This window comes from Aquibacillus salsiterrae, assembly GCF_028416595.1.
Lineage (GTDB): Bacteria > Bacillota > Bacilli > Bacillales > Amphibacillaceae > Aquibacillus_A > Aquibacillus_A salsiterrae.
Genome location: NZ_JAMQKC010000024.1, coordinates 1 through 43,671, shown reverse-complemented (window position 1 = coordinate 43,671; position 43,671 = coordinate 1). Strand labels below are relative to the sequence as shown.

Annotated in this window: 37 protein-coding genes and 5 pseudogenes; 26 read left to right on the top strand and 16 right to left on the bottom strand. The window is 37.4% G+C overall.

The genetic code is table 11. From position 1 onward, the window contains the following. A pseudogene (locus NC799_RS15805) lies at positions 1-249 on the top strand (hypothetical protein); the annotation flags it as partial. A gap of 148 nt (positions 250-397) precedes the next feature. On the opposite strand, the gene NC799_RS15800 reads toward NC799_RS15805, so the two are convergent. From NC799_RS15800 to NC799_RS15790, 3 genes are read right to left on the bottom strand one after another with little or no spacing between them, the layout of a single operon-like run. Next, complete coding sequence (locus tag NC799_RS15800) at positions 398-694, bottom strand: hypothetical protein (RefSeq protein WP_272447407.1); 297 nt, start codon at positions 692-694, stop codon at positions 398-400. 54 nt (positions 695-748) lie between these two features. Further along, a complete protein-coding gene (locus NC799_RS15795; protein WP_272447406.1) occupies positions 749-1,126 on the bottom strand; it encodes a retropepsin-like aspartic protease in 378 nt (125 codons plus the stop codon). After that, positions 1,123-1,371, bottom strand: a complete 249-nt coding sequence (locus tag NC799_RS15790; RefSeq protein WP_272447405.1) for a hypothetical protein — start codon at positions 1,369-1,371, stop codon at positions 1,123-1,125. Before NC799_RS15790 ends, NC799_RS15795 begins: the two co-directional genes overlap by 4 nt. Before the next feature lie 280 nt (positions 1,372-1,651). Between NC799_RS15790 and NC799_RS15785 the strand changes: the two are divergent. Then, positions 1,652-1,861 (top strand): annotated as a pseudogene (locus tag NC799_RS15785) (carbohydrate-binding protein); the annotation flags it as partial. A gap of 57 nt (positions 1,862-1,918) precedes the next feature. On the opposite strand, the gene NC799_RS15780 reads toward NC799_RS15785, so the two are convergent. From NC799_RS15780 to NC799_RS15770, 3 genes are all read right to left on the bottom strand, one after another. After that, positions 1,919-2,509, bottom strand: a complete 591-nt coding sequence (locus NC799_RS15780; RefSeq protein WP_272447404.1) for a hypothetical protein — start codon at positions 2,507-2,509, stop codon at positions 1,919-1,921. A gap of 10 nt (positions 2,510-2,519) precedes the next feature. After that, on the bottom strand, positions 2,520-3,065 hold the full coding sequence (locus NC799_RS15775; RefSeq protein ID WP_272447403.1) for a zinc metalloprotease: 546 nt from the start codon (positions 3,063-3,065) through the stop codon (positions 2,520-2,522). Positions 3,066-3,446: 381 nt separating this feature from the next. After that, a complete protein-coding gene (locus NC799_RS15770) occupies positions 3,447-3,803 on the bottom strand; it encodes a hypothetical protein (protein WP_272447402.1) in 357 nt (118 codons plus the stop codon). 437 nt (positions 3,804-4,240) lie between these two features. On the opposite strand from NC799_RS15770, the gene NC799_RS15765 reads away from it, so the two are divergent. The 3 genes from NC799_RS15765 (at position 4,241) to NC799_RS15755 (ending at position 6,218) form a co-directional block, all read left to right on the top strand. Beyond that, positions 4,241-4,801 carry a hypothetical protein gene (locus NC799_RS15765; protein ID WP_272447401.1) on the top strand — a complete coding sequence of 187 codons (561 nt, stop codon included), beginning with the start codon at positions 4,241-4,243 and terminating at the stop codon, positions 4,799-4,801. A 128-nt stretch (positions 4,802-4,929) separates the two neighbouring features. Next, positions 4,930-5,922, top strand: coding sequence for a virulence RhuM family protein (locus NC799_RS15760; protein ID WP_272447408.1), 993 nt, complete (start codon positions 4,930-4,932; stop codon positions 5,920-5,922). Positions 5,923-5,945: 23 nt separating this feature from the next. After that, positions 5,946-6,218 (top strand): DUF6414 family protein, encoded by a 273-nt coding sequence (locus NC799_RS15755; protein ID WP_272447400.1) that lies wholly within the window; start codon positions 5,946-5,948, stop codon positions 6,216-6,218. Between the two features lie 528 nt (positions 6,219-6,746). Here the strand turns inward: NC799_RS15755 and NC799_RS15750 are convergent. Further along, positions 6,747-7,160, bottom strand: a pseudogene (locus NC799_RS15750) (transposase); the annotation flags it as partial. A 352-nt stretch (positions 7,161-7,512) separates the two neighbouring features. On the opposite strand from NC799_RS15750, the gene NC799_RS15745 reads away from it, so the two are divergent. Both NC799_RS15745 and NC799_RS15740 read left to right on the top strand, forming a co-directional pair. Then, the gene (locus tag NC799_RS15745) at positions 7,513-8,700 is read left to right on the top strand and encodes an ATP-binding protein (RefSeq protein ID WP_272447399.1); all 1,188 of its coding nucleotides are present in this window, start codon (positions 7,513-7,515) and stop codon (positions 8,698-8,700) included. Positions 8,701-8,714: 14 nt separating this feature from the next. After that, positions 8,715-9,020, top strand: coding sequence for a hypothetical protein (locus NC799_RS15740; RefSeq protein WP_272447398.1), 306 nt, complete (start codon positions 8,715-8,717; stop codon positions 9,018-9,020). Between the two features lie 49 nt (positions 9,021-9,069). Here NC799_RS15740 and NC799_RS15735 read toward each other — a convergent pair whose 3' ends face one another. Then, positions 9,070-10,479 (bottom strand): ISLre2 family transposase, encoded by a 1,410-nt coding sequence (locus NC799_RS15735; protein ID WP_272447397.1) that lies wholly within the window; start codon positions 10,477-10,479, stop codon positions 9,070-9,072. A 210-nt stretch (positions 10,480-10,689) separates the two neighbouring features. On the opposite strand from NC799_RS15735, the gene NC799_RS15730 reads away from it, so the two are divergent. Further along, the gene (locus tag NC799_RS15730; RefSeq protein ID WP_272447396.1) at positions 10,690-10,968 is read left to right on the top strand and encodes a PD-(D/E)XK nuclease domain-containing protein; all 279 of its coding nucleotides are present in this window, start codon (positions 10,690-10,692) and stop codon (positions 10,966-10,968) included. A 511-nt stretch (positions 10,969-11,479) separates the two neighbouring features. On the opposite strand, the gene NC799_RS15725 is transcribed toward NC799_RS15730, so the two are convergent. From NC799_RS15725 to NC799_RS15715, 3 genes and pseudogenes are all read right to left on the bottom strand, one after another. Then, a complete protein-coding gene (locus NC799_RS15725) occupies positions 11,480-12,925 on the bottom strand; it encodes a DEAD/DEAH box helicase (protein WP_272447395.1) in 1,446 nt (481 codons plus the stop codon). Positions 12,926-13,160: 235 nt separating this feature from the next. After that, a pseudogene (locus tag NC799_RS15720) lies at positions 13,161-13,629 on the bottom strand (IS5/IS1182 family transposase); the annotation flags it as partial. Between the two features lie 781 nt (positions 13,630-14,410). Then, positions 14,411-15,817, bottom strand: coding sequence for an MFS transporter (locus NC799_RS15715; protein ID WP_272447394.1), 1,407 nt, complete (start codon positions 15,815-15,817; stop codon positions 14,411-14,413). Positions 15,818-16,178: 361 nt separating this feature from the next. Here NC799_RS15715 and NC799_RS15710 point away from each other — a divergent pair, with 361 nt between their 5' ends. The 3 genes from NC799_RS15710 to NC799_RS15700 all read left to right on the top strand — a co-directional run bounded on the left by NC799_RS15710 (position 16,179) and on the right by NC799_RS15700 (position 20,235). Further along, the gene (locus tag NC799_RS15710) at positions 16,179-16,781 is read left to right on the top strand and encodes a TetR/AcrR family transcriptional regulator (protein ID WP_272447393.1); all 603 of its coding nucleotides are present in this window, start codon (positions 16,179-16,181) and stop codon (positions 16,779-16,781) included. A gap of 25 nt (positions 16,782-16,806) precedes the next feature. Then, complete coding sequence (locus tag NC799_RS15705; RefSeq protein ID WP_272447392.1) at positions 16,807-19,104, top strand: MMPL family transporter; 2,298 nt, start codon at positions 16,807-16,809, stop codon at positions 19,102-19,104. Positions 19,105-19,635: 531 nt separating this feature from the next. Continuing rightward, complete coding sequence (locus NC799_RS15700; RefSeq protein ID WP_272447391.1) at positions 19,636-20,235, top strand: TetR/AcrR family transcriptional regulator; 600 nt, start codon at positions 19,636-19,638, stop codon at positions 20,233-20,235. Positions 20,236-20,445: 210 nt separating this feature from the next. Here NC799_RS15700 and NC799_RS15695 read toward each other — a convergent pair whose 3' ends face one another. Then, positions 20,446-22,131: an S-layer homology domain-containing protein gene (locus tag NC799_RS15695; RefSeq protein WP_272447390.1), complete on the bottom strand. Its 1,686-nt coding sequence runs from the start codon at positions 22,129-22,131 to the stop codon at positions 20,446-20,448. Between the two features lie 545 nt (positions 22,132-22,676). Here NC799_RS15695 and NC799_RS15690 point away from each other — a divergent pair. Next, on the top strand, positions 22,677-23,444 hold the full coding sequence (locus NC799_RS15690; RefSeq protein WP_272447389.1) for a transposase: 768 nt from the start codon (positions 22,677-22,679) through the stop codon (positions 23,442-23,444). Positions 23,445-23,724: 280 nt separating this feature from the next. Here NC799_RS15690 and NC799_RS15685 read toward each other — a convergent pair whose 3' ends face one another. Further along, complete coding sequence (locus NC799_RS15685; RefSeq protein WP_272447388.1) at positions 23,725-23,913, bottom strand: YjcZ family sporulation protein; 189 nt, start codon at positions 23,911-23,913, stop codon at positions 23,725-23,727. Between the two features lie 355 nt (positions 23,914-24,268). On the opposite strand from NC799_RS15685, the gene NC799_RS15680 reads away from it, so the two are divergent. From NC799_RS15680 to NC799_RS15670, 3 genes are all read left to right on the top strand, one after another. Next, positions 24,269-24,853 (top strand): TetR/AcrR family transcriptional regulator, encoded by a 585-nt coding sequence (locus NC799_RS15680; protein WP_272447387.1) that lies wholly within the window; start codon positions 24,269-24,271, stop codon positions 24,851-24,853. A gap of 155 nt (positions 24,854-25,008) precedes the next feature. Further along, a complete protein-coding gene (locus NC799_RS15675) occupies positions 25,009-26,154 on the top strand; it encodes an NADH:flavin oxidoreductase (RefSeq protein ID WP_272447386.1) in 1,146 nt (381 codons plus the stop codon). A 39-nt stretch (positions 26,155-26,193) separates the two neighbouring features. Continuing rightward, positions 26,194-27,129: an NADP-dependent oxidoreductase gene (locus NC799_RS15670; protein ID WP_272447385.1), complete on the top strand. Its 936-nt coding sequence runs from the start codon at positions 26,194-26,196 to the stop codon at positions 27,127-27,129. Between the two features lie 191 nt (positions 27,130-27,320). On the opposite strand, the gene NC799_RS15665 is transcribed toward NC799_RS15670, so the two are convergent. Beyond that, positions 27,321-28,379 (bottom strand): CdaR family transcriptional regulator, encoded by a 1,059-nt coding sequence (locus NC799_RS15665; RefSeq protein WP_272447384.1) that lies wholly within the window; start codon positions 28,377-28,379, stop codon positions 27,321-27,323. A 157-nt stretch (positions 28,380-28,536) separates the two neighbouring features. Between NC799_RS15665 and NC799_RS15660 the strand changes: the two genes are divergently transcribed. The 5 genes from NC799_RS15660 to NC799_RS15640 all read left to right on the top strand — a co-directional run bounded on the left by NC799_RS15660 (position 28,537) and on the right by NC799_RS15640 (position 32,525). Further along, on the top strand, positions 28,537-29,679 hold the full coding sequence (locus tag NC799_RS15660) for a glycerate kinase family protein (protein ID WP_272447383.1): 1,143 nt from the start codon (positions 28,537-28,539) through the stop codon (positions 29,677-29,679). A gap of 15 nt (positions 29,680-29,694) precedes the next feature. Continuing rightward, complete coding sequence (locus tag NC799_RS15655; protein ID WP_272447382.1) at positions 29,695-30,855, top strand: GntP family permease; 1,161 nt, start codon at positions 29,695-29,697, stop codon at positions 30,853-30,855. 153 nt (positions 30,856-31,008) lie between these two features. Continuing rightward, positions 31,009-31,560 (top strand): NADPH-dependent FMN reductase, encoded by a 552-nt coding sequence (locus NC799_RS15650; RefSeq protein WP_272447381.1) that lies wholly within the window; start codon positions 31,009-31,011, stop codon positions 31,558-31,560. 138 nt (positions 31,561-31,698) lie between these two features. Next, positions 31,699-32,124 (top strand): MaoC family dehydratase, encoded by a 426-nt coding sequence (locus tag NC799_RS15645; RefSeq protein ID WP_272447380.1) that lies wholly within the window; start codon positions 31,699-31,701, stop codon positions 32,122-32,124. Between the two features lie 140 nt (positions 32,125-32,264). Continuing rightward, positions 32,265-32,525 (top strand): hypothetical protein, encoded by a 261-nt coding sequence (locus NC799_RS15640; RefSeq protein WP_272447379.1) that lies wholly within the window; start codon positions 32,265-32,267, stop codon positions 32,523-32,525. A gap of 477 nt (positions 32,526-33,002) precedes the next feature. On the opposite strand, the gene NC799_RS15635 is transcribed toward NC799_RS15640, so the two are convergent. Next, a complete protein-coding gene (locus tag NC799_RS15635; RefSeq protein ID WP_334313870.1) occupies positions 33,003-33,458 on the bottom strand; it encodes an NAD(P)H-dependent flavin oxidoreductase in 456 nt (151 codons plus the stop codon). Between the two features lie 179 nt (positions 33,459-33,637). Here NC799_RS15635 and melA point away from each other — a divergent pair, with 179 nt between their 5' ends. Then, positions 33,638-35,140, top strand: a complete 1,503-nt coding sequence (gene melA, locus NC799_RS15630; protein ID WP_272447378.1) for an alpha-glucosidase/alpha-galactosidase — start codon at positions 33,638-33,640, stop codon at positions 35,138-35,140. A gap of 191 nt (positions 35,141-35,331) precedes the next feature. Here the strand turns inward: melA and NC799_RS15625 are convergent, their stop codons facing one another. Beyond that, positions 35,332-35,868 carry a Chromate resistance protein ChrB gene (locus NC799_RS15625; RefSeq protein ID WP_272447377.1) on the bottom strand — a complete coding sequence of 179 codons (537 nt, stop codon included), beginning with the start codon at positions 35,866-35,868 and terminating at the stop codon, positions 35,332-35,334. A 114-nt stretch (positions 35,869-35,982) separates the two neighbouring features. On the opposite strand from NC799_RS15625, the gene NC799_RS15620 reads away from it, so the two are divergent. The 5 genes and pseudogenes from NC799_RS15620 to NC799_RS15600 all read left to right on the top strand — a co-directional run. Continuing rightward, on the top strand, positions 35,983-36,360 hold the full coding sequence (locus tag NC799_RS15620) for a YkvA family protein (RefSeq protein ID WP_272447376.1): 378 nt from the start codon (positions 35,983-35,985) through the stop codon (positions 36,358-36,360). Between the two features lie 310 nt (positions 36,361-36,670). After that, positions 36,671-38,212, top strand: coding sequence for a multicopper oxidase family protein (locus NC799_RS15615; protein ID WP_272447375.1), 1,542 nt, complete (start codon positions 36,671-36,673; stop codon positions 38,210-38,212). A gap of 512 nt (positions 38,213-38,724) precedes the next feature. Next, a complete protein-coding gene (locus NC799_RS15610) occupies positions 38,725-41,439 on the top strand; it encodes an MBL fold metallo-hydrolase (protein ID WP_272447374.1) in 2,715 nt (904 codons plus the stop codon). A gap of 374 nt (positions 41,440-41,813) precedes the next feature. Then, entirely contained in the window at positions 41,814-43,172 is a 1,359-nt protein-coding gene (locus NC799_RS15605; protein WP_272447373.1) for an alkaline phosphatase, read from the top strand. A gap of 236 nt (positions 43,173-43,408) precedes the next feature. Further along, a pseudogene (locus NC799_RS15600) lies at positions 43,409-43,671 on the top strand (phosphate-binding protein); the annotation flags it as partial.

Sequence of the window (43,671 nt, the reverse complement as noted above, 5' to 3'; positions counted from 1 at the left end):
GCACAGCATTTTGTCCATTGGTACAACCAGATTCATTTGCATAGTGGGCTGAATTTTGTAACGCCTGTACAGTGTCATACGGGAGAACACGTAGCCATATTGGAAAAGCGAAAAGACGTATACGAAGAAGCTAAGGTAAAGCATCCAGAGCGTTGGGCACGAGATACAAGAAATTGGACACCGAATGAACAAGTAGCGCTTAATCCAATGCGAGATGAGGGGCAAACCAAAGCATTGAGGAAACCATAATATCCCCCATTTTCCTGGTGGTTTGAATCGAAAGCACGTTTTTCCTTTCGATTCAAACCACCAGGTCAGCAAGCGCAGCGCGGTAGCTTTGACTGAACTCGGGGATTCATCAAATCTATCAAAATACTAAAGTAATTAAATGCGACAACTATATTGACAAACACCGTTTCAAAATATAGTTAAAAGAAAACCCAGCCTTTCTGTTATGACTGGATTTTTTCTCAAAATTATTAATTTTCGTATCATGTTTACCTGTTTTCTCACTTAAATAATCAACATCATGCAAGATATTGTCAACCTTCTTAGATATTAAATGCAATGTACCTTTAACATCATCCTGCTGACTTTTCTTTATACTATCAAGTCTTTTTAATACTTCTTTGAACTGCAAGTCAACTTTATCAAATCGTTCTAAGATGATTCTAAGCAACTGGTCATTATCCATTAAATCACCTCTTTAAATAATTCTTATATATGTTGTTTCAATAGATCCGCAATACTAATTTTGGAGTAATTCTAATTTCCCTAAATCAATGATAAACTGTCCATTCATTAATATATCAAGTCCTATTAGGCCATGGATTCCCCAGTCATCTAAATTTCCAAAGTCTAACTTCATATCTGGAATTTCGTGATTGCCTAGCTTTATAAAATCAACTGGTTTACGGAAAGAATACTCCTCACCGCCAATTCCATAAGAGCTTACAAGAGGATCTCCATTCTCAAAGTATATGCCTATCTCATCAACAATATCAGATGAAATAAGAGTATGAGCTGCACCTGTATCAATAACAAGCTTATCTATTGTTTTCTTTTTTCCTCTATATGAAATCGTCATTTCAACTTCTAGTAAATGGTTCACAAAATCTAACTTCATAATCTCATACCTCTTAAACCTATTGCTTTTCTAAGCTCAATTACGATTTTTTCATCCCCTGTATGATAAACAATGGTATCACCCTTAGATTTAAGTAACTCTTTAGTAGCTAATTTAGGATCTTCAATAACATTAATTAACGCAACGTCAGTTACAATTTTCTTATCACCTTCTAGGTAAAAGTCAATGATGTTAAGTTTAACATATTGATTTGGGTACATTCTTCTAACCTCTGACCATTTCATAAATATACACCGCCCCTTTTACTCTTCACCATTATTATATCACCGTTTTGTACAACTATCACGTCTTATAGCGAAGATTGTTTTTGTGCTAATGCACCCGTTACTTTAAGTACATTATTTCACAAAGTTAACCCGTTAGATACGGTTTGCTACCAACACACGATGTACACGCGTTGTTGATCAGCACATCAAGCTTCCCATATCGGTCGCTAACTTCCTTTACACCTTTTTGGTTATTTTGTTCACTATATATTATTAGTAACAATTGATAGTTTATAGAGCTGCTAACAATTCCAACATGGCCAGAGTTGACTTGAAGATCGGTGGACAGACAAAATGGACGTTCTACTTCGGGGGAAGTTACCCTGCTATATACACGATTGATAACGTAAGTCGTGGTAAAGGGAAACAAGAGATTGAACTGGTTGTTACATCAGATGATGGAAATTGGGACGCTTCGGTTGATTATTTAGAGATTAATTATTTTTAAGTTAAGAAGAGGACATTACTTTATGTAATGTCCTCCTAACGGGTTTGAAACCTGTAATTAGTTATTCTCGTATTTCTTTAAGTCTTTTAGTTCTAATTTTAAGTTATTATCTTTTAATTTGACAATTTTATTTCCTTCAATTGTATATTGCGCTTGAATTGGATTTAACAAACTAGCAGGACTGTCTTCGTAGGATTCTAAAAATAATACTACCTTTTTGTTTTCTTTTAAATAAGCGCCTTCTTCTGGGATTAAGATAGCGTTTTCAGTTTCTCCGCCGATTTGTTTAACCTCAATGATTTCCTGTTTTTCTACTTCTCCTTTATAAACCTTAGTGACCTCTACTTTTGAAATTGTATAGATACGTTCAATCTGTTGTACTTCACCAGGTGCGTTCTCTTCTGTCGGATTCTCGGGCTCTTTAGTCATATCTAAAACTTCTACACGAGAGCCAAGAACTTTACCTTCAATTACTAAATCGGCTTTCTCCGCCAATTCGTCTACATCTGAATAGCTTTTGTAAAATCCACCAACAGTACCTGTTAATTTTTCATTACTAGTTTCTTCTATTACTTGCTGTTCATTTGAACATCCGACTGTTAACGTAATTAAAAAAATGAGAATGATTAGTGTTTTAAAATGTCTCAATGTAAGCCTCCTAGCTTGGTGGGAATTTGGTATTTACGTTATTGATATCAAATTGAAAGGGTTTATAGTTTACATTAAAATTATTATCATAATGCATTATTGAAGAGGTTGAAGATGGATTATCTGCTAACCATAGGGCATGTCCTAATTCGTGAGTCATAGCAGACTGAATGAAATTTTGAATATTAGTTGCATCATTAGATATTGTTCGAGAGTTAAGTTCTATCTCAAAATCTTTATCAGTGTGTGTCCAATTGTAGTAGTAACCATATGCTGCGTAAGAAAACTGTTGTGCAACCACAGTATTTGGCGAGCTACTACTTGTTCCAATTCTCACAAGAGTTGGAGTGTTATTCCATTCTACAATCCCTCTATCCATCGGTGGTTCCCAAGTGTCATTATAGTTAAAATTCCTTAATGAAAAATTAGGAGTGGGATACCCTCCTGATCCTTTAAAATCACCTGGAACTGCTGCTGATACAGGGGCCGCAATTGTTATTGCTAATCCAATGACCATACATTTAATACCAATTGCTTTTTTAAAAAGTTTTCTCATTGTAACCTCCTAATAGATTTAGCCATTTTATTCAAATAAATACAATATGATTACTTAAATTACAAAAAATATAAAAAGGTTATTATATAATGTGACAATGATAAGAATATTGTATTAATTAGATACATGATTATCTGTTATGTCCTGCAATAATTCCACTTTGCTTTTTATCCGTATCTGCTTACGTCATGGACGCTTGCTCTCATTAAAGACGCATTTCCATACTTTTCTTTAATCCTATCCATGACCATGTCAAGTTGTTGTTTTTGTAGGAATTACTTTGTCTTGAAACAAACTTAATTGCCGTTTAGATGCTGTGGAAGTGTGTTGGACAGTCCCACCATCACTTGTCTGACTAAATTGGAAGGTTCATTAAAACGTTTAAATTCGGTACCAGGTACTACACGTGGACAACTGTCCATCAATAGTACCTGGTACCGTTTCCCGAAAGAAAATCTCTTTAAGAAACGCTATCGCTTTTTCATTAAAGCGATTATCTAGTGCCTGTTTGGAAAGAGATGTGTTAGATTGATGAGAAAGTGTGCCACATAGTTCTTGTAAACTGTCATCACTTACGGAATCTTCTAAAAGTGAACAAAGCACAAGAAAATCTTCAGGCTTTAACTTGCCTTTACGTTGAACAAATTTTGTTTCTCTAGCCAATACACGTAGCGCTGACTTGGATATCGTAGAATAAATAGCTTGTGCAAATGGAAGAATGTCTTCACGCATATTCATGAAAAATCACCCTTTCTTGGTGAATTCACCTGAAGGATAACAAACAATTCCTCGTTTTTTAAATTCTGTGCTTAGCTTGACGGCTATGTTTCCTGTCCCCATGTCCCTGTTCATTGAATCAAGTTTATATGACCTTAACGAATCTGTTCAACTAAGTGTAACCTATCCAAACAATGTAAAAGAAATTATTTTTCAAGTGAGTAACCAATTTCTAAAAGGAAGGAAATCCTATATCAAAATGAATCAAGTCGTTGTGTCAGGAATAAAGAATATTAGTTTCATTTAAAAATGAGTGTATTTGAGAGGACATTGAAAATCCAATGTCCTCTTTGCTGTACAAGGAAATGCCAACAGTCATGGTATAATAAAGTAAATTATTGGAACATAAATGCCTTTTTTTATAGATTTTCAACCTCATAATAATAGGAGGAATGTAAGTGGGTGATAAAACAAAGATTCTCATTTATCAAATTGAAGAAAGTAACACGAAAATAGATGTACGATTTGAAAATGAAACGGTTTGGATGACACAAAAGGCTATTGCAGATCTTTATCAGAAAGGGGTTAATACTGTTAATGAGCATATAAAAAGTGTTCTTAAATTTATGGATCAAAAAGAATGTTCAAAGTATTTTACTGTGAAGAAAGAGGAAGGTTCCAGAAAAATTAAAAGGAACATTATTCACTACAATCTTGATGTTGTATTTAATATTGCATTAAGAGGGCAACATTTTGAGCAGTTTAATAGATTCATTATGTTTGCAAAAGAAAATGGAATTAACAAAGACTTTTTAACGGTTGTACCTATTAAAGAGAGAGAATTCGGTGAATTATTAATGAAATCTTTAGAAGGTATCGTGGAAGTAATACCTCAATATAGAATAGATAAATACATTGTTGATTTTTATTTACCAGATTTAAGTTTAGTAGTTGAATATGATGAAAAACATCTTAAAAAGGCAATTGAAAGAGGATCAAGAGCGACAGATATTTATTAAGAGAGAACTAAAAGTTAATTTTATTAGAGTAAGAGAAGATTTTAAGTTAGAGGGACTAAATCACATTTTTAAACATCTTTTAAAATGCACTAAGGTTTAAAAAAAGTATACGAGGGAGTGAAATGATAGTGAATAATGAAACAAATATTTTGATTTATCAAACAGAAGAAGGCAACACAAAAATAGATGTAAGGTTAGAAAATGAAACTGTATGGATGACACAAAAGGCAATAGCAGAGCTATATCAAACATCACCGCAAAATATCACGTTACACATAAAAAATATTTACGAAGAGGGCGAATTAAAAGAAGAAGCAACTTGTAAGTATTACTTACAAGTTCAAGATGAAGGTAGTAGACAGGTTAAACGTAAAGCAAAGCATTATAATCTTGAAATGATTATCGCCATCGGATACCGAGTTCGATCGCATCGTGGTACACAATTTCGTCAGTGGGCGACAGAACGCTTAAATGAATATCTGGTAAAAGGCTTTACAATGGATGATGACCGTCTAAAAGAAATGCGGAACTTTGGACAAGATTATTTCGATGAATTACTTGAACGTATTCGAGATATTCGTGCTTCGGAAAGAAGATTTTATCTAAAGATTACGGATATATATGCTACCGCAGTTGATTATGACCCGAAAGCAGAACAGTCACAGGAATTCTTTGCAACTGTACAAAATAAATTGCACTTTGCTATACATGGGAACACAGCGTCAGAGTTAATTGCAAGTCGAGCAGACGCTACGAAGGAGAACATGGGCTTAACGTCATGGAAAGGTGATAAAGTACGTAGGCAAGATGTAAGAGTTGCTAAAAACTACTTAACAGAAAAAGAAATGAAACAACTAAATCGTATTGTAACGATGTACCTTGATTATGCAGAAGACCAAGCAGAGCGGAATCAACCAATGTATATGGAAGATTGGGTTGACAAGCTAAATGCATTCCTTCAATTCAATGGTCGTGACATACTTGAAAATGCAGGAAAGGTTTCGAAAGAAGTAGCAGAAAAATTAGCTGTAGAAGAGTATGAAAAGTTTAATCAGAATCGCATAGAAAAACGTGATAGTGGTGATTTTGAAGACTTTATAAAGAAAAATGAGTTGAAATAATACCGAGATAGGGGGTACTACAATTGGAAAATCTATTTAGAGATTTTATCTATATGGATACAGAGCGACTTAAATCAATAGTTGCTCAACTTAATCAAGGTTTAATAGAAGGGACTTCCAAAACGGTTACTGATACCGATGGAGGTAAAATAAACGCAGGAGTAGATTTTTTAAAGATATTGAAAGCGGGTACTGAAAGTTCATTCCTGTTACAAAATCAAGCAACTGAAAGTCATACTATGCATGATTATTTGTACAATTTAGCAGAATCTTCTTTAAAAGAAAAAAACTTTTAACTAATGTTCCAGAAGATTTTAATGCAAAAGATCTTTCTAATCCAACTTTGGAAAGAAGTGCATTAAGTTCTACATCATTTGTATTAGTAAAAGGTGAAACCATAATTAACGATTTTACTTATATGAAGAGGTTTTTAGATAACCTCGATAACATATTAAAATCAATAATTACATGTCCCCCTCTGTCAAGACACAAAAATCAATTTTTTAAGATAAACTCTCCTTCCTGTAAATTAGGCTTCTAATGATGTCTTTTGGGTGTTTTACTTTGGCCATGTCCACCACCCTTGACCAGTTTGTGTCCGTGGTAAGTTTTTATACGGGGGATGGGTGAAAAAATGCCTTTTTGGGCACCATCCGCGTAAACAGCGTACCACGGTCAATCACTTGCTAAGTTCCACTGTCCCCTTCCAGTGATCACTAAGAAGTGGCACATAGTCAAGGGCAAGCAGCACGCTGTGGTTCTGTCTTTTATTTACCAAGGTGTATGTTGGCCGGGGTGCTGTAACCCAATGCTTGATGCGGTCAATCCCAATTATAATTACGGATGTAGTCGTTTGTCATTTGCTTTAATTCTGGCACTGTTTCAGGGTAGAGTAGATAGAGTCTTTCCCACTTGTAAGAGCGGAAAAAACGCTCTGTTCTAGCATTATCCTTCGCTCGCCCCTTTCCATCCATGCTAATGTTGATAGACTCAAACCCTTTAATGCAATCTATATAGTCGTTAGATGTAAATTGGCTACCTTGGTCACTATTTATGATTTCAGGCTTTCCATACTCCTTTACAGCTTGCTTCATTGTCCGAATAATAAAATCTGTTTTCATGACATTGCTTAATGACCATCCCACTATAAAACGAGAGTACCAATCAATGATAGCCACAAGATACATATAACCTGATGGTGTACCACAATACGTAATATCAATTCCCCAAACCTGATTTCGAATTCGGTACTAGGTACTACACGTGGACAACTGTCCATCAATAGTGCCTAGTACCGTTTCCAAAATGTCTTATTACTTTTACGTAATTGGAAAGTTACAGATGCCATTATCAGGGATAAATTTACTGAAGAAACCGAAGAACAAATTGGCCAAATGAGATACAGTCAATCCATCCGGTGTATTTAAAACGAATTATCCGTGCTTTCTTGGAACAAATTAATTAAAAGTATAAAAAAGAAATTTAAAAGGGTTAAAAATCAATAAAAAAGTATAAAATTATTTTAAAATGGTTTAAAATGTATTAAAACAGATATTAGAGGTAATTGGAATAATACAAGGAGTGATAAAAATGAGTAAACTATTGGCTGAACAAGTCTTTAAACCAGCATCATTTCCTCAATATACCTATATTTCAAGGAAGTCAAAAGATTTAAATATTGACTTTGAATTGAGATTACAACAAGCGTTAAAAATATCCGGATGTTTAACATCCATAGTAGGACCGTCTAAAATGGGGAAAACAGTATTGTGTGAAAAGGTAATAGATCTTGAAAATTTAATTGAAGTCTCTGGCGTAGATTTTAATAATAAAAATGAATTCTGGAGTATAGTTGGTGCAAAAGCTGGACTACCAGTGAGTGGATTATTTTCAGAAGTAGATAAATATGAAGGTACTAATTCACAAAAGGAATTAAACAGAACCGAAAAATACCTCCTTAATAAAGATAAAGTTATTAATTATTTTAAGGATAATGGTCTTGTATTAGTTTTAGATGATTTTCATTATGCAGAAGAGGAAATCCAATTACACATTGCACAACAGTTAAAAGATGCAATAAGAAAAGAGTTTAAAGCAATCGTAATATCTTTACCTCATAGAGCGGATGATGCAATAAGAAAAAATGCAGATTTAACTGGAAGATTGAATTTAATTAATATGGAGCCATGGCAAATCGAGGAATTAGAAGAAATCGCAAAAAGAGGTTTTAATCAACTTGGTGTGAAAATAAACGCTGAGTTAGCGAGAAAAATAGCGATTGAAAGCTTAACTTCACCACAACTAATGCAGTATATATGTTTAAGTATAAGTACTTTAATGGATTTAGATAATATACAAATTGAAGAAATATCGGAAGAGGTTTTGGAAAATGCTTATAAATTTACAACTGTAAATTTTGAGTATAAAGATGTCGTAAAGGTATTAAAAGAGGGACCGAATACTAGAGGAAAACAAAGGAAAATATTTATTACAAGTAAAGGTAAATCTCTTGATATTTATGGTCTAATAGTAGAGTCTATTGCAGACAATCCACCATTAATGGGCCTTACTATAGATGAATTAAAATATAGAATTGATAACATTATTACTGATTCTGATAAAAAGCCAGATAAAAAAACAATTAGAGAGTCCTTAAATAAATTACAAGCAATTCTTAATGAAAAAGAAAATATTTATAGAGTTTTTGAATGGAAAGATAATACTGTCCATATCTTAGATCCATTATTCTTATTCTTCCTAAGATGGGGAACACATTAAAAGGGGAAGTCATTATGAGTAAAAAGTTTAGTGAAGAGGAAATCACCGAATTTATTGAGAATTTAACAAGTTCAAATGATACTAATCAAATAAAGATCCATATAAAAGATATACAAAAAAAGTTGGAGTCAATAGATGACCCTTCTCTATTAGCAGAATATAAAAAAGATACAGTATATCAAGAAAATGCTTTTTCGGCTAGTGCTACAGACAAAAGGTATGTGTCAAGTTTTTCTCGATGTAGTTTTAATACCAATACTTCTGGCACTCTATTTTTGTACACTTTTTTGTCCTACCGCGCTGCGCTTGCTAGCCGGTAAGAAGTTGTCACGTTCTAAAAAACAAGAACCTGACAACTTCTTACCGGTATTAACGAAAACTTTTCAACAGCTGTCCTCGAGCACTTGAATGGGCAACATATAAGCTTATTGATCCTTGCCTTGCTCCAATAGTTGGACGAGTAGGCTGACGTAAGATTTGAGCCATACGCACAGTTTGTTTCACTTGACGTTGCTTCCTTTCACTTCTCTTTTGATGCTTCAAATACACGTCGCGTAATGTCCCATTTAAAATCCCCTGGATAATCTTTACCATACCTTCTCCGCCATCTTTACTCCAATGCATTCCTCTTTTTTTCATGCGGAAAGAAACGTGTCGTTGATTCGACTCCATCGCACCTAAACTACGCGCATCTTCCGGAGGATTCTCCACCTTTTCTCTCCAATCAAAAATACGTTCCCAGTTATGCTCGATATACTTGCGAAATACCTCTAGTTTTTCTTTACCTTTTTCTTCTTCAAGAATGCTTTCATAGGTATCCATCCAAAGCTTGAAATCAGCTTTATTATGTTCTTTTAACGCCTTTTTCACACCAGCTTTAAACTCATTACTCCCACCCCCAAATGCACGATTTAAAGCTTGTGAAACGTGGTAGAGATCTAGTTGATTTAAAACTGGGTATTTAGATTGGGAGAACGCTTCTTGAAACTTCTCTGCGGTATATCCAGCACCCCCGTCACTATTACTTACGATTTGGGTATCTTCTAGTGAATATTGATGGGCAGTAAAGGCTTGAACCTCCTTCCAAAATTCAACTGTAGGTTGTGTAGTCATAATGACTTTAGGCTTCCTTAAAGACACACGTTTGCCACTTTTATCCCATCCTTCATGCACAACCGCGTGGCGAACCTCTAAGCTATTTTTCCTCTTTGTTCCCCTAACGAATACACCATCTGCCTCTGCATACAGAAAGTCTACTTTTTTTCCCTCCGGAAGGAAGTCTGCTTCATCTAGCTCAACCACCATTTCCTTATCAGCTTCAGCCTGGGCTTTTCCTACACGTTTCACAATACTCCCAACGGTTGTGTGACTGATGTTTACTGCTGTCCATTCTTTTAAGACCCTTGCAGTTTCACGATAGTCTGTTTCACTGGCCATTTCTGCCACCTTAACCTCAACTAACGCACTATGCCGTTGATGCTTTCGTAGTCCCAACCACTCATCAAATGGATGCCTACAATCGCCACTTTTATCTCTCATTGAAGTATGACGGAACGTCACACCCCCAAAAGTAAACTGAACTGTTTTATCATCATCCCTTATAACTGTCCAACCTTCGGCTTGCTTTTGTTCCTTAATTACTTGATCTAACTGAGTGAATACGTCCCCCAAAAGGGAAGAAAACACATCATGCATATACATTTTTACATTTTCTTCTAGGTCAATTAAGCTATTTGTGCTATTTATTATTTGGTATAGTTTTGATATAATTTTTTCCATGAGAAGGCCTCTTTCTATAAATGTACTAGCCGGTCAAAGCATACATTTATAATAGAGTGCCTTTTCTTTTTTGACTAGAAAATAGCTTTATTTACCCTCGAGAAATATTTTACACATAGAGACAAAAGTATTAGATTTGTAAAAGAAAATGCAATTGATTTTCTAAAGGCTCTAAGAGACAGACCTGAAAATTTTACAGATGATGATTTTATGACTGAGAAAATTGCAGTGAACATTATAAACAGAATATTAATGAATTTTTATTCGCATATCGAAGAAATGTATGAGTCTAAAGTTCATGGTAAGGCAGGAATAACAAAAGAAAAATTAGATGAAATTAGAATTGGAAACGAATATGATGTACAACGAATCCTTTATTCTATTATAAAGCCGATTATTCCGGAAGCGAGATTAGAAGTCGTTGATGATGCAGGGAGTGGTAGTGTAAGGAGGGACATGGGGACAGGAAAGGTGTCCCGCTTTTTTTGAATGAAATATGAAAGTGATTTTTTTTTGAAAATATATGAAGATATCCGCAGTAAAAGATCATTAGTATTGAAATTGTAATCAAACAAACCATCTGACTGCCAACCAATCTTTTTAACTTCACATGAGTCCCCACATTCATCTGCTACAATTCACTACTAGTAATCCCTAATATCATAAGAACACTTCTGACTTAGCTATGGTGACAATAAGGCAGCTATCAAGAATGACGGATATATCAAAAAAGTGTCATTAATCGTGTTCGCTGATTCAGGTTCGATTGTGACAATGATCTGTCCAAGGCCACTGAAAACCACATACTAGAAAAAAGTCTCTTAATTGATGGGGTTTATTTTGATGGCATATTTCCCAAAACAGTACTTGATAAAATAAACAAAATACAGGTTAGGCCTACTTGCAAGCCTTATTAATAGTAGAATAGAACCACATCTACCTATTTCGCTCATAAAAAAGGGACACGTTTCCTGTCCCCATGTCCCTATCCCTGCTGTTTCTATTTAATTGCCTTACTCACTTTTAACTTCTTTCCTTTGATTGTCGCATTTTCCATGGCTTGGATAACTAAAGAACCCTTTCCATTTAGAATATCAACATATGACATTTGATCATGGATGGTTATAATGCCGATATCATCTGCTGTGACTCCAGGTATCTTTGCAATTGTTCCAACAAAGTCAACAGCTCTAATTTTCTTCTTTTTGCCACCGTTGAAATGGAGCTTCATTATATCCTGATTGATTCGCGCTGTTTTATTATTTCTTACAATTCGTCTACTATTAAGTTTTTCTTCAAAAGCAGCTTTTCCATTAGCCACTTCCTGTTGGCTAGGAGCTTCGATGGTAGGTACCTCAAAGCCGATGTATCTTTCAATTGCTTTCATGAACTTCTCTTCATAAGGTGTCGCAAACGTAATAGCCTTTCCTTTATTTCCGGCACGGCCGGTTCTTCCAGTACGGTGCACATAGCTCTCTTTTTCCATTGGAACGTCATAGTTGATGACAAGGGTCACATTATCAATATCAATACCTCGAGCAGCAACATCCGTGGCTACCAGATAGCGGAAGTTCCCCATTTTGAATCCTTCCATAACAGTAAACCGGTCTTCTTGTTCTAGTCCCCCGTGGAGTCTCTCACAAGAATATCCAGCTTTGGTCAGTTCGCTATACACCGTATCCACGTTTTCTTTTGTTCGGCAAAAGATGAGGCAACTGTCTGGATTTTCGACTACTGTGACGTCTTGAAGGAGAGAAATTTTATTATCTTCTTTCACTTCCACTATAAAATGTTCAATAGTGTCGGATGTTACCCCAGTTGATTCAATCTCAATATGCTTAGGATCCTTCATATATTTATGGCAAAGACTTTCCACATCTTTAGGCAAGGTAGCAGAAAAAACCATGGTTACTCGGGTTAAAGGCAGCTCTTTAATGATCGCTTCCACTTCATCGATGAAACCTCTATTAAGCATCTCATCGGCTTCGTCTATGATAAGAAACTTTATTTGATCCAAAACTAGGGTTTCTCGATCAATGTGATCCATCACTCGTCCAGGCGTACCAACGATTACATGCGTTTTTTGTTTTAATTCTTCCTTTTGTTTCGAAAAAGGTTCTTTTCCATAGACGGCAACTGCTTTAATACGTTTAAACCTTCCGATATTCGTAATATCTTCGCGAACTTGAACCGCAAGCTCCCTAGTTGGCGTAAGAATTAACACCTGTGGATTTTTTTCCTCCCATTCAATCCTATCGCATACTGGAATACCAAAGGAGGCAGTCTTTCCACTTCCTGTTTGGGCTTTTACGATAAGATCTTGATTTTCCAATGCTAAAGGAATGACTTTACTTTGAACTTCTGTTGGCGTTTCGTATTTTAACAAAGCTATTGCTCTCTTTATTTTTTCACTTACCTGATAATCCGCAAAACTTGTTTTATTCATTTTTCAACCTCATTTTTTGATTTTTCATCCTATGTATAGAATTCTCTCCAAATAGTATTATATGCATGATCTGAATAGGCTCTATTATACTTGAAAATGCTGGACATATCGGCTTTAAATTTAAATTTTAAAAATAAAAATCTATATTAATTCGAAAATAATTAAAAATCTATATTAATTCGAAAATAATGTTGAAACGAACAAGAAGTCTCGCACATTGCAGGTGTCATAAAAAAGGGACACGGTTCCTGTCCTCATTACCCCTCCCATCCAATTGTGCTTCTATTTTCTTTTCAAAAAGGGTAGATTAGCATTTCAGCCTGTTCAAGTAGCCATTGTTCCCGCTCATCTTTGGATTTACGCCCACGTTTTTTCGGTTCCGTTTTGGACTTTTTTTCTTTTGGCGGTTCTTCGTCACGAGCTTCAAAATGGGTGGCGTCAATCGCGACATTGTCATCAATAATAAAGCCTTCTGCGATAGCTTGAAGCACTATTTTTTCCTGTTCTTCCTCTAAAACCTTGGATTCACTGGATTTCGCTGCATAATTTAGTTCCACAGGTGTATCAAGTCGGGATTTCTTATTCACTTCATGGAAAATTCTATCCAAATATATCGTAGAAATAACCGATTCATATCGTTGGGTAGGTTCCATCTCGTATAATTCTTGGATGCCAAATAAACTTTCTTGTCGTGTAATGGTCATAGGGAGCAGTCCTCCAGTCTTTTTATGGTTGTATAGTCCACTACCATTTATGGAAATTCAGGTGGACATTGCTGGGCTGAATTTTTTGTTGTTTGGGAGCTTTTTGAACAACCTCTACTATTAAGTTTTTCTTCAAAAGCAGCTTTTCCATTAGCCACTTCCAATTTTAATTTGTTAGAGTCAGTCGGTCGCGGTAAAGGAAGGTATTATACTTTATCGAGAAAGGCATATGAATTGTTAAAGGAAAATATGAAGTATGAACGCCAACAAATCTTAGATAAAGAGGCAGTTAAAATCAGAGTATTATCTATTCTTAAAGAACGGACTTTAACTAATAAAGAAATAAGACAATAAACAGGAATGAATAGTAAACAAGTACAACGTCTAATAAAGGAACTAGAACCCGATGGAGTAGAGGTAAGTGGAAGAGGCGCTGGAACAAAGTATGTATATAATCCTCCAAAATAAGGACAAAAATGGAGACAAAATAAGGACAAAATAAAACTAGAAGAGGATTGACCTATCCTTATTTATTTACCCTATCCAACGTTACGGTCGACCCTACGATATATAAAAAAGCCAAGTGGGAGGAACACAATCCCTAAGGAGAGGTTCCTCTCTACTCGACCGAGTCATCATTATTTAGCAGGGCTTTGTTTGAATTTCTTAAATGAAAAGAAAGTATAAAAAGATCCAACATCTGTCTAGCTTCGGGCGCCTACCCCCTCGAGGTCTTAAGCAGAAAACCTTTGTGTCAAAGAGCGACACATAGATTTTTTGCTTAAGCTTGTCGGGGGTGGGCAAGGCGCCCTGCGCTTTTCTTAAATGCTAGGTAAAAGAATGTTCCGTTTAATATAGTTAGTACAACGAGCCCGATGAATATGTTGCTATAAATGGTTTGGTGGCCATCGGCGAGTGTAAATGGATTTAATGCTACACCGGTTTTTTGATCTAAAATTTTACCGATGATTGCGCTGCCGAAGGCTCCAGACATAAAGTTGAATAGGTTGTAAATCCCCATTCCTACACCAATCTCATTACGCGGTAAAACCGTTGAAATTAAGTTTGCGGTAGATGTCTGGATAAATGGAAAGGCAATATAACTGATAATAATAACAATACTTATCACCCAAGCTGCACTTCCAGTAAAGGTCGATAAGAGAGTGAATCCAAGCACCATCAATGAGAAGGCAATATAGACCACCTGTTTGCTGCCGTTTTTTTCAGTCATTGCACCCGCCAATCTGCCAACAAATGCTGCTGCCATTGCACCAGGAAACAATGTTAGGCCAATCCATAACGTGTTTAATCCATTTACTTCCGCAAGCATGAGAGGCATCATAAACATCATGCCAAACAACGTCATAATGGCTAGAAACCCCGAAACAATTGTAGTTCGGTATGGGGCATTTCGAAATAAAGCTGGATGGATAAACGGATTTTGACTGTTAAATATCCGCCAAATAAACAAAATAAAAAAGGCAATACTGATTAAGATGTACCACAAAGCAAATGTTGTAATATAGAGCATTAATGTAGCTACTCCGATTGCAATAAACAATGCTCCTAAGATATCGACCTTACCTTCCTTTTTTTCTTCAGCAGGCATCCATAATCGGAAAAATGGTATGGTGATTAATACAAACGCAGAGATTAAAAATAAAAATTGCCAATTTAATGCTCCTGCTACAATGCCGCCAATGACCGGGCCAATTCCAGATGCAAAGGCCATCGTACTAGAAACGATACCAAGAACTTTACCCCGTTCTTCCGGGAAATACCGAGTCGGTACAATAAATACTAGGGCAACGATGGAGGATGCTCCTGCCGCCTGAACCATCCGCGCGATAACGATCATAATAAAACTAGGTGCGAAAAACCCGATAATTGATCCTACAGCAAATAGGATTAGACCAATAGTAAGCAGGGTTTTCAAAGGATAAATGTCTGCTAGCTTACCATACATTAAAGCCCCGACAGCATACAATATAATATAGCCCGTAACAACCCAACTCACCTGGGATGGCAACAGGGCAAACGATTTTGCAATATCAGGTATGGCAATCATAAACATCGTTCCATTCATTACCGAAAATAATAAGACGGAACAAATCAGGAAAATTATTTTCTTTTTTTCCGATTTTGTCAGATCATAATCTGCAGTTAGTTGTTTTGTTATTGTAGTCACTTTTATGATCTCCTCCTTATTATTATCATCTTCCAAAAGTTACTTTAATATCATAATTTTATTTCCTTAAGAAATCCACCGAAGTGCTTTAGAGAAACCTGTAGAAGATTTACGACATAGCTGATACAAATGTTTGGCAATACTGGTCTTTTCATGAACTTGCAAAGTTAGCTTTTTCAAGCGATTTACTAGAATTGGTAATGATTCGGGTGGTTCCATTGTAAAATACAATAGACTAATACCCGATATTGTACCAAAGTCAGAAAAAGAACCACGTTTTAAAATTGCACAAAGGGAAATGTTGCCCTTTGTGCAATTTTGTGTTACAAATAAACGTATGCAAAATAAATGAGGTGGGAAGATGTCAGAAGATAGTCTAAGACTTAAAAAGAAAAATGCTACACGGCAAGCACTTGCTGAAGCTGCTTTTGAGTTGGCTATGGAGCGTGGTATTGATGACCTTGTCGTAGAGGATATTGTGAATGAAGCAGGCTATTCAAGGAGAACATTTGCTAATCATTTTTCCTGTAAGGAAGAAGCAATAGCTAGTGCACTTACCATGAGTGATTTTCATCGTCATTCATCCTTCTCGTTAGAAGGTCTTACTCCATTAGGTACGATTGAATTATATATCAAGCGTAGTTTTACTATTGATAAACTGAAGAGACTTCACGAATTAATTACACTATCTAGAAATCATCCAACACTCAGTTTATTTGTGATAGGTGTTTTAAAAGAAATACAGGACTTTGCTAGACAAGGAATCAGTGAAGAATTTGGTAGTGAATATCCGAATGAGTACTACCACCTGTTAATTGGTGCTGTATTTGGCGCTTTAATGCCAGTACTAGATGGAAGTATCGATGTGGAGCTTCCTGTAGGGGGATTACAGGATCAAAATGGCAGTGAATTTGATGAGTACATGAAAACTGTATTCTCAACATTGAGGGAAGGCTTCAAGTAAATTCAAACGAAGTAGGAGTGCAAACATGTCAAAATTATTTTACAAAATTGGTAAAACAGCTTATAACAAACCATGGGCTTTTATTGCTAGTTGGTTGTTGATTTTAGGGATAATAGTCACTGTGATTGTTACAAATGGTGTTAACATGAGCAGTGAAACAAGAATAGATGGAACAGAGGCTCAAGAGGTTTTAGACAAACTTGCCGAGGAACTTCCAGTTGCTTCAGGTGGACAAGGTAGTTTTATTTTTGAGGTTCCTGAAGGAGAACAAGTGGATGATCCAGCTAATTTAGAGTCACTGATGACCACGATTAACGATATTTATCAGCTAGATTACGTTGTGAATCCACTTGAAATGTTACAAGAAAGTGGAAATATCGCTCAGTTACAAGAGATGCAAAGTCAGATGGGACAGATGAAAAGCAGTGAAAAGTCTTATCGACCTTTACTAATTAATGACAATCCAGTCCCAGGGATTAAGATTTCAGCAGAAGGTAACATCGCTTTATTTCAATTCCAAATGACAGAACAAGCAGAGAACTTATCCGAGGAAAAATTAGATAAATTAATCGATACAGCATCGAATATAGAACAAGACACATCGATTGATGTTATTCCAACCGGTACGCTTCAAGCTACGGATCTTCCTATAGGGGGGATAAATGAGATTATTGGTCTAGTCATCGCCGGTATTATCCTGGTGGTTACTTTAGGTTCATTAATTGCAGCTGGGTTGCCATTGATTATTGCCTTTGTTGGTGTGGGGGTTGGAGTTGGAGGCACATTTGCTTTATCTAGTTTATTTCAGATAAACAGCCTAACTCCAATGCTTGCTTTAATGGTTGGTTTAGCTGTTGGAATCGATTATGCTTTATTTATTGTTAATAGACAGAGAAAGCTAATTTTAGAAGAAAATCTTTCAGCAAAAGAAGCAGCTGCACGATCAGTAGGAACAGCCGGAAGTGCAGTGTTTTTTGCTGGATTAACAGTCATGATAGCACTCTGCGGATTATTAGTTATAGGCATTGCCTTCTTAAGTGGTATGGCTCTGGTGGCTTCCATGACAGTTTTTATCGACGTACTTGTCGCACTTACCTTATTACCTGCTCTATTAGGGTTGATTGGAGAAAAAATTGTCTCTACTAAAGCTAGAAGTAAAGAAAAGGAAAAAGATAGTACCAAATCTACCTTTGCAAATCATTGGATTAATAGCATAATCAAGTTTAAATGGTTTGCAGTTGCTTTAATCATTGTTGTTTTAGGCATGATGGCTATACCTGTTTCCGATATGAATTTAGGAATGCCTTCAGGGGCAAGTGCTAATAAAGATACGGCAGAAAGACAGAGCTATGACATTATTTCGGAAAGTTTCGGTGAGGGCTATAACGGTACACTTTTACTTGTAGCTGAAGATAGGGATGCTAATACTATTAATCCACAAGAATACCTTCAGTTACTTTCAAATATAAATAAACTTGATAACGTTATAGAGGTTTCACCAGGTGGCTTTAGTGAGGACGGGAAAATAGGGATAGTGAGTATTATTCCAAAAGACGGTCCTACAGATGAAGCAACTCAAGAATTGGTTGAATACTTAAGAAGTAATACAGCAGTAGTTGAAAATACAAATCTTGAAGTAGGAATTACTGGGTTAACTGCAATAAATATTGATATGTCAGAGAATTTATCTGAAGTGTTCCCAATCTATATTGGGATTATCGTTGTATTATCTTTAGTGATATTACTGATTGTCTTTAGGTCAGTGATTGTTCCGATAAAAGCAACAATCGGTTTCTTATTAAGTATCATGGCTACTTTTGGTGCTACAACAGCCGTGTTCCAATGGGGATGGATAGGTGCTTTATTCGGGATTGACACTGGCGGACCACTACTAAGTTTTATTCCGATTATGGTTACTGGTATCTTGTATGGTTTAGCCATGGATTATCAAGTGTTTCTTGTATCGTCTATGCGTGAGTCGTATATTCACGGTAAAAAAGGAGATAAAGCTGTTATTAATGGTTATACCATTGCAAGTAAAGTGGTTGTTGCAGCAGCGTTAATCATGGTCTCTGTCTTTTCAGGTTTTATTTTTACCGAGGATATTATGATCAAACAAATAGGGTTTGCCTTGGCTTTTGGTATCTTGATTGATGCATTCTTAATTAGAATGATATTTGTACCAGCAGTTATGTCTATGTTTGGTGACAAAATTTGGTGGTTACCAAAATGGTTAGATAAACTTTTACCTAACTTAGACATTGAAGGAGAAAAATTAATTCACGAACTTCAAAAAGAAGGAAATATTAAGAAGAAAAAATGATGTTATGATTACTGAGGATGGTCATTTTTGACTATCCTCTATTTTATGGAAAACAAAATCTATATGAAATGTACGGATTTTTCTATTGTACAGTAGAAGAAAGATATAGCGCAATTAATTTTGTCATATATATCAATCTTCACCCCCAAATATAAAGATTATAAATTAGAGTAAGTATTCTTCGCCCTGGGCTATCGCTTTATATTCACTAATTTCTTTATCTTTCGGTACAGGGATTATGTGGAGCATGACACAGCTCACCATTCGGAATTTAATGCTGCACCAAGTACATTTAAATGTTTTCATTTCCTATACATATCAAGCGAATGACTCCAGAAATGATCTTAGAAGAAGTAACAGCCGCCAGCATACGAGCGGCATAGTATCTGTCTTTATAGTATAATATCAGAGGGGAGTGATAAATTCAAAAGTGATCTTAATATATGGGTATTAAGTGAAGAAACTCCCCATTGTCAGTGCTTTAATTTATCAACGACCCCATTAATTTTCTTGGCATCTGGAGTTGTTTTTATGGGACAAAGAGGGAGAAAAAAGGGATCAAACGGAGAGGCTAGTAGAGCTTTATTACTTAGGATTGCAACGGAGGAATTTGCTAGTAAGGGTTACTATGAAACTAAAGTTAGCAGCATTGTGAAAAAAGCAAAGGTAACCCAACCGACCTTTTATCTTTATTTTCAAAGTAAGGAAGCACTATTTCAAGAATTGGTAGATTCGTTCCGCGATAGTTTGTTTGGCTTGATTAATAATAGTCGCTTAGAAGCAGGAATTGTAGAATCTGATTTACCCAATGAAATTAGAAGAGGGTTAAGGGCCATCTTTGATTTTTTTGAATCTAACCTAAGTTTAACAAGAATCGGTCTTTACCTGGCAGCGGACGCAGAAGACATTAAGAGGGAACTTGCCAACCAAATCAAGGAAAATCTAGATACTGAAGTCAAAAATGGATATTTTTCATCAAGTTTGGATACAAGAATTTTTGCTGAGAGCTTAGTTGGGGCGATGGAAAGGTTAACTATTACGCTCCTGCACGAAGGGTTAGCAAATGCAGAAGATCTTGCTGATCAGCTTGTAACATTATTTTTGTTTGGGCTACAAAACAAAAAAGTCTAGTTATAAACCGCCTCTGGTCAAAATTAAGACTGAGGCGGTTTTTCTCATAAGATAAGAAAGTATAAAAAGATTCAAGAACATGTCTAGCGCAGGGTGCCTAGCCCCTCGAGGTCTTAAGCAAAAAATCTATGTGGGAAAGAGCGCCACATAGATTTTTTGCTTAAGTTTGTCGAGGGTGACCAAGGCGCGACTTGCGCTTTTCTTATTTGCCTATTTTTGAGCGTTCTTTACAAAATCATCGTACCGTTTAAGAAAAGTAGCGATTTGGTTTCTTTTTAGTGTATTATCTACACCGAAGGATGCAAAGGTTTTCGGATAGTTCCCATCATCATCTGCATACCCGTTAGATAGGTCAGATTGGTACATGAAAGATACGGCTTTATCTAAACTCACCTGTTTTCCAAAATGGAGTGTTGCTAAGGCTTGGGCGAAATCTCCTCTTGTTACAGGAGCGGACGCTGTACCAGTATTTTGTACTTCATACTTTGTAGCCAATTGATAAGGTACGGATGCCCAAAAATCATCAGCTTCTGTTGTAAGCAGTTCTGCTGGATTTGTATAGCTGAATAAAACAGATAACATTTGCGCTTCTGTTAAATTTTCGTTTGGATTTAACCAGTTGCCTGTCTGACCAGTATTTGGATTTTTTTGATTTACATAGCCTTTAATCAAACCCTGTTGGATGGCCCATAACATATCGTCTGACCAATTTTGATTTGCCTTAAAATCATCGTAAGTTAGCATTGTGGATTCTAAAGCAGAGTTCATATCAGCAAAAGGGCCGTCAGGGTTGTCAATGAACCACAGGTGCATCCCGTAAAGAGCTGGATGCCATTCTTCAAATGATGCACCTGTTTCAGGATTAGTTCGCGGTGCATCATTTGGGTCAGCGATTTCTAATTCCGTTCCATCTGTGTAATGAGCGCTAGCTTTATGGACTAGTCCAAAACTTGTGTCGTCGATTGGTGATTTTGCTTCTGGATCTGGTGTACCCCACTCCGCAGCTACTAAGGTTAATCTTCCGTTCACTGGGGCATAGAGCAATGTGTTCGGCATATCTGTGCCTACTGCATTTGGATTCATATAATGGTAGCCCATTTGAGGAACGAAATCAGTCAATTTTACGTAACCTGCTGCTTCCGCTGACCTAACTGTATTATATTTTTTTAATTCTTGTTTGATTTCTTCCATTTGGAGGAATTGCTTCCCAATGTTCTGATGCTCCTCATGACTAACAAAATAGTTGTGGAGGTCATAATGGGCATCTTCAAGGCCCTCGTGCCCATTTGGCTGGAATTCGATATCCGTGTGATCTACTGAAAGTGATGGGAGTCCTTGCATCCCAGGAATATTTTCAAATGATTTCCCAGATGCAAAATCCTCTTGCTTCAGCATTTGTTCGATAAAAATAAGTTTACCATTATTAACACCATAAATTGGCCCGACAGGCATATTGTTAGGGTTAGCCCAATGTTCTCCCATTCCTGGAACAGATGGAGTAATCTGCACCGCCCCTTCTGGTAAATCGAGAACATTGGTAGTAAGGTTGTCTTCATCCCAAATAACTTTCTCGGCACCGGTTGCATTGGCAAGCTCTTGAACAGAAGCAAGGACCACGTCATCTTTCACTACGGCTTCGATATTTTTTCCACGAACAGTTACCGTTTTTTGGTCCGGATCCCATTGGTAAGATTCACTTAGTAATGTCGTGTATGCCTTTACATCTGTGAAAACAATATCATCAATGATTTGGTTTGCGTTAGAATTTACTTCTATGCCATTTAAGTTGACATGGACATTTTCATTACTATCAGAAGCGGAGATAGTGATTGGTCCCGCCATAAGTGCTAGGGATATTCCAGCACTTCCTATAGCTACTTTCCATCCATTCTTCATTTCCATTCCCCCATACGTTTAGTTAATAATTAATCCAATCTTAATGAGTAAGTGATAAGCTCCTTTCTTTTCTACTTAATAAATTTTAAATGGTCATGATAATACTCTTGAATAACATACATGTTACTCAAGAGTATTATCTTTCAAAATAAACTAGCAGTCAAGTAAATTTTTCCAAAAGAGGGACATGGGGACAGGAAAGTTGTCCCACTGTTTTTGAGCAAAATATATTTTAGAAATATATGAAAATAAAGCAGGAGAAGATCTTTATGTGTTGAAATAGTAATCAAACAAACCATCTACCAACCAAGTACTTATCCACACGATTTCCCACATTACTACAATAATCCAGACTTCCTCTCGTAACTATTCTAATTCTGTTTAAGACTCCAATTTTATTATTTTCGACTCTTAGCCATTTTTTTCGAGTAGTTGTGTAGCAGCCTAGTAATACAATTATAAATAAATATACGTTTTTCATTATGGTGCGCTTCTAAATTAACCCTGATGAATAATGGATTACAATTACATGGGGTGACTCATAAATGTCAAGAAAATCAAGAAAGATAAGCTCCAATGGAATCTATCACATTATGCTTCGAGGAATAAATAGACAAACTATTTTTGAAGATGATGAAGATAGATTGAGATTTTTAACAACGGTAAAAAGATTCAAAGAAGTTAGTCAATTCAATATATACAGTTACTGTTTGATGGATAATCACATTCACTTGTTATTGAGAGAGATAGATGAGCCTGTATCGAAGGCGATTCAGAGGATTAGTGCAAGTTATGTATATTGGTATAATCAAAAATATGAACGCTGTGGACACTTATTTCAAGAGAGGTTTAAGAGTGAGAATGTAGAGACAATGCCTTATTTTTTCAGAGTTGTACGGTATATCCATCATAACCCTGTAAAGGCAGGGTTGGCCAATAATGTATTTGAATGTAAATGGACAAGTATCGCTGAATATCTTGGTCAATCCCAAGATGGTTTAGTTGATATTGATCTAGTCCTCGATTTGCTATCCCCAAACAAAAGTAAAGCTATCCAATTGTTTATTGATTATATCCAAATATCCACTGATGACCACTGTTTAGATGATAATGTAAAGGTGAGAATACTAGATAGCGAAGTCAGAAGTCATCTTATGAAATTAGGGATTACTACTAGTAGTGAATTGCAGCAGTTGAATATGGAAAAAAGAAATCAAATAATTTTGGAGCTCAAAAAAATGCATGGTGTGTCAGTGAGGCAGCTGTCGAGAATAACGGGTATATCAAAAAGCGTCATTGATCGTGTTCGCTGATTCAGGTTCGGTTGTGGGACAATGATCGTGCCCGTTGCCACTGAAAAACACATACTGAAAAAAAGCAATCCCTTAATTTATGAGGTTTATGGTGATGGCATATTTCCTAAACGAAATACAGGCCACCTACTGCAAGCCTTAATAGTAGAATAGAAACATCTACCTATTTCGCTCATAGAAAAGCGTAGGGCCCCGGAGCTAGACAGTTCTTGGATTTTTTTATCATTTAAAAAAGGGACACGTTTCCTGTCCCCATGTCCCTTTTCTATTAAAATGTGTGCTAGTCTACTGGTGCTGTTCCGGGTGGGCATTCTTCAGCAATTGGGAAGTTATTACCAACGATTATCAATAATATGAAAAGTACCACTAATAAAATGAACCCGTTGTTCTGGCGGGGTTGAATTATTGGCGCGCATTTCCCATAACCATATCCCCCGTATCCATATCCATATCCATATCCGTATGGCATTTGTTACACCTCCTTTTCGCCTTTAATTTAACATATGATTAAAATGTGTCTTTAGTTAAGTAATGTATCACAAACTTTCAAAAAAGGCTTATTAACCAAATAATCTAAACAGAGTGGGCTCTCTAAAATTGAATTCCTCCATCATGAGATGTGAAATGAGGTTTGCATAGTGGAAAAACTTCGGTACCGTAACAGGAGAGGGAGGGGCATGTCCCTTCATTTGGCTTATTTAACAGAATAGCTTACTATTATAAGTAGCAAATGTAAAATGTTGCCGTGTTTGATATATGAAAAGAATCAGAAGATAAGTAAATATTTGGACAAGTTAGTCTTTTTGAAAAGGAGGGGGAACAAGGTGGCGTCAAAGCGGGAAGAAATTATTTATAAAGTTTCATCACTTATCCATTCCCAGGGCTATGAAAATACTAAACTGAGTGAGATTTTGCAGGTGACTGGTATTGGTAAGGGGCAGTTTTATCATTACTTCTCTTCGAAGCGGGAGCTTGCTGATGCTGTGATCGATTATCTGATTGCTATTATGGAAGAGGCTTTATTCGAAAATATTTTGGATCAACCGATCTCTCCTAAAGAGAAATTAAATCAAATGCTAGACGAGATTTGTGATATGCAAATGGAAAACCAAGCAAAACGTGGGTGCCCTATTGGTAACTTAGCAATTGAAACAAGTGAACACGATCCGATGTTTCGGGAGAAAATTTCATCCTTCTTTGACAGGTGGGAGCATAAGGTGAAGCAAACTATAGACGAATTGCAGCAAGAAGGAATGCTTGGCCAGAACATCGATACGACAAAGCACGCACGCTCAATGGTTGCTATGATCGAGGGTGCCATTTTACGAATGAAGAATAAACAGGATATTCAAGTGCTCCGTGATATTACAGATGTTATCAGACATGAATACAATCTTAAAGAAGTATAGAGAAATTATAAGAAGAATTTAGAGAACAATAAAATTGACTCTATTCTTCTTTTTTGTTAGACTCTTTCTGTACCAACCGGTAGGTAAAAAGAGAATTTATTTTTCCTAACTGGGAATGTTAAACCTTAAATATAGAGAAGTAGGTGGATGTAAAATTGAGTGAAACATTATTTTCAAAAATTAAAATAGGGAATGTGACAATAGATAATCGTATTGGGCTAGCGCCAATGACACGAACGAGTGCAACAGCAACAGGATTAGCAACGGAAAATATGGCACAATATTATGCGAATTTTGCTCGTGGCGGGTTTGGCTTGGTTATTACAGAAGGAACGTATACGGATGAAGCCTATAGTCAGGGGTATCTTAACCAACCAGGTATCGCAACGAAAGAACAAACAGAAGCATGGAAAAAGGTAGTCAAGGCCGTTCACCAAGAAGGGTCAAAAATAGTTTTACAACTGATGCATGCTGGTGCGTTGTCTCAAGGGAATCGCTTCAAAGAACAATCCATTGGTCCTTCAGCAATTAAGCCAAAAGGTGAAAAATTATCATTTTATGGTGGGGAGGGTGAGTTTTCTACTCCTAAGGAAATGACGGAGGAAGATATTTCACAAGTTATTCAAGGCTTTGTCACATCAGCTAAAAATGCTAAAGAGGCAGGCTTTGATGGGGTTGAAATCCATGGTGCTAATGGATATATACTTGATCAGTTTTTAACCGATTATACAAATGAACGACAAGACCAATATGGTGGATCGACCGAAAATCGCATGCGTTTATTAATTGAAGTTGTCCAGGCAGTTCGAGAAGCGGTTGGTCAAGACTATCCGGTTGGAATTCGTATTGGGCAAGCGAAAGTAAACGATCCCGACCATAAGTGGAAAAATGGGGAAGCTGATGCAGAAATTATTTTCAGTCAACTTGGGGAGGCAAATGTAGACTATATCCATATCCCAGAACCAAAAGCAACAGAACCGGCATTTGGAGAATCTGGACCTACACTGGTCGAGCTTGTAAAAAAGTACGGAAATACAATCGCAATTGCCAACGGTTCTTTAGAGGATCCTCAATTAGCAAAAAATTTACTTGCTGAAGGGAAAGCGGATATTGTCACAATTGGAAAAGGTGCTTTAAGCAATCAGGATTGGCCTAAAAAAGTATTAAATGGTCAAGATTTAAGTGAGTTTGATTTTAAAAAGTTCCTTCTGCCAAAGGCAACATTGAAAGATTTTGAAGTTAAGCCCAAAATAGCCATAATATCTGAAGGGATGGCTTGTGGACCAGATGGTTTATGCTAAAAAAAGAAGAAAGCATAAAAATTACAGGGGGTTTGAACAATGAAAGCTATTGTAATTGATCAATACGGAGAAAAGGAAGTTTTGAAAGAAAGAAATATTGAAAAGCCAACCATTCAAGATGACCAGGTTCTATTAGAAATACATGCAACATCGATTAACCCAATTGATTGGAAGGTGCGTGCAGGTTATCTGAAAGAGATGCTACCATTTGAATTTCCAATTATACTTGGTTGGGATGCTGCGGGGATAATTGTAGAAAAGGGGAAAAATGTTAGTCGCTTTGAAGTTGGTGACCGAGTATTTGCCAGACCAGCAACAACTAGACAAGGTACGTATGCAGAATACACTGCTGTTGATGAAAATTTACTTTCCCAGGTTCCAGTATCGATGAGCTTTGAAGAGGCAGCCTCTATCCCTTTAGCAGGACTAACTGCTTGGCAGTGTCTCGTTGATATTACTGGAATTAAAAAAGGCGATAAAGTTCTAATTCATGCTGGAGCTGGTGGTGTAGGTATTTTTGCCATCCAGATTGCAAAATCTTTTGGTGCATACGTGGCAACTACAGCTAGTGAAAAAAATGAAGTTTTTCTAAAGTCATTAGGTGCTGACCAAGTAGTTAATTATCAGCAAGATGACTTTAGCGAATTCCTGCAAGATTATGACATCGTCTTAGACTCGATTGGTGGAGATGTTCAATCAACTAGTTATAAGGTGCTAAAAAAAGGGGGAAAACTTGTGTCCATTGCACAGCCCCCGTCTGAAGAAGAGGCACAACAATATAGTGTAGATGCTAGATTTCACTGGCTTGAACCAAAGGGTGAGCAATTGCAACATTTAGCAGACATGTATGAGTCTAACGAGCTTAAGACTATTATTGGTGAGACGTTTGAATTTAGCGAACAAGGTCTTCAAGAGGCACATGCGTTAAGTGAAACCCATCACGCTCGAGGTAAAATTGTTATTAAGGTTAAATAAGTGAATGAAGGCAACTTGGCGATAATACCAAGTTGCCTATTTTTATAAGATAAAAAAGTATAAAAAGATCCAAGAGCTGTCCACTCCGCTTCCTAGCCCCTCGGGGTCATAAGTTGTGTGGCAAAGACCGCCACGTCAGAGCTTGTCTTATGCCTGCCTTAGTCTAGCAAGGCGCCCTGCGCTTTTCGTCCCTAGTTCCTCATCCATATGGCGATTTGTAATGTCACTGCATCTTGGAAGTTTTGTGGATCAAGGCCTGTTTGTTCTTTGATCTGTTTAAGGCGATAAATCATCGTGTTCCTATGGATAAAAAGGCTTTCTGCACTTGCCCCGATATTTTGGTTCATTTGAAAAAAGACAGAAAGGGTATCTATCCATTTTTCAGGAAGGCTTCCTAAAATGCGATGGGTAAAATGAGTTGTCTCTTGATCAGATAATTGGCTTAGTAGTGCGTTGATTTCAATTTCTTCATACCTAGTAATTGTTCTGTCCCTTTGTCCAAACATAAGTGCGTTTGTTGCTTGTTCATGAGACTGGCAGATGAGATCTACCCCCATCACAGACGATCCGAGACCAATCCGCGATGAGATCTCTCGTTTTTCAAGTATGTCTCTTACCTTCATTGTCTGTTCGTTTACGTCAGCACTTGCTTTTCCTGAAAACAAAAGAAATAAACGATTCGCTCCTGAAAAGCCAACAAGTGAGTTCGGTCCAAGCGATTCTTCGATCATTTGGATAAGACGAAGCATATTTAGCTTTGTTTCCCCAATTTCCATAACCCCAACATGGAATGGTTCCTTTAAATCGATGTTTAAATAGGCTAGTCGCTGTTCACTCTTTCTGCCATGAAGCAATTCCTCAAAAACCATCTCTTTAATGCGTTGTTTTGACTCCACTTTGTTTGCCCAGAATGCCTGGTGAACCATCATTTCCGTTATCATTTTAGTTAGTTCCCCGAATTCACTTATATCAGTAGGATTTCCTGTTATCCCAATCACACCAATAATCTTATTTTGAAATTCAATCGGCAAATTGATCCCCGGTAGTGCCCCCCTCCAATTGGTTCCTTCTTTTAAAACAACCGTTTTTCCGGTTTGCAAAACTTCGAGTGAGCCCTCATGAATGTGGCCGATTCGTTGCTGGTTACCGGAAGCAATTATCTTTCCACTTTGGTCCATGATGTTAATGTTTCGATTTAAGCGTACCATTGTTTGTTTAACAATTTCATTGGCGATTTCCGTTGTTAGCATGTCCAACCTCCTTATACCCTTATATAGTTATAGTATACAAAAAATAAGTGTAAAAACAGATTAAATTTGTTTTATGTAACCGATGACACATAATACTATAGCCATCTATAATGAATATACAGTTTTGTAAGCGCTTTTAAAATAGGGGTGAAAAAACATGAAATTTGTGATTGCTCCCGACTCATTCAAAGGGAGTGTCTCGGCAAAAGCTGCTGCTTTATCAATTGCCCGAGGTATCAAGAAGGTGCTTCCTGATGCAGACACATGTCTCATTCCTTTAGGAGACGGCGGTGAAGGGACAATGGATAGCCTTGTTGCCGCAACAAATGGAACGAAGGTAAAGGTAGAGGTGGTTGGTCCCCTTCATAGGCCTGTTACAGCCCAATATGGCATTTTGGGCGATGGTGTTACATGTGTAATTGAAATGGCAAGTGCATCTGGCCTTGATCTCTTGTTAGAATCAGAGCGTGATCCATTGCTAGCAACAACATATGGAACGGGACAATTGATTAAAAAGGCATTGGATGACGGCTGTAAGAAATTTATTTTGGCTATTGGGGGAAGTGCTACGAATGATGGTGGGATTGGTATGCTCCAAGCACTAGGGATGAAGCTGCTTGATGAAAACGGGCAAGAGGTAGGGCTTGGTGCTAACCAATTAAGCCAGATTGTCACCATTGATGATCAAGCGTTTGACCCGCGGATTGCTAAGATGGAGTTTCTAATCGCCTCAGATGTCCAAAACCCACTCATCGGCCAAAATGGTGCCTCCCACGTATTCGGACCACAAAAGGGTGCGACACCAGAAATGGTACAGGTATTAGATACGTATTTAACAAAGTGGGCAGATTTGGTTGAGAGGAAGAATGGCATCCGCCTCCATGACAAGGCCGGTGCAGGCGCTGCTGGTGGGATTGGCGGAGCGTTCCAAGCATTTTTTCCTGCAAAAACACAACGTGGTATTGATATTGTAATCGAATACACGGGGTTAAGGGAACAATTATCGGATGCTGAGCTTGTCTTTACTGGGGAAGGTCAGATTGATTTTCAAACTGCCTCTGGTAAGACCCCGATGGGTGTAGCTGAAGCAGCCAAACAAGAAGGTATTCCAGTCTTTGTTCTTGCCGGTTCGATTGGGACAGGAATTGAGGTGCTATATGAATATGGGATTAGTGCAATTCATAGTATTGTCAATAAGCCTATGACTTTAACAGAAGCAATGGAGCAGGGGGAAGAACTTTTAGAATTAGCAGCAGAGCAAGTAGTAAGAGTTTATTTGCAAGGTATTAAATCATCTTAAGAGGGGGTTATTTCATTGTTATTTGTCATTTTAACAATTGGTGTTCTACTCGTCGTTGTTGCAACAGCAAAATTTAAATTGCATCCGTTTTTATCATTATTATTAGGTGCTTTTTTTATCGGGATTACTTCGGGCATGCCTTTAATGGACATAGTTGACAATATTAATAATGGTTTCGGTGGCTTGATGAGCTATATTGGAATTGTAATCGTTTCCGGAACCATTATTGGAACCATTTTAGAAAAATCAGGTGCGGCGCTGCGGATGGCCGAGGTAGTTCTTCGCGTTGTTGGTCCAAAACGACCACAGCTTGCCATGTCAATAATCGGATACATTGTCTCCATTCCTGTTTTCTGTGATTCGGCCTTTGTCATTCTTTCTAGTTTAAAGAAGGCATTGGCAAAACGGGCTAAGGTTGCTGTTGCTTCAATGTCTGTTGCTTTAGCAACTGGTCTCTATGCAACCCATACGTTAGTACCACCGACACCTGGTCCAATTGCTGCCGCTGGTAACATTGGTGCGACAGATTATCTTGGAACTATTATTGGTATTGGTTTACTCGTTTCCATTCCAGCCGTAATCGTTGGTTATCTATGGGCTACTAGAGTTGGGTCGAAAATTGAAGTGGAAGATGATGGGAAAAGTATTGACTACGATGAAATTATAAAATCGTTTGGAACACTACCATCTACATTTAAATCCTTTTTACCGATTGTCTTACCGATTGTATTAATTGCACTTGGATCGTTTGTGAAGTTTATTGGTGTTGAGGGAACTTTTGGAAACGTTCTTATTTTTCTAGGTTCGCCAACAGTTGCTTTAATTATCGGTATTTTCGCATCTTTCTCATTATTGCCTAAATTAGATGAAGAAACGTTAACGAATTGGGTAGGCAAAGGAATAACGGATTCGGCCCCAATCTTGTTAATTACAGGAGCCGGTGGTGCCTTTGGCGGAGTAATAAAAAACACAGACATTGCCGGTGTTATTGAAGGACTTGCGTCTGGTGGATTATTTGGTGGTGTTTTATTCTTGTTGATTCCATTCCTTGTTGCAGCTGCTTTAAAAACAGCACAAGGTTCTTCCACCGCTGCACTTGTCATTACGTCTTCCTTAATTGCCCCAATGCTCGGTTCAGCTGGGATTGAGGGTGCCGTTCCGTTAGCAACTAGCTAGATATCATCCAATACAAACAAGGAAAATCAGTATAATTGACAAATGGTATATGGTTATATTAATATATATCTCACCTTCGAGATATATGGAGTGAGGTAAATAATCCATAACTTTAAGGAAAATTAACCAAAAAAATGGAGGAAAATCTATACTATGAAGATAGCAGTTATTGTTGGAAGTACACGTCCGGGACGTAATTCAGAAGCTGTTGCAAAATGGGTTTATGAATTAGCACAAAAAAGAAATGATGCAGAATTTGAACTAGTTGATATTGCTGATTATAATCTACCACTACTTGATGAAGCTGTACCACCATCAATGGGTCAATATGCAAATGACCATACAAAAAAATGGGCTGCAAAAATTGATTCATTTGATGGCTTTGTCTTTGTTACACCAGAATATAACCATGGAACAAGTGGTGCATTAAAGAATGCTATTGACTACATATATAAAGAATGGAACAATAAGGCAGCTGGTTTTGTTGGGATCGGTAGTGTTGGTGGCACAAGAGCTGTAGAAAACTTGCGACTTATTATGGGGGAACTACAAGTAGCTGACGTTCGTGCCCAGGTATCTATTTCCTTGTTTACTGATTTTGAAAATTTTAGCGTCTTTAAACCTGCTGATTTCCATGTAGACTCTGTTAATACTATGCTAGATCAAGTAATTGCATGGAGTAAGGCAATGAAAACATTAAGATAAGATTACAGGTCCTCCTTTTCTTAAGGGGGATTTTTTGTATGGATTAAACAGTATAGACAAGAATCTGGTGTCTGTCGAACGTATCAATTAAAATAGTGGTACAAAAAAAATTAGTACAACTAAAACAGAGGTGTCTTGATGAAATTTGATCAGTTTACAATTGGACAGGTGTATCAAACTAAATCGTTTCAATTAACAAAAGAGAATATTATGAGGTTTGCCGGTGAATTTGATCCACAGTATTTGCATGTGGATGAGGAAAAGGCTAATAAGGGAAGGTTTAATGGGATCATTGCTTCTGGCATACATACACTTGCCATTTCATTTAAACTGTGGGTTGAAGAAGGCTGGTATGGTGACGATGTAATTGCTGGAACACAAATGAATAATGTTAAATTTACCAAGCCAGTTTACCCTGGAGATGAGCTCCATCTTTCTGTTGAGGTTATTGATAAAAAAACAACAAAAAGTGATTCAGGTATCGTTACTGTATTATTATCAACTTTTAATGATCAAGAAGAAAAAGTTTTTGAGGGTGACTTATCTGTATTAATAAAGCGATAAGGCTTTAAAAACTTATTAATATTTTATTGATGATGAAGTTGAAATCATTGTATTGTAGTATATAACTAAGATAGGAGAATTAAATTTATAAAAGTTTTGGTGTCAAAAAGTATCTTTTTCAGGTGGTGGATGTAATCGGGTTGTTTTTTGAGAAAAGAGAAAGCACCAAATTATTTAAAGCAATAAGAATGATAGTAATGATTTCTTTCGGTATCATCTTTGTAATAAGTATTATCAATGGATTAGATTTCGGTTTTTTAAGATTGGCATTTATTTTTGGAGGATTTACTTCCCTCATAGATGGTCTAGAAAGTTATTTAAAAAAAGATGATAAGTGGAAATATATAGTGGACTTTGATCTTGCAATTATTTGGTTTATAACAATTTTTATATTCTGGTAATAAGTAGATATAAAGTGAACTAGGTTTTATATAAGAAGTGGAAATTGGAGTGTGCGAGGGGTTGCTTGGTGAAAAAAGGCAGAATTATCAGAGGGATTTTTATTGAAATACGTGATTCTATTTTGTTTGAAATCATAGTGAGAGTTCTACTTTTTATTCCAAGAATAATTATACGTCTAATTAAAGATATCTATTAGCTTGTTAAAAAGATATGCTGGTGCCCTGGTGCTATACACCCGTTTTTCTCAAAGAATAAATAGAATAATCGTCTAAAATGTTAGGGAAAATGCATGGATCAAAAAGATGAGCTTATTGCGAGATTAATCATATTTAATCCCCTCTAGAATAAATATTGATAGATAAGTTTATGGGGGGGATAAGTTTGTTTCGGTTTGGAACGATCCTTTAGTACCATTATACTTCTGTTTCTTCTTAGTGGTTGTCACTAGTGCCTAACACCGATTTTTCTGGCAACTATTATATATCTAATTTTATTTTTGTAGCTTCAGCAATAATACTTTTCATCAATGATTCAACCGTCTGGCTTCTGGCTAACCTTGGGCTTTGGCCAGACCATAGAGACATGAAATCCTGGTTATTTTGTAACGCAGAAGATTTTCTAATATCTTTAGTTAACGTATTTTGAATAGGAAAGTCTGGTAAAAGTGTTTCATATTCCTGCATGTCGATAACAAATTTGTTTTTAATTGCTCTTGCCCATTTACCTGAAAATGATCGTGTTAAAATAGTCTGGTCTTCATCAGCATTTAGAATCGCTTCTTTATGTAGTCTATTTGCACCACTTTCTGTACATGTGACGAAAGCTGTCCCCATTTGTACACCCTTGGCTCCTAGGCAAATACAAGTCATTAATCCTCTTCCATCCATAATCCCTCCAGCTGCAACAACAGGAATGTTAACAGTGTCTACCACCTGTAAACGTTACTTAAAATCTGTTTTTTTAATTCTAATAGTTAGATATTTATGTGACGAGAGAAAGGATAAAGACAAGGAATTTTATCAAATCGGCGCGTAACAAAATCTTGTTAAATTGACAATCGTAAATTAAGCGCTTACAATTTTCAAAAGGATAGTATATTGGGAGGGGTATTGTGTCATTTAAAATTGCGTTTATAGGTGCAGGGAGTATCGGGTTTACGAGGGGGCTTTTGAGAGATTTACTGGCTGTTCCAGAGTTTAACGACGTTGAAGTTGCGTTTACCGACATAAATCAAAAGAACTTAGATATGGTGACGCAGCTCTGTCAACGTGATATTGATTGGAACGGGTTGTCAATTACGATTCAATCAACCGTTGACCGTCGAGAAGCATTAAAGGGTGCAAGATATATTTTTAATGTCGTTCGTATTGGTGGATTAGAGGCGTTTGAAAAGGATATTGAAATTCCTTTGAAATATGGAGTAGATCAATGCGTTGGTGATACTCTGAGTGCAGGGGGCATCATGTATGGGCAGCGTGGTATTGCTGTGATGCTTGATATTTGTAAGGATATTCGAGAAGTTGCTGAAAAAGATTGCCTTCTATTAAACTATGCCAATCCAATGGCAATGTTGACGTGGGCGTGTAAAAAGTATGGTGGGGTTAACACGATTGGACTTTGTCATGGGGTACAAGGTGGACATCGGCAAATTGCTAACGTACTTGGAAAAGAAAAAGAGGAAATTGATATAATTTGTGCCGGGATTAACCATCAGACATGGTATATAAAGGTTGGGCACAATGGTGAGGATATGACCGGACGTCTATTAAAAGCATTCGAAAATCATCCAGAGTATAGTAAAACAGAGAAAGTTAGAATCGATATGCTTCGCCGATTCGGATATTACAGCACCGAATCAAATGGACACTTGAGTGAATATGTACCTTGGTACCGAAAGCGCCCAGAAGAAATCAAGGAATGGATTGACTTAGGTTCTTGGATCAATGGGGAGACTGGCGGTTACTTACGGGTTTGTACGGAAGGAAGAAACTGGTTTGAGACGGATTTTCCAAACTGGTTAAAAGAGCCGCCATTGGCATATAAGCTTGAGAATCGTGGTGAGGAACACGGCTCTTACATTGTAGAGGGCCTAGAAACTGGGCGTGTGTATCGAGGTCATTTTAATGTTGTCAATAATGGTGTCATTTCAAATCTCCCTGATGATGCAATTATTGAAGCACCTGGATATGTCGATCGAAATGGGATTAGCATGCCACATGTTGGTGAGTTGCCAATCGGATGTGCAGCTGTATGCAACGTTAGTATTTCTGTGCAACGGTTAGCTGTAGAAGCGGCTGTGCACGGTGATGATCAATTGCTCCGCCAAGCGATGATGATGGACCCACTAGTTGGTGCTGTTTGTAATCCGAAAGAGATTTGGCAAATGGTTGATGAATTATTAGTGGAGCAAGCGGAATGGTTACCACAGTATTCCGTCGCAATTCATGAAGCAAAAGAACGCTTGGAACAAGGAGATTTATTACCAACAAAAGATTATCGTGGTGCAGCACGGTTAAAAGTAAAAACCGTGGAGGAAATGGCGCAGGACCGAGAAGCAGCAAACAAAAATGCTAGCGAATCAGATAAAGCAAAACAACGACCTGCTAGTCGTTAAGAGTGTAAACACTAGGAGTAAAGACAAGTAGCTCTTTAGTTAGTGCCATGAATTAATGCTAGGCACTATAGATAGACGGTTGTCTTTTTATAGTGCCTTATTTCATACACCAACGGTCAACCGGTAGTCAATTGTGCTCCACTTCGTAGCCTGCCTTAGTCTTCCAGGGCGCCTTGCGCTTTTCTTATCCATTATATTCCTTCCCGTTTATAAACTTCTTCAGTGAATTTCTCGAACATGGTCATACAGTTTTCAAAGTTTTGCTTCGCCTCAACTTGTGCACCACACTGAAAGAAGTCTCTTTTCTTAATTTTAACGAGCCAATTCTTTAATCTTCGTAACTCAACTTCATTTTCTTCAATTTCTCGAAAGGTAAAATTTCTTTGATTCGTCTCTTTAATTATTTCATCTTGGAACTTTTTACATTCTTCGATAAATTCACTGTATTCCAATTTTCTTTCTTGATTAAAGGCAGATACTATTTCTTCCTCTGATTTGCCTGTGAATTTTTCTACTTCTAATAAGGAAGATTCTCCCTCATTTTCTGCAATAAATAATTTTAATTTTAATATTTTTTTTGCAGTATCTTCCGTATTTGGGCAAATGCATACCGATTGTTGGATATAATGTACCCCAATCGTTTTGAGGTTTCGCCATACTTTTACTCGAGCAGAAGAAGGGTCAGAAGGTAGTTTATATGCGAAAATCAGCCAACCATTACAATTCACATAGCTCAACTCCAAATTCTTTAGTGTGAAAAGTGTAACACATGTTGCATTAATGTAAAACATAAGTTACACTTTTGTTAAGTGGGATAATATCGTAAATGGAGGACTAGCTAAATGGAGAAAGCCTTAACTAGTTTAAAATCCAAGGCAAGAAAAGTAAAACAAGATATATTTGTGTTAGTTGAGGCATATAAACATCCAAAAACGCCTTTATTCGTTAAGTTACTTTCCATTATTATAGTTGCTTACGCGTTTAGTCCAATTGACCTTATACCTGATTTTATACCAATTTTAGGCTATCTTGATGATGTAATTCTTATACCTATCGCAATTACGTTTATTATAAAATTAATTCCAACTGATGTACTTGAAGAATGCAGGGACCTTGTTAGAAATTCACCAAAAGAGAAAAAGAAAAATTGGATAGCAGGTTCTATTATCATCCTTGTTTGGGTTGCAGTATTATACTGGGTTGTTTCGTTATTTATCTAAGAAAAAAACCAGGAAATGATAATGGAAATTTGTCGCGAACAGGCGAGAGGTAGATATATCTCTCGTCTGATTTTTTTGCAAGATAAGAAACAACCGTGGCTACGCTTATTGTAGCCACCATCTACAATAAATTTGTTTTTATACAAAAATAAAAAAATCCAAGAGCTGTCTAGCTCCGAGCGCCAATCCACTCTGCACTTTTCTTTGACTTTCTCCACACTTCTCCTATAATATGAAAGTTATCAGCATCGCCTGTTTTATTAGAGAAATAGCTGGTTCAATACACATGTGGGAAAAGGGGAAATGGGAGTTGGGAAAATCATTTAAATGGTTATCATTTTTAGGAGTATCGGTATTTATATTAAGTGCCTGTGCCCAAGGTGAGGAGTCAGTTACATCACAATATGAAGAAAAACTGCCAACTGTGACCGAGGCTGATTCTACTAGCAAGATATATGACGTGTCCGAGGGTCCGATTACGATAACGGCAAAGCAGTCGTCTCAAAGTATCACTATGGAGAGTGAAGTTGATACATGGGCATATGACGGTATTGTACCAGGTCCACAAATTCGAGCGACAGTTGGTGAAACCATCGATGTCACGTTAGAAAATGAATTGCCTGATCCAGTAACGATTCATTGGCATGGTCTACCAGTGCCGAATAATATGGATGGCATTCCCGGTGTTACGCAAAATGCTGTGAAACCAGGGGAATCATTTGAATATAAATTTGAAGCAGATGTACCAGGAACATATTGGTACCACTCTCATCAAGATGGTTCAAATCAATTAGATAAAGGGTTATACGGAACTATTATTGTTGAAGATGAAAGTCCTAGCTATGATAAGGACTTTACGCTTGTTTTAGATGAATGGCAAGTTGGAGAAGAAGAAGCGGATAGTAGCATGGAAGGCATGGACATGGGAGAAGAAGTGGATAGTAGCATCGAAAGCATGGATATGAGTGGTGAAGAGAATATGGCTGAAATGTATGATACATTCCTCATTAATGGAAAAAGCGGGGAAAGCATACCTGAGATGGAAGTGGAAAAGGGTGACCGAGTGCGACTCAGATTTGTTAATGCGGGAAATATGGCACATAAAATGGATATTCATGGTCAGGAGTTCCAAATTGTTGCAACTGATGGACAACCGATAAATAATCCGGCAACAGTCACAGAGACACTCATTGAGGTAGCACCAGGTGAACGGTATGATGTAGAATTCACTGTCCAAGAAGAGGGCGAATGGTTTATAGAATGTCATGGTAACATGGAACAGAGCAGTGACATGAAAACCAAAATTCGCACCACAGGATTTACCGGAGAGTCCACGGACACATCGAATCAATTAGATGAATTCCCGGTGTTTGATTTTACTTCATATGGAGAAATAGCAGAAAATCCGTTTTCGATTGATGACCAATATGATGTGGAATATCGTTTAGATTTGAACAATCGTACCGTTGATGGGCAAACAGAATACACAATAAATGATAAAGTATTTCCAGATACAGATACACTAGAAGTGGAACAGGGTGACAGAGTAAAGGTTACTTTAGTAAATAGCTCGGAAACTGCAGTACACCCAATGCATTTACATGGTGTATTTTTTCAAGTCATAAGCAAGAATGGTGAGCCTTTAATGGGAGCCCCTGTCTTTAAAGATACCATCAATGTAAAACCGGGGGAAGAATATGAAATTGCCTTTTTAGCTGATAATCCTGGTGATTGGATGTTCCATTGTCACGACCTTCACCATGCGGCGGCAGGAATGGTGACGCTTGTTAAGTACAAAGGATTTGAGCCTGTTTTCACACCAGATCCAACTGTTGAAAATAAACCAGAGTAACGAAGACGACAGCATGAACCCAAATCTAACAATTTTAAAACGACTCTTCATTTCGATTTTTGAAAGAAGAGTCGTTTTTTGGCTAGATAAGAAAATATAAAAAAATCCAAGCATGGATTATATCCAGCCGCAGCCACGTCCAGCTTCTGCGCCTACCCCTTCGATTTTCTTAATATTTGCAGATAACTAGTTACTTTTCACAAAAAGCTAGCCATTTTGCTAAAATTTTTATAAAATCACGTACTCAATGTCCGATTACGCACCAAAAATATTGCAGTTTCTTACATACCCCGATGTCCACTCCCTATGTTATTAGTGTCAGCCTGATTTCATTATCAGCCGATACTGCAAACTTTCATTACCAACTACTTGCGGTGTTATGTCTTTGTGCAATAAAATATGGTTGATAGACAAACTAGTATTTCCATATGTTATTGTAAACATATCAAAGATAAATGTAGATTGTAACGAAATCAAATCTCCTAATCATAGATGGAAAAGGAAGTGTTAGAATGAAAGTTACTATTCTTGGTGGCGGTAATGAAATTGGGGCTTCATGTCTTCATATTCAAATGGAAGAAACCAGTATAGTGATTGATGCGGGAATGCGGATGCATGGGGAAAATGTTCTTCCGATGTTTGGGATGCTTGAGGAACTGAGTCAACCTGAAGCCATTCTTGTGACACATGCACATGCAGACCATATCGGTGCTTTACCTATTTTACATACCATGTATCCGAAAGTTCCTGTCTATGCTACACCGCCAACAGCTGATTTAATGCAGATTATGATGAAAGATTCCTATAAAATTTTGACCGATCAATCACGTGTTACGGAATCCTTAATGCCATACACCGAGGAGCAAATGAACGCGTTTTTACAACATATTCGACTCCTTCCGGCTAATGGTAATCTAAAAGTGGGCAATATGCAGATTACCGCTCATCGTGCAGGACATATTATGGGCGCAGTGATGTATCAGATGGAAGTAGATGGTGAAAGTCTCCTTGTTACAGGTGATCTTTCTTTTAGTAGCGGACGAACGATTCCTGGTGCGAAGGTTGTAAAAGGTTTGCATGCGGATGTGGTGATTATGGAGTCTACTTATGGAAACCGAATGCATTCGGATCGGAATACTGAGGAGAAACGGTTAGCAAATAGGGTTGCCGAAACGATTGAAAATGGAGGATTTGCCCTTGTTCCTGCTTTTGCACTCGGACGAGCACAAGAAGTATTGTTAATCCTCCAGGACTATATGGAAAAAGGGTTGATTCCTTCTTTCCCGATATATGTAGACGGGCTAGTAACCCCGGTTAGTCGAGTTTATAAAAGCTATCCCCATTATTTAAAAGGGCCTGTTGCCCACCGTGTTCGGGCAAATGGGGATGCATTTTTAACAGAAGGACGTTGTATTGCGGTTAGCCCACAACAGCGCAAAGACGTTGTAAATGGTAAGCCAGCCTGTATTGTAGCATCGTCTGGAATGTTAACTGGTGGAGCGAGTGCTTGGTATGCAAAATACCTGGTAGCCGATCAGAAGAATACGATTCTTTTAACCGGGTATCAGGACGAAGAGAGTCCCGGCAAAAAGCTACTTGCTCTAGCTGATGGAACAGAAAATACACTTGACATTGATGGTACATCCCACCAGGTTAATTGTCAGGTTGAAAAAATTGGCCTTTCTGCGCATGCGGATGCAAGTGAAATGACACGCTTTATCGAAACAATCGAGCCTACCTATACCTTACTTGTTCATGGGGATGATGACGCACGCTTGTCTTTGGCGGATAAAATCCATCCAAGGTTTCATCCACTATTGGTTGAAAACGGGGAAACGTATCCTTTTGAAAAACGGAAGGAAGGGAAAGGAATTGTCGGGAAAAGGTATCAGGTTAACCGTCAGCAAGAGCTGCTACGGCAGAAAATTGGTTCTGTGCTGCTTTATAAAAAGGACGGAGCAGAAACCTTAAAGTTTGGAATTTGTCAAAATGTACACCCAAAGACAGCGACCTTTTTTTGTGATACAGGGAAAGGAAAATTAGTGAGAGTGGAAGCGGATCATGTCGTAGAAACTATTGGTCCGTGGGGGTTGTCGATGGAGGAATTTAAAGAGGTGTCAGAAGATTTACTGTCCTTTAGTCGCCCATATGTAGAGGGAATCGACTGGGATGTTATTCCTGAATACGCAGTCTCCCTACAGGAAATTTTTCATGCATTGAACATGAAGGATTCCAGACAACAATTTGCTGTGGCGTTAGCCCTACAAACACTGCCTGAGAAAAATCGTCATACCGATTTAGAGGGTACGGTTGGCTATAAGATAGATGCCGATTTCCGCTTTAAACTAACCAATTTAGACTTGGCAATACAGGCTATCAAGATGAATCCAAATCATGCGATGGACTTTGTTCGTTCTTATATGGATGGTCATCCACGCTTCCAGAGGTGTGGTGTCAAAGATGATTATCTATCTCTTTCGTTTGACTTTCCAAAAGGGGTAGCCAATGAAGAACGCGAGCGAATTGCGAACGAAATTAAGCAACAGACTGGGTGGGATGTTGAATTCTCTGAGTCGGTAAGACATGAGGCATTTCAACCACTGCTGTCCACCTTACTTGGAGAAAATACCGAGATGCCATCAGTTCATATTAATGAGCAACTTGTTGTTGCCAAAAATAAAAAGCCGGAAAATGTTACTGCTATCTCTGACCGTTTTAAGGAAGTAACAGGGTTTACGTTACAATTTGCAGAAGATAAGGAGAATACTATTCCTAATCACCACGATAGCGAATTTTATCAACCAACTTCAGATATAAAACCGATGGAAAATAATCAAGCGATCTCTCTAGCCAAGCAATTGGCGCAAGCATACAACGTCACCATCTACAAGACTAGTATGAAACAAGAGAATGGGGCTCCACTAATGGAATTGCATTTCATATCACCTGAAGTTGCAGCGCGTTATACAGAAATGCTGCGGGAGCTAAGCAATCGTATTGGCATGGCAGTTCAATTTGCAACACAGCCAAAGCAAAACGAAATCATTTTAAGTACCAAGGAACTAACGCCAGTATCGTGGGGGTTAAAAGGAAATCCATCGATTCATATCGAGCGAAAAGAAGTGGCTGTTAAAATTACGAATCAACCAACAGCGGATGAGATTGCTGAAGTAAATTCCGCTATTGAAAAGAAAACAGGATATAAGTTACAGGTCAAGATCGGTTGAATTTGGTACCTGGTATTATCCGTGGACATTTTTATTAAATAAAAAACCCAGAATTTGTTCAAATTCAGCGCTTTTCTTACATTTTTCAAGACAGTTGAAGTCGCAAGACTATCCGGCATAAAATTGCTCACTAGGTGTTAGTATAAGAATGCTTCTTTACGAAATCCTTACAATAGCTTAATGGTAGATTAATAGTTAATTGGTAAAGTGTATTTGTAGGCTGAATGGAAAGGTTGATAACAATGACAAATCGCATGTACGCTGCTTGCCTTTAAGACTGTATTTATTTTCTTAAAAGTTTTGCTGATAAATGCATTCCGTCTTTTTATCCATCCTTTTGATCACTACAAAAAAATGTGTGGGAGGAATTTATCTTGGTTCACAAAAAAACAAGTAAGAAAGTTTTATCAGCAGCAATGGTTACTTCACTTGTATTGGGAGGACTTGCTACAATCGGAAATCCATTTGTTGAAGCAAAGGTTGACACAACAAATGAGGCTAAAATTAAAAATGTTATCTTCTTAATTGGAGATGGCATGGGTCCAGCATATAACACGGCTTACCGGTCATTTAAAGATGATAAATCAACACCTTATATGGAAAAGACTGCTTTTGATCAAGATTTAGTAGGCGCACAAGAAACATATTCTTGGGATGAGGATCAAAGTGTCACTGATTCAGCTGCTGCTGCTACGTCGATGGCTACAGGGGTGAAAACATATAATGGTGCAATAGCAGTTGATATCGAAAAAAACAACACCAAAACTGTATTAGAATTAGCTAAAGAACAAGGTAAAGCGACTGGTATTGTTGCAACATCCCAAATCAATCATGCAACACCGGCATCGTTTGGAGCTCATGATGAGTCACGCAAAAACTATAATAGTATTGCAGATGATTACTATGATGAGCTAATTAACGGGGAGCACAAAATAGATGTGATGCTCGGTGGTGGTACTGCTTACTTTGAACGTAAAGACCGTAACCTTGCAGAAGAGTTCCAAACTGACGGTTATAGTTATGTAACAACAACGGAAGAACTTTTAAATAACGAAAATGATCAAGTATTAGGATTGTTCGCAGCAAAAGGTATGGACAAGGCTATTGACCGAGAAGACGATGTACCTTCTCTTGCTGAAATGACAGATGCTGCAATAGAGCGATTAAGTAATGACAAAGATGGATTTTTCTTGATGGTTGAAGGTAGCCAAATTGACTGGGCTGGACACGACAATGATGTTGTTGCAGCAATGAGCGAGATGGAAGATTTTGAAAAGGCATATGAACGTGCAATTGAGTTTGCGAAAAAGGACAAACATACACTCGTTGTTACTACTGCTGACCATTCAACAGGTGGCTTAACAATGGGACGTGACGGTGAATATAAGTGGGATCCGGCACCACTAAGAGCAGCTAAGCGCACACCAGACTACATGGCTTCTCAAATCGCAAATGGTTCAGATGTGGAAGAAGTTTTATCTGATTATATAGATTTGGAATTATCTAATGAAGAAATTCAATCGGTGAAAGATGCTGCAGCAGCTGGAGGAGTATCTACTATTGACAGTGCGATTGAAAAAATCTTTGATATTCGCTCTGGTACTGGCTGGACTACTGGTGGCCATACTGGTGTAGATGTTAACGTCTATGCTTATGGCCCGCAAGCAAATAAATTTGCAGGACTACAGGATAATCACGAAACAGGACAAAAATTGTTAGATTTATTCCGATAGAAGTTTTGCTTACCCCCATCCCTATCCTAGTAATAGGAGGCTACTAAGGAAGAAACGTTCACTACGTTTCTTCCTTTTCGTTTGTAATAGACTTGGTGATGGGACTTGTACTACTTTACTAACATTTACAAACAATTAACAAGTAGTTAACACTAACTTAAACTTTCTCAAGTATTCTAAAATAGAAGCTTGGTTAAGCAAGCAAATATAAATAGTAGATAATAGGGGGATAACAAATGATTAAAAATGGAAAGATTTCATTACTTGCCGTTTTACTTATATTATTGATTGGATTGCTTGCTGCGTGTGGTTCAGGAGATGGTGGAAACGCATCTGAGGAAGATACTAATGGAACGAACGATTCAAATAGCACGGAAACAGAAGAATTGACTGGCTCTGTCATCATTTCTGGTTCAAGTGCGATGCAACCATTAGTTGCAGCTGCAGCGGAAGAATTCATGAACCAAAATCCTGGTACAGACATTCAAGTGAATGCAGG

Excerpts from the sequence above, each read along its gene's own strand:
- NC799_RS15800 (WP_272447407.1), bottom strand. The coding sequence starts at position 694 with ATGGATAATGACCAGTTGCTTAGAATCATCTTAGAACGATTTGATAAA.
- NC799_RS15795 (WP_272447406.1), bottom strand. The coding sequence starts at position 1,126 with ATGAAGTTAGATTTTGTGAACCATTTACTAGAAGTTGAAATGACGATT.
- NC799_RS15790 (WP_272447405.1), bottom strand. The coding sequence starts at position 1,371 with ATGAAATGGTCAGAGGTTAGAAGAATGTACCCAAATCAATATGTTAAA.
- NC799_RS15775 (WP_272447403.1), bottom strand. The coding sequence starts at position 3,065 with ATGAGAAAACTTTTTAAAAAAGCAATTGGTATTAAATGTATGGTCATT.
- NC799_RS15770 (WP_272447402.1), bottom strand. The coding sequence starts at position 3,803 with ATGAATATGCGTGAAGACATTCTTCCATTTGCACAAGCTATTTATTCT.
- NC799_RS15745 (WP_272447399.1), top strand. The coding sequence starts at position 7,513 with ATGAGTAAACTATTGGCTGAACAAGTCTTTAAACCAGCATCATTTCCT.
- NC799_RS15740 (WP_272447398.1), top strand. The coding sequence starts at position 8,715 with ATGAGTAAAAAGTTTAGTGAAGAGGAAATCACCGAATTTATTGAGAAT.
- NC799_RS15735 (WP_272447397.1), bottom strand. The coding sequence starts at position 10,479 with ATGGAAAAAATTATATCAAAACTATACCAAATAATAAATAGCACAAAT.
- NC799_RS15730 (WP_272447396.1), top strand. The coding sequence starts at position 10,690 with ATGACTGAGAAAATTGCAGTGAACATTATAAACAGAATATTAATGAAT.
- NC799_RS15725 (WP_272447395.1), bottom strand. The coding sequence starts at position 12,925 with ATGAATAAAACAAGTTTTGCGGATTATCAGGTAAGTGAAAAAATAAAG.
- NC799_RS15710 (WP_272447393.1), top strand. The coding sequence starts at position 16,179 with ATGTCAGAAGATAGTCTAAGACTTAAAAAGAAAAATGCTACACGGCAA.
- NC799_RS15705 (WP_272447392.1), top strand. The coding sequence starts at position 16,807 with ATGTCAAAATTATTTTACAAAATTGGTAAAACAGCTTATAACAAACCA.
- NC799_RS15700 (WP_272447391.1), top strand. The coding sequence starts at position 19,636 with ATGGGACAAAGAGGGAGAAAAAAGGGATCAAACGGAGAGGCTAGTAGA.
- NC799_RS15695 (WP_272447390.1), bottom strand. The coding sequence starts at position 22,131 with ATGAAGAATGGATGGAAAGTAGCTATAGGAAGTGCTGGAATATCCCTA.
- NC799_RS15690 (WP_272447389.1), top strand. The coding sequence starts at position 22,677 with ATGTCAAGAAAATCAAGAAAGATAAGCTCCAATGGAATCTATCACATT.
- NC799_RS15685 (WP_272447388.1), bottom strand. The coding sequence starts at position 23,913 with ATGCCATACGGATATGGATATGGATATGGATACGGGGGATATGGTTAT.
- NC799_RS15670 (WP_272447385.1), top strand. The coding sequence starts at position 26,194 with ATGAAAGCTATTGTAATTGATCAATACGGAGAAAAGGAAGTTTTGAAA.
- NC799_RS15665 (WP_272447384.1), bottom strand. The coding sequence starts at position 28,379 with ATGCTAACAACGGAAATCGCCAATGAAATTGTTAAACAAACAATGGTA.
- NC799_RS15660 (WP_272447383.1), top strand. The coding sequence starts at position 28,537 with ATGAAATTTGTGATTGCTCCCGACTCATTCAAAGGGAGTGTCTCGGCA.
- NC799_RS15650 (WP_272447381.1), top strand. The coding sequence starts at position 31,009 with ATGAAGATAGCAGTTATTGTTGGAAGTACACGTCCGGGACGTAATTCA.
- NC799_RS15645 (WP_272447380.1), top strand. The coding sequence starts at position 31,699 with ATGAAATTTGATCAGTTTACAATTGGACAGGTGTATCAAACTAAATCG.
- NC799_RS15620 (WP_272447376.1), top strand. The coding sequence starts at position 35,983 with ATGGAGAAAGCCTTAACTAGTTTAAAATCCAAGGCAAGAAAAGTAAAA.
- NC799_RS15610 (WP_272447374.1), top strand. The coding sequence starts at position 38,725 with ATGAAAGTTACTATTCTTGGTGGCGGTAATGAAATTGGGGCTTCATGT.